Source organism: Streptomyces sp. NPDC031132, from assembly GCF_055570595.1.
Map to the genome: position 1 here is coordinate 413261 of NZ_JBVIGX010000002.1, position 54268 is coordinate 467528.

Annotated in this window: 56 protein-coding genes, 1 tRNA gene and 1 pseudogene (1 of these 58 only partly in view); 30 read left to right on the forward strand and 28 right to left on the reverse strand. The window is 72.2% G+C overall.

Annotation, left to right across the window (positions count from 1 at the left end):
• Positions 1–73 precede the first annotated feature (73 nt).
• Complete coding sequence (locus ACZ49B_RS04895; RefSeq protein WP_468300470.1) at positions 74–310, reverse strand: DUF2277 domain-containing protein; 237 nt, start codon at positions 308–310, stop codon at positions 74–76.
• 15 nt (positions 311–325) lie between these two features.
• Positions 326–955, reverse strand: coding sequence for a TRADD-N-associated membrane domain-containing protein (locus tag ACZ49B_RS04900; RefSeq protein WP_468300472.1), 630 nt, complete (start codon positions 953–955; stop codon positions 326–328).
• A gap of 618 nt (positions 956–1573) precedes the next feature.
• Here ACZ49B_RS04900 and ACZ49B_RS04905 point away from each other — a divergent pair.
• The 3 genes and pseudogenes from ACZ49B_RS04905 to ACZ49B_RS04915 all read left to right on the forward strand — a co-directional run.
• Positions 1574–1933 carry a hypothetical protein gene (locus tag ACZ49B_RS04905; RefSeq protein WP_468300474.1) on the forward strand — a complete coding sequence of 120 codons (360 nt, stop codon included), beginning with the start codon at positions 1574–1576 and terminating at the stop codon, positions 1931–1933.
• A gap of 549 nt (positions 1934–2482) precedes the next feature.
• Entirely contained in the window at positions 2483–2698 is a 216-nt protein-coding gene (locus tag ACZ49B_RS04910) for a hypothetical protein (RefSeq protein WP_468300475.1), read from the forward strand.
• 385 nt (positions 2699–3083) lie between these two features.
• Positions 3084–3383 (forward strand): annotated as a pseudogene (locus ACZ49B_RS04915) (tyrosine-type recombinase/integrase); the annotation flags it as partial.
• Positions 3384–3451: 68 nt separating this feature from the next.
• Here ACZ49B_RS04915 and ACZ49B_RS04920 read toward each other — a convergent pair.
• A tRNA-Val gene (locus ACZ49B_RS04920) sits at positions 3452–3526 on the reverse strand.
• A 105-nt stretch (positions 3527–3631) separates the two neighbouring features.
• On the opposite strand from ACZ49B_RS04920, the gene ACZ49B_RS04925 reads away from it, so the two are divergent.
• The 3 genes from ACZ49B_RS04925 to ACZ49B_RS04935 all read left to right on the forward strand — a co-directional run bounded on the left by ACZ49B_RS04925 (position 3632) and on the right by ACZ49B_RS04935 (position 5953).
• On the forward strand, positions 3632–4876 hold the full coding sequence (locus tag ACZ49B_RS04925; RefSeq protein ID WP_468300477.1) for a hypothetical protein: 1245 nt from the start codon (positions 3632–3634) through the stop codon (positions 4874–4876).
• A 72-nt stretch (positions 4877–4948) separates the two neighbouring features.
• Complete coding sequence (locus ACZ49B_RS04930) at positions 4949–5671, forward strand: DUF4383 domain-containing protein (RefSeq protein WP_468300479.1); 723 nt, start codon at positions 4949–4951, stop codon at positions 5669–5671.
• Between the two features lie 75 nt (positions 5672–5746).
• Positions 5747–5953 carry an FmdB family zinc ribbon protein gene (locus ACZ49B_RS04935; protein ID WP_053785278.1) on the forward strand — a complete coding sequence of 69 codons (207 nt, stop codon included), beginning with the start codon at positions 5747–5749 and terminating at the stop codon, positions 5951–5953.
• A 40-nt stretch (positions 5954–5993) separates the two neighbouring features.
• Here ACZ49B_RS04935 and ACZ49B_RS04940 read toward each other — a convergent pair whose 3' ends face one another.
• From ACZ49B_RS04940 to ACZ49B_RS04955, 4 genes are read right to left on the reverse strand one after another with little or no spacing between them, the layout of a single operon-like run.
• Positions 5994–6653 carry an O-methyltransferase gene (locus ACZ49B_RS04940; protein ID WP_468300481.1) on the reverse strand — a complete coding sequence of 220 codons (660 nt, stop codon included), beginning with the start codon at positions 6651–6653 and terminating at the stop codon, positions 5994–5996.
• A complete protein-coding gene (locus tag ACZ49B_RS04945; RefSeq protein WP_468300483.1) occupies positions 6650–7504 on the reverse strand; it encodes an HAD family hydrolase in 855 nt (284 codons plus the stop codon). Before ACZ49B_RS04945 ends, ACZ49B_RS04940 begins: the two co-directional genes overlap by 4 nt.
• Positions 7501–10017: a phosphoribosyltransferase gene (locus tag ACZ49B_RS04950; RefSeq protein ID WP_468300485.1), complete on the reverse strand. Its 2517-nt coding sequence runs from the start codon at positions 10015–10017 to the stop codon at positions 7501–7503. The genes ACZ49B_RS04945 and ACZ49B_RS04950 overlap by 4 nt, the downstream gene beginning before the upstream one ends.
• A gap of 8 nt (positions 10018–10025) precedes the next feature.
• Positions 10026–11192, reverse strand: a complete 1167-nt coding sequence (locus ACZ49B_RS04955) for an HpcH/HpaI aldolase/citrate lyase family protein (RefSeq protein WP_468300487.1) — start codon at positions 11190–11192, stop codon at positions 10026–10028.
• Between the two features lie 194 nt (positions 11193–11386).
• Here ACZ49B_RS04955 and ACZ49B_RS04960 point away from each other — a divergent pair, with 194 nt between their 5' ends.
• Positions 11387–12160, forward strand: a complete 774-nt coding sequence (locus ACZ49B_RS04960; protein ID WP_468300489.1) for a TerD family protein — start codon at positions 11387–11389, stop codon at positions 12158–12160.
• 84 nt (positions 12161–12244) lie between these two features.
• Here ACZ49B_RS04960 and ACZ49B_RS04965 read toward each other — a convergent pair whose 3' ends face one another.
• The 6 genes from ACZ49B_RS04965 to ACZ49B_RS04990 form a co-directional block, all read right to left on the reverse strand.
• Positions 12245–12985, reverse strand: coding sequence for a TerD family protein (locus ACZ49B_RS04965; RefSeq protein ID WP_468300491.1), 741 nt, complete (start codon positions 12983–12985; stop codon positions 12245–12247).
• 320 nt (positions 12986–13305) lie between these two features.
• Positions 13306–14421: a DUF475 domain-containing protein gene (locus ACZ49B_RS04970; protein ID WP_053785283.1), complete on the reverse strand. Its 1116-nt coding sequence runs from the start codon at positions 14419–14421 to the stop codon at positions 13306–13308.
• Between the two features lie 25 nt (positions 14422–14446).
• Positions 14447–15022 (reverse strand): TerD family protein, encoded by a 576-nt coding sequence (locus ACZ49B_RS04975; protein ID WP_053688414.1) that lies wholly within the window; start codon positions 15020–15022, stop codon positions 14447–14449.
• Between the two features lie 157 nt (positions 15023–15179).
• Positions 15180–15755, reverse strand: coding sequence for a TerD family protein (locus ACZ49B_RS04980; protein WP_030160471.1), 576 nt, complete (start codon positions 15753–15755; stop codon positions 15180–15182).
• Positions 15756–15956: 201 nt separating this feature from the next.
• Complete coding sequence (locus ACZ49B_RS04985; RefSeq protein WP_099892636.1) at positions 15957–16415, reverse strand: peroxiredoxin; 459 nt, start codon at positions 16413–16415, stop codon at positions 15957–15959.
• 149 nt (positions 16416–16564) lie between these two features.
• A complete protein-coding gene (locus ACZ49B_RS04990; protein WP_468300495.1) occupies positions 16565–16993 on the reverse strand; it encodes a DUF3052 domain-containing protein in 429 nt (142 codons plus the stop codon).
• 447 nt (positions 16994–17440) lie between these two features.
• Between ACZ49B_RS04990 and aceE the strand changes: the two genes are divergently transcribed.
• Together aceE and ACZ49B_RS05000 are read left to right on the forward strand one after the other, a co-directional pair.
• Positions 17441–20173: a pyruvate dehydrogenase (acetyl-transferring), homodimeric type gene (gene aceE, locus ACZ49B_RS04995; protein ID WP_468300497.1), complete on the forward strand. Its 2733-nt coding sequence runs from the start codon at positions 17441–17443 to the stop codon at positions 20171–20173.
• A gap of 82 nt (positions 20174–20255) precedes the next feature.
• Positions 20256–21083, forward strand: coding sequence for a potassium channel family protein (locus ACZ49B_RS05000; RefSeq protein ID WP_468300499.1), 828 nt, complete (start codon positions 20256–20258; stop codon positions 21081–21083).
• Here the strand turns inward: ACZ49B_RS05000 and ACZ49B_RS05005 are convergent.
• The gene (locus ACZ49B_RS05005; RefSeq protein WP_468300501.1) at positions 21064–21465 is read right to left on the reverse strand and encodes a peptidase inhibitor family I36 protein; all 402 of its coding nucleotides are present in this window, start codon (positions 21463–21465) and stop codon (positions 21064–21066) included. The two genes, ACZ49B_RS05000 and ACZ49B_RS05005, sit on opposite strands and share 20 nt — an antisense overlap.
• Positions 21466–21844: 379 nt before the next feature.
• Between ACZ49B_RS05005 and ACZ49B_RS05010 the strand changes: the two genes are divergently transcribed.
• The 3 genes from ACZ49B_RS05010 to ACZ49B_RS05020 all read left to right on the forward strand — a co-directional run bounded on the left by ACZ49B_RS05010 (position 21845) and on the right by ACZ49B_RS05020 (position 24736).
• Entirely contained in the window at positions 21845–22489 is a 645-nt protein-coding gene (locus ACZ49B_RS05010) for a TetR/AcrR family transcriptional regulator (protein WP_399250175.1), read from the forward strand.
• 168 nt (positions 22490–22657) lie between these two features.
• Positions 22658–23809, forward strand: coding sequence for an alpha/beta hydrolase (locus tag ACZ49B_RS05015; protein ID WP_468300774.1), 1152 nt, complete (start codon positions 22658–22660; stop codon positions 23807–23809).
• Between the two features lie 75 nt (positions 23810–23884).
• Positions 23885–24736 carry a DUF4429 domain-containing protein gene (locus ACZ49B_RS05020; RefSeq protein ID WP_468300504.1) on the forward strand — a complete coding sequence of 284 codons (852 nt, stop codon included), beginning with the start codon at positions 23885–23887 and terminating at the stop codon, positions 24734–24736.
• Positions 24737–24816: 80 nt separating this feature from the next.
• Here ACZ49B_RS05020 and ACZ49B_RS05025 read toward each other — a convergent pair whose 3' ends face one another.
• Together ACZ49B_RS05025 and ACZ49B_RS05030 are read right to left on the reverse strand one after the other, a co-directional pair.
• Complete coding sequence (locus ACZ49B_RS05025) at positions 24817–25833, reverse strand: aldo/keto reductase (protein WP_468300506.1); 1017 nt, start codon at positions 25831–25833, stop codon at positions 24817–24819.
• Positions 25830–26237: a MerR family transcriptional regulator gene (locus tag ACZ49B_RS05030; protein ID WP_468300508.1), complete on the reverse strand. Its 408-nt coding sequence runs from the start codon at positions 26235–26237 to the stop codon at positions 25830–25832. Before ACZ49B_RS05030 ends, ACZ49B_RS05025 begins: the two co-directional genes overlap by 4 nt.
• A gap of 70 nt (positions 26238–26307) precedes the next feature.
• Here ACZ49B_RS05030 and ACZ49B_RS05035 point away from each other — a divergent pair, with 70 nt between their 5' ends.
• On the forward strand, positions 26308–27126 hold the full coding sequence (locus ACZ49B_RS05035; RefSeq protein ID WP_468300776.1) for a serine hydrolase domain-containing protein: 819 nt from the start codon (positions 26308–26310) through the stop codon (positions 27124–27126).
• 49 nt (positions 27127–27175) lie between these two features.
• On the opposite strand, the gene ACZ49B_RS05040 is transcribed toward ACZ49B_RS05035, so the two are convergent.
• Positions 27176–27829: a pirin family protein gene (locus ACZ49B_RS05040; protein ID WP_468300510.1), complete on the reverse strand. Its 654-nt coding sequence runs from the start codon at positions 27827–27829 to the stop codon at positions 27176–27178.
• 81 nt (positions 27830–27910) lie between these two features.
• Between ACZ49B_RS05040 and ACZ49B_RS05045 the strand changes: the two genes are divergently transcribed.
• The 5 genes from ACZ49B_RS05045 (at position 27911) to fabF (ending at position 32800) form a co-directional block, all read left to right on the forward strand.
• Positions 27911–29116, forward strand: a complete 1206-nt coding sequence (locus ACZ49B_RS05045) for a PucR family transcriptional regulator (RefSeq protein ID WP_266667338.1) — start codon at positions 27911–27913, stop codon at positions 29114–29116.
• An 89-nt stretch (positions 29117–29205) separates the two neighbouring features.
• Complete coding sequence (locus ACZ49B_RS05050) at positions 29206–30123, forward strand: ACP S-malonyltransferase (RefSeq protein ID WP_468300513.1); 918 nt, start codon at positions 29206–29208, stop codon at positions 30121–30123.
• A 19-nt stretch (positions 30124–30142) separates the two neighbouring features.
• Complete coding sequence (locus ACZ49B_RS05055; RefSeq protein WP_468300515.1) at positions 30143–31147, forward strand: beta-ketoacyl-ACP synthase 3; 1005 nt, start codon at positions 30143–30145, stop codon at positions 31145–31147.
• 59 nt (positions 31148–31206) lie between these two features.
• Positions 31207–31455, forward strand: coding sequence for an acyl carrier protein (locus ACZ49B_RS05060; RefSeq protein WP_266629538.1), 249 nt, complete (start codon positions 31207–31209; stop codon positions 31453–31455).
• A 79-nt stretch (positions 31456–31534) separates the two neighbouring features.
• The gene (fabF, locus tag ACZ49B_RS05065; RefSeq protein ID WP_468300517.1) at positions 31535–32800 is read left to right on the forward strand and encodes a beta-ketoacyl-ACP synthase II; all 1266 of its coding nucleotides are present in this window, start codon (positions 31535–31537) and stop codon (positions 32798–32800) included.
• Positions 32801–32865: 65 nt separating this feature from the next.
• On the opposite strand, the gene ACZ49B_RS05070 is transcribed toward fabF, so the two are convergent.
• Positions 32866–33360, reverse strand: coding sequence for a DUF3145 domain-containing protein (locus tag ACZ49B_RS05070; protein ID WP_468300519.1), 495 nt, complete (start codon positions 33358–33360; stop codon positions 32866–32868).
• 248 nt (positions 33361–33608) lie between these two features.
• Between ACZ49B_RS05070 and ACZ49B_RS05075 the strand changes: the two genes are divergently transcribed.
• Positions 33609–34505: an SGNH/GDSL hydrolase family protein gene (locus ACZ49B_RS05075; RefSeq protein ID WP_468300521.1), complete on the forward strand. Its 897-nt coding sequence runs from the start codon at positions 33609–33611 to the stop codon at positions 34503–34505.
• Between the two features lie 83 nt (positions 34506–34588).
• Here the strand turns inward: ACZ49B_RS05075 and ACZ49B_RS05080 are convergent, their stop codons facing one another.
• Positions 34589–37066, reverse strand: a complete 2478-nt coding sequence (locus ACZ49B_RS05080; RefSeq protein ID WP_468300523.1) for a beta-glucosidase — start codon at positions 37064–37066, stop codon at positions 34589–34591.
• 209 nt (positions 37067–37275) lie between these two features.
• On the opposite strand from ACZ49B_RS05080, the gene ACZ49B_RS05085 reads away from it, so the two are divergent.
• Positions 37276–37854, forward strand: a complete 579-nt coding sequence (locus ACZ49B_RS05085; protein ID WP_468300525.1) for a TetR/AcrR family transcriptional regulator — start codon at positions 37276–37278, stop codon at positions 37852–37854.
• Between the two features lie 7 nt (positions 37855–37861).
• On the opposite strand, the gene ACZ49B_RS05090 is transcribed toward ACZ49B_RS05085, so the two are convergent.
• Positions 37862–38512: a hypothetical protein gene (locus ACZ49B_RS05090; protein WP_468300527.1), complete on the reverse strand. Its 651-nt coding sequence runs from the start codon at positions 38510–38512 to the stop codon at positions 37862–37864.
• Between the two features lie 125 nt (positions 38513–38637).
• On the opposite strand from ACZ49B_RS05090, the gene ACZ49B_RS05095 reads away from it, so the two are divergent.
• Positions 38638–39351: a carbon-nitrogen hydrolase family protein gene (locus ACZ49B_RS05095; RefSeq protein ID WP_468300529.1), complete on the forward strand. Its 714-nt coding sequence runs from the start codon at positions 38638–38640 to the stop codon at positions 39349–39351.
• Between the two features lie 73 nt (positions 39352–39424).
• Here ACZ49B_RS05095 and ACZ49B_RS05100 read toward each other — a convergent pair whose 3' ends face one another.
• On the reverse strand, positions 39425–40009 hold the full coding sequence (locus ACZ49B_RS05100; protein ID WP_468300531.1) for a DUF1707 and DUF4190 domain-containing protein: 585 nt from the start codon (positions 40007–40009) through the stop codon (positions 39425–39427).
• Positions 40010–40159: 150 nt separating this feature from the next.
• Here ACZ49B_RS05100 and ACZ49B_RS05105 point away from each other — a divergent pair, with 150 nt between their 5' ends.
• Positions 40160–40897, forward strand: coding sequence for a hypothetical protein (locus ACZ49B_RS05105; RefSeq protein WP_468300533.1), 738 nt, complete (start codon positions 40160–40162; stop codon positions 40895–40897).
• A 72-nt stretch (positions 40898–40969) separates the two neighbouring features.
• Here the strand turns inward: ACZ49B_RS05105 and ACZ49B_RS05110 are convergent, their stop codons facing one another.
• A complete protein-coding gene (locus tag ACZ49B_RS05110; RefSeq protein WP_468300535.1) occupies positions 40970–41317 on the reverse strand; it encodes a winged helix-turn-helix transcriptional regulator in 348 nt (115 codons plus the stop codon).
• A 97-nt stretch (positions 41318–41414) separates the two neighbouring features.
• Here ACZ49B_RS05110 and ACZ49B_RS05115 point away from each other — a divergent pair, with 97 nt between their 5' ends.
• A complete protein-coding gene (locus ACZ49B_RS05115) occupies positions 41415–42305 on the forward strand; it encodes an NAD(P)-dependent oxidoreductase (protein WP_468300537.1) in 891 nt (296 codons plus the stop codon).
• A 16-nt stretch (positions 42306–42321) separates the two neighbouring features.
• Here the strand turns inward: ACZ49B_RS05115 and ACZ49B_RS05120 are convergent, their stop codons facing one another.
• The 3 genes from ACZ49B_RS05120 to ACZ49B_RS05130 all read right to left on the reverse strand — a co-directional run bounded on the left by ACZ49B_RS05120 (position 42322) and on the right by ACZ49B_RS05130 (position 44786).
• Positions 42322–43194 (reverse strand): EI24 domain-containing protein, encoded by an 873-nt coding sequence (locus ACZ49B_RS05120; protein ID WP_468300539.1) that lies wholly within the window; start codon positions 43192–43194, stop codon positions 42322–42324.
• A gap of 84 nt (positions 43195–43278) precedes the next feature.
• Positions 43279–43701 (reverse strand): organic hydroperoxide resistance protein, encoded by a 423-nt coding sequence (locus ACZ49B_RS05125; protein ID WP_468300541.1) that lies wholly within the window; start codon positions 43699–43701, stop codon positions 43279–43281.
• Between the two features lie 65 nt (positions 43702–43766).
• On the reverse strand, positions 43767–44786 hold the full coding sequence (locus ACZ49B_RS05130; protein ID WP_468300543.1) for an NADP-dependent oxidoreductase: 1020 nt from the start codon (positions 44784–44786) through the stop codon (positions 43767–43769).
• 100 nt (positions 44787–44886) lie between these two features.
• Between ACZ49B_RS05130 and ACZ49B_RS05135 the strand changes: the two genes are divergently transcribed.
• Entirely contained in the window at positions 44887–45309 is a 423-nt protein-coding gene (locus ACZ49B_RS05135) for a MarR family winged helix-turn-helix transcriptional regulator (RefSeq protein WP_468300545.1), read from the forward strand.
• Between the two features lie 12 nt (positions 45310–45321).
• Here the strand turns inward: ACZ49B_RS05135 and ACZ49B_RS05140 are convergent, their stop codons facing one another.
• Positions 45322–46047, reverse strand: coding sequence for an SCO2400 family protein (locus ACZ49B_RS05140; RefSeq protein WP_468300547.1), 726 nt, complete (start codon positions 46045–46047; stop codon positions 45322–45324).
• A gap of 78 nt (positions 46048–46125) precedes the next feature.
• Here ACZ49B_RS05140 and ACZ49B_RS05145 point away from each other — a divergent pair, with 78 nt between their 5' ends.
• Complete coding sequence (locus ACZ49B_RS05145; protein ID WP_468300549.1) at positions 46126–46707, forward strand: hypothetical protein; 582 nt, start codon at positions 46126–46128, stop codon at positions 46705–46707.
• Positions 46708–46717: 10 nt separating this feature from the next.
• Here ACZ49B_RS05145 and ACZ49B_RS05150 read toward each other — a convergent pair whose 3' ends face one another.
• Complete coding sequence (locus ACZ49B_RS05150) at positions 46718–47404, reverse strand: esterase/lipase family protein (protein WP_468300551.1); 687 nt, start codon at positions 47402–47404, stop codon at positions 46718–46720.
• A gap of 220 nt (positions 47405–47624) precedes the next feature.
• Here ACZ49B_RS05150 and ACZ49B_RS05155 point away from each other — a divergent pair, with 220 nt between their 5' ends.
• Together ACZ49B_RS05155 and ACZ49B_RS05160 are read left to right on the forward strand one after the other, a co-directional pair.
• A complete protein-coding gene (locus ACZ49B_RS05155; protein ID WP_468300553.1) occupies positions 47625–48662 on the forward strand; it encodes a rod shape-determining protein in 1038 nt (345 codons plus the stop codon).
• On the forward strand, positions 48659–50284 hold the full coding sequence (locus ACZ49B_RS05160; protein WP_468300555.1) for a sensor histidine kinase: 1626 nt from the start codon (positions 48659–48661) through the stop codon (positions 50282–50284). The genes ACZ49B_RS05155 and ACZ49B_RS05160 overlap by 4 nt, the downstream gene beginning before the upstream one ends.
• An 11-nt stretch (positions 50285–50295) precedes the next feature.
• Here ACZ49B_RS05160 and ACZ49B_RS05165 read toward each other — a convergent pair whose 3' ends face one another.
• A complete protein-coding gene (locus ACZ49B_RS05165) occupies positions 50296–50736 on the reverse strand; it encodes an Lrp/AsnC family transcriptional regulator (protein ID WP_468300557.1) in 441 nt (146 codons plus the stop codon).
• A gap of 1013 nt (positions 50737–51749) precedes the next feature.
• Between ACZ49B_RS05165 and ACZ49B_RS05170 the strand changes: the two genes are divergently transcribed.
• The 3 genes from ACZ49B_RS05170 to ACZ49B_RS05180 all read left to right on the forward strand — a co-directional run.
• Positions 51750–52010 carry a hypothetical protein gene (locus ACZ49B_RS05170; protein ID WP_468300559.1) on the forward strand — a complete coding sequence of 87 codons (261 nt, stop codon included), beginning with the start codon at positions 51750–51752 and terminating at the stop codon, positions 52008–52010.
• Between the two features lie 489 nt (positions 52011–52499).
• Complete coding sequence (locus ACZ49B_RS05175; RefSeq protein ID WP_468300561.1) at positions 52500–53843, forward strand: carboxyl transferase domain-containing protein; 1344 nt, start codon at positions 52500–52502, stop codon at positions 53841–53843.
• Positions 53844–53888: 45 nt separating this feature from the next.
• A protein-coding gene (locus ACZ49B_RS05180; protein ID WP_468300562.1) for a hypothetical protein crosses the window boundary here: on the forward strand, positions 53889–54268 show its 5' portion. It continues 265 nt past the right edge of the window; only the first 380 of its 645 coding nucleotides appear in the window; its start codon is at positions 53889–53891; its stop codon lies off the right edge, out of view.

Sequence of the window (54268 nt, forward strand, 5' to 3'; positions counted from 1 at the left end):
GAGCCGCCGCACGACGGCCGGCGCGGACGCGGTCGCGGCGGTGTCGAAGGCCACGAAACGGGGCGGGACTGACCTACGCAGTGGTCGCGGCGACCGTCACCGCGCCTCTGACCTGCAGCCCGTCCAGCAGGTCCCGCGTCGCCTCGGCAATCGCCTCCACAGCGGCCTCGAAGACCTCCTGATTGTGCGCGGCGGGAGCCCTGAACCCGGACACCTTCCGTACGTACTGCAGCGCGGCGGCGCGGATCTCCTCCTCAGTGGCCTTCTCGGGGATGGCGGGCGGACGCAGAGTCTTAATGGAACGGCACATACCCCCACTATCCCGCTACCGGGGCAGCTCGGCCCCGGAAAGTTTCATGATCAAACCGGCTTGCAGCCGCGCCCGCAGCACCGGGTCCGCGACCTCCTCCAGCAGCTCGACCGCCTGCTGCATCGCGGCGGCGGCGCGCCGGTCCTCGCGCAGGGAGGCGGTCTGATCGGCCATGTGCCTGAGCGCGACGTCGGCCCGCCGGTGGAACAGCTGCCCGACGAGCGTGACGACGACGCCGACCGAGCTCATGACCACGCCGAGGTACAGATCCCCGCTGCTCTCGGCCTTCCACACGGCCAGCGCCACCCCGAGCAGCAGTATCGCGGCTCCCGTCCCGGCGAACCGCTGGCTGGTGGCGAAGCTGCTGCGCGCCTGCGTCAGCCCGTACGCGTAGTACTCCACGAGCACGGAAGTGAACTCGGCGTCCCCGTGCCCCTCCCGCCCGGCCGGTATCCCCCCGACATCGGCGTACTTCGGATCCCCGACGACCGCCGTAGCCCCTGCAACCCGCGCCACCAACCGCGCCCGCTCCTCGTCCCGCCGCCGCTCGAACCCTTCCCGGGCCATGCGGTCCAGCACGACGTACGCCACGCCGCCGCCGACAACGGCCAGCAGCGCAACACCCCCCACCACCCACTCGCCCATCCCTCGACGATCCCCGGGCCCTGAACGACCCGTCAAGGCTCCCGCAACACCGAACGATCCGTCCACGGCAGCGAGTTGCCCCAGATCCGGCCACGTGCCGGTGCGCCCATGCCCCCCGTGTCCTGCCACCGGGTGCCTACCTCCAACGCGCGTGGTCGCCGGTTCCGCTGACCGATCCGCCCGCGGCTCAGCCGCTGAAGCAGCTCGCGCCATGGCTCGCGTCCGGATACACGCCCAACTTCATGGGCCTACTCAGCCAGGCGCAGTGCCGGTTTCCTGTTCGCGCCAATCGTCATGTTTCTTAGCGCTCCCCGTGCTGGCATTGGGGAGCCATGAGAGGGGGAATCACCGATCTTGTCCGCAGTATCTGGTGGCTGACCTGCGTAAACGTGCGCCGGAAAGAACCTTGAGGTGCGTTCTAGCACCCGCCGTTGACCGCTGTTCCCCGCCCTAGCCGGCACGTGTCTGGCACGGCCAACCTTCTGCTCCGCAGCCCTAACCGGATCGACCAGTGACGACCATTCCAGCCGCTACCAGTCCCCGGACGGACGCTACCGAACGCGGGCGATTATTGGGGTAGCGGTACCTGGCTGCTGTACCGCAGGGATTGCGGTGGGGGTGACCGTGGAACGGCATGTGCTGGGAAAACTGTTGGCTGGTGACGACGAGTCGTCCGTGGCTGCTCTGGCCGCCCTCCGCAGCGGCGCCACCTACAGCGTGTGGGATACGACGCATCCCGCAGAGCGGCATGCCAGGGTCCTTGCACGCCGACTTCGGCGCATGCGGCTGCACGGAGGCGAACCGCTGGGGCTGGAACGAATGGTGCGGCTCCTCGGAGAGCATGGCCGCCCGGTGCGCGGAGGGCTGATCGATTCTGTCGATCAGAAATGGACCTTCCTGTGCTACTTCACCGAAGACGGCAGCGCACTGGTGGCCTGCGCCCGCCTGCAGCGGTGGGTTGAACAATCACCACTGTAGGAGAGCGGTGGGGCGACTCGGGCCCGGACCTGCGGCTACCCGACTTCGACGGAAGCCGACCAAGCTCCTCGCGTGCGGCCGCAGTTCCCCGTGACTCCCCACCCAATCTGGCGCGGTTGTGGCACGGGGAACGATCTGATCCATAGCTCTAGCCAGACCGGTCACCTTCGGCCATACCGGCCAGTCCCCGAACTCTGACGGTCATTACAAACCAGGCTCGAATGCTGTGGTTGCTGTGCACCACTGCCGTACTAGCTACGCACCGCCGTGATGCTCGCAGCGAGCGAGCCGAGAAGAGCTGCCAGTGCCATGATCCAAGCGGGATGATGCCGCTGTCGCACTGGGGGTCGGTGCAGGCCATGGTGTGTTCCTTCGAGGTCGGTGCCGTTGTCCTGATGGGCACCGCCCCTGCACGGTTCTGGACAGCGGTGCCGACTGGCAGCCACCACATCGATGTCCGCCCGCGGGGGCGCGAGATCAGTGCCCGGCGGACCCCGCAAGCCCAAATCTCAGCAGCGCCCTGCTGCTGCGCTGTGCGATCTTGCCTGCATGAGCGAGACCCCTCCGACCCCTGTAACCGTCGCTGACAGCGAGATCTTTGCTGGCCGCATCCTGCCGGGCATCAAGGCCATCCGAGAGCATCTCGGATGTTCTCTCCAAGTGGCGTTCCTAACCTTCTACGAGCGGTACGAAGTCCTCCAGCGTGAACAGCCCGATGCGTTCGCCGTGGCGCCGGATGAGTACTGGACCGGCTTTTACTCCTGAGACGCACGGAGCGAAGCACAGACAAGGTCGGTGGAGCGGCTCCGGCTGCGAATTGCTGCGGGCGGCGTTCCCCTTTTGTTGTACCCACGGCTGCCCCGGCTCCCATGCCGTCTGGCGTCGACCCACACGTATGCTCGGCTTGCCTGGGTCGATGGCAGACGGGATGGGAGCCCCCCACGCTCGCCACAGCGCGCCGGCATCCGCGTACAGCGCCCCGTCCATCCAGGAGTCGGAGCGCCCCTGCCGGAGGCACAGTCTTGACCGGTAGCCGACCGATCAGGCCGGGTCGTCCCATCAAGCCCGTAGCCACAGTGGCGCGCGGCCGGCGCCCCGGGCTGGAGCGGGGCGCAGACAGGAGCGCAGGCCCGGGGCGACGGGCGCGCGACGCGGATACGTCTTCACCACACGGACCGGGCGGCCCATCGAGCCGCGGAACGTGTACCGGTCCTTCACTCGAGTGGCCAAGGACGCCGGCTTGAGGGTGATTCGACTGCACGACGCGCGACACGGGACCGCGACCCTGTTGACCGCCGCCGGCGTGCCGCCTCGGGCGGTGATGGAGATCCTCGGGCACAGCCAGATCGCCGTGACCATGAACGTGTACACGCACGTCGTGCAGGACACGCAGCGCGAAGCCATCGGGCACATGGACCGGCTGCTCAGGAGGCGGCAAGACCGCCCCTGACCGCCTGCGTTGATGTCAGGTGGAGATGTCAAAGGCCCCCAACCAAGATTGGTTGGGGGCCTTTGTGCTGGTGGGCGTGGACGGTTTCGAACCGCCGACATCTGCTTTGTAAGAGCAGCGCTCTACCCCTGAGCTACACACCCGTGGATGAGTGGACAGCCTACATGGGAGGCGCACCCCCCACGCAAACGCGTTCCTGTGGGAGAGAATGGACCGGGGCATGGCGGAGGCGGTACGGGAGAGGGATTGTGACGACGGCATCCCGGCGGTGGTTCGGCGGGCGGGACGAGAGTCGGCGGGCGGATGCGCAGGCGGCGAAGGATGCCGCCGCGGCCGCGTTCTACGAGCTGGACACCGCGCAGCGGGATCTGCGGATCTCCATGGAGACCATCGCGGCCGCCGACGGGTCGCCCGCGGCGCGGCAGGCCGGGGAGGGGTTCGCCGCGCTCGGGCGGCGGATCGACGAGGTCAGCCACGTGTACATCGAGGCCGTGGATGCGCACGACCTCGACCGCGTCGACCTCGAGGGGTCCGTCGCCGCGCGGGCGCGAGAGCAGTTGACGCGGGCGCGGGACGAGCTCGTACGGGTCAAGGGCGAGCTCGACCGGTTCGCGCAGGGGCTGCAGCCGTTGCTGGACAAGGCCGAGACGCAGCTGGCTCGGGTGGCGCCCGCCCGGGAGCGGGCCCGGGCGGCGCTGCTCGCGGCGAGCACGGCGCTGGACGACGTACGCGGCAAGGGGATGCGGGCCGACGAGTTCGCTGCGCGGCTGGCGGCGCTGGGGCCGGAGCTGACCCTGCTGAACCAGGGCGCCGCGCAGCACGGCGTGCAGGAGACCGTCCAGCGCGCGGACCGGATCCTGCGTGACGCGGAGGCGATACGGGCCGAGGTGGCGCGGCTCCCGGAGCGGGCCGTGGAGATCGACCGGCGGCTGGTGAGCCTGCGGACCCGGGCGCAGGCGCTGCGCAACCGGGCGGACAGGGTGGATCCGGTCCTCAGCGAGCTGCGCCGGCGGTTCAGTGCCGCGTGCTGGCAGGACCTGCAGCAGGTGCCCGACCAGGCCGTACGGGACGTGGCGCGGGCCGAGGAGCAGCTGAAGGAGGCCGCGCGGGCGCGGGAGGAGCAGCGCTGGGCGGACGTCGGGGCGCTGGTCGAGTCGGTCCGGGGTGCGCTGGATGCGACCGACGAGGCGGTGTCGGCCGCGCAGGACCGGCTGTCGCGGCTGGAGGCGGTGGCGCGGGACCCGCAGGCGGAGGTGCAGCGGACCCGGTTCGCGATCCGGGATGCGCAGCGGTTGGCGATGGAGGGCCGCAGTGTGCCCGATCCGCGGCATGCGCGGCCGCTGGACGAGGCGGTGGGCCGCATGGAGCGGGCGGTCGCCGCGTTGGAGGAGCGGCATCCCGACTACTGGCATTTCCTCCAGGAGATGGAGCAGGTGCGGGGAGACGTGGGGCGGGTCGTGTCCGAAATCCGCGGCAGGCGCGGGGGCGGCTGAGGCCCGCGCTTGTCGCGGGGTGAGGACGGGCGGATGCTGGGAGGTGGCTGGATCAGAGCCTAGGAGGGCGTGATGGCTGCCCATACCTCGCACACCTCTCGTGCATCGGACGCGCCCCGCGCGACCTCGTCCCGCGCGAGCGCACCCCCCGCGACCGCACCGCACGCGGCCTACGGGTGTCACGAGCCGCACGAGCATTACGCGCCGTACGTGGCCCATGCGCCGATCGAGCTCCCCGCGCCGCACGTCCCCTACCTGGTGCGGCGCATCGCGCATCCCGTCAACGCCCGGCTCGACGAGCACCTGCCCTCCGACCACAAGCTCAGCAAGGTGTACCGGGTGGGCGCGGGTCTGACGGGTCTGCTGCTGGTCGTCTTCGGGATCCTCGGGCTCATCGACCAGATCGGGTTCTTCGACACCGGCGGCGACCGGGTGCTCGCGCTGAACACCAACGGCGCGCTGAGCGTCCTGTCGATCTGCATCGGGCTGCTGCTCTTCGTCGGGATGGTGATCGGCGGGAACTTCGCCTCCACCCTCAACATCGTGCTGGGCCTGGCCTTCATCGCCAGCGGGTTCGTGAACCTGGCCCTGCTGGACACCGGCCTGAACTTCCTGGCCTTCAGGATCCAGAACGTGCTGTTCAGCTTCGTCGTCGGCGTGATGCTGATGTGGTTCGGCATGTACGGGCGGGTGGGCAGCGCCCTCCCCCACGACAATCCGTACTGGCGCGCCCGCAATCCCGAGCAGGCCGCACGCGAGGACCGGGCCCGCGCCGCCGCCCTCCACGGGCTCTGAGGCTGGGCGGGGATCTGAGGCTGTGGCCGGGCTCTGAGGCTGTGGCGCGGCCGTCCCGCTCTGTAGCCTTGGGCCATGCCTCGTTACGAATTCCGCTGCCGGACCTGCGACGACACCTTTGAGGTCAGCCGCCCCATGGCCGAGTCGTCCGCTCCCGCCGACTGCCCGGCCGGGCACGCCGACACCGTCAAGCTGCTGTCCGCCGTCGCCGTGGGCGGGACCAGCAGCGCCCCCGCGCCCGCCGGCGGCGGGGGCTGCTGCGGTGGCGGGGGCTGCTGCTGACCCGGCCTGGCGGGGCTGCTGCTGACCCGGCCGTTCCCCGTCAGCGCTTGCGCGACAGGGTGATGCCGTCCGAGATCGCCAGCAGGACCGACTCCATGCGGGAGTCGGTCGCGACGTGGTCGTTGTAGGCGCGGACGCCCGCCGCCGAGCCCTGGGCGGACTCGTCCAGGACCGTGCCGTGGAACAGCGTGTTGTCCGTGACGATCAGCCCGCCCGGGCGCAGCCGCGGAACGAGCTCCTCCCAGTACGCGATCTGGCTTTCCTTGTCCGCGTCCACGTAGGCCATGTCGATGTGCGGTTCCTGCGGCATGGCGCGCAGGGTGTCCAGCGCCGGGGCGATCCGCAGGTCGATCCGGTCGGCGACGCCCGCCGCCTCCCAGGCCTCGCGGCCGTAGGCGGTCCACTCCTCCGAGACGTCGCAGGCGATGAGCGTGCCGTCCGCCGGCAGTGCCTGCGCCATCGACAGGGTCGAGAAGCCGGTGAAGGTGCCGATCTCCACGATGTGCCGGGCGCCCGTCAGCCGGACCAGGAAGGCCAGCAGCGGGCCCTGCTCCTCCGCCGACTGCATGCCGGCCACGTCCGGGAACTTCGCGTACGTCGTCGCCACCAGCCCCCGCTGGATCTCGTCCAGCGGGGGGTTGTGGTCGAGCATGTAGCGGTACAGCTCGTCAGTGATCTTGGTGCTGTTGCCCTTGGTCATGCGCCCAGTGTGCCGACTTCGCCGCCCGGCCGGGCACCCTCACGGGCGACCGCCCGGGCGAAAGCGCGCACGATTTCCTCGCCCGCCAGGACGCCCGCCGTGCCCAGCGGTGTGACCGTCGGCGCGGTCCAGCCCGCGTCGGCCAGCTCGCCGTGGCCCGGGCGCCAGGCCGCGTCCGCCGCCAGCAGCAGGTCCGCGTCCAGCAGGGAGTCGCCGGCGGCGAGGGTCGTGGACGCGCCGGTACGCCGGGCCACCTCGTACATGGCCGCGCTCTTCGTCAGCGGGCGCGGCACGGCGTAGATCTTGCGGCCCTGGAGGGAGACCGTCCAGCCGCGGGCGTCGGCCCATTCCGTCAGCGCCTTGACCCACTCGTCCGGCACCAGGGCGCGTTCGACGACCAGGTACGCGAACAGGTCCTCCGCGACCCGCGCCTTGCGCAGCCACGCCGGGTCCGCCGTGGCCAGCAGGTGCCCGTGGACCTCCTCCAGCGGGGCGCACTCCTCGGCCAGCCGCGCCGCCACCCGGCGCCGCCAGTCCCGGTCCGGGACGCCGTCGACCAGCAGCTGCCCGCCGTTGGCGCAGATCGCGTACGGCGCCGGGCGCCCGGGGAAGCGGATGCGCTGGTACTGCTTGCGCGTACGGGTCGTGGTCGGGACGAAGACGACCGCGGGGTCGGCGGTCAGCTCGGCCAGCAGCGCCGCAGCCGTCTCCGTCATGAACGACAGCGGCCTGCTCTCGTGCACCTCGACGCACAGCAGCCGCGGGGCCACCGGGTCGGGCATGGTCAGGCCGAGGGCGGCCGCCGAGTAGATGAGCGTGCGGTCGAGATCACTGGCTACCAGGACAGTCACTTGGAGGTCACGGCCTTTCCGTCGGCGCCCGTGGCGCCGCGCGTGAAGCGGGGGTGGATGAGTCCTACACACGTGTACGGGAGGTCGTCGACCTCTTCCACCGGGACGCCCCGCTGCTCGGCGAGCAGCCGTACGTGGTCCAGGTCGGCTCCGGCGCCGCGCTGGGCCAGGATCTTCCACGGCACGCGCCGCAGCAGCACCCGCGTCGTCTCGCCGACGCCGGGCTTGACCAGGTTCACGTCGTGGATGCCGTACTCCTCGCTGATCCGCTCGACCGCCGCCCAGCCCTCCCAGGTGGGCGTCCGGTCGGTGGCGAGGAGCTCCTTGACCTCGGCGTCGACGGCTTCGGCCACCTCGTCGAAGCGGGCTGCGACGGTGTCGATGAAGCCGGTGGAGACATCGGCTCCGGCGAGCTCGCGGTAGAACTTCGCGCCGTGGAAGTCGGCGGGACCGACCAGGTCGGACCTGAGCACCGTACGCGAGATCAGTCCGGAAACGGTGGAATTGAGGCAGGCGGAGGGGATCAGGAAGTCCTCGCGGGTGCCGTACGTGCGCACGCAGGAACCGGGGTCGGCGAGGACCACGATCTCCGGATCGAACCCCTCGAACTCTTCCAGCGCCGCCGACAGCTCGCGCGTGATGGCGCCCTTGCCCGTCCAGCCGTCCACGAAGACCACGTCGGAGGGGTCGTGGTGGGCGGCCAGCCAGCGCAGCGCGTTGGGGTCGATGCCGCGGCCGCGCACGATGGAGACGGCGTAGTGCGGCAGGTCCAGGCCGTGCCGGGCCTGGGCCCAGCGGCGCATGAGGACGCCGACGGGGGTGCCGGCGCGGGCCAGCGAGACGAGGACCGGGGAGGGGGACCGCTCGGCGAGGACCGTCTCGGTGACCGTGCCGACGGCCCGGGCCATGCGGGTGGCGGATGCGGCCAGCGCGCTCCGGTACAGCTCCTGGTACTGGGGGGACGGCTGGTACTCGACGGGCAGCGACTCGGCGTAGTGCGCGCCGCCCGCCTGGATGGCCTCCTCGCGCTCCTCGGTGGGGGCTTCGAGCGCCACGTCGGAGAGGTCCTGGAGCAGCCAGCCGCAGTCCTCGGCGGCGTACGAGGAGAAGGCGGGTCCGCGCAGGGGCTCGGGCAGGACCGGCTCGGGCATGATCGGCTCCCGCCGCTCGGTGGAAACGTCGGAGGAGACGTCGGGTACGTACGAGGGCACCACCGCGAGCAGGACCCGGCCGGCGTGCGGCGCCAGGCAGGCGAGGAGCCCGTCGGGAGCGTGCAGCGCAGCGGTGTCCCCGTGGCCGTCGACAACGGCGACGACGGTGTCGAACCCGGCGTCGGCGACGTTGTAGGCGTACCGGGCGCCGGGCCCGTCGGCCGGGGTGTCGTGGGCGGGGAAGACGAGCCGGCTGCGGATGGCGTAGCCGGGGTCGTCGACGGCGAGCACGGGCGAGCGGGTGGTGGTCGAGAACCGGACCTCGGCCGCGACGCCCGACATCTCCAGGGCCCGCGCGAGGCGCAGCGGCGCGTACATCAGCTCCTCGTTGCCGAGGACGAGGACCCTTCCGGGCTCGGCTCCGAGCGCGTCGGCGAGCTGCCGGCCCAGCGCGGGCAGGGCCGCCTCGAGCCGGGCGCGGTGCTCGGGGGTGAACCCGTGACGGGCGCCGTCGGGAACGCCGTCGGGCCAGTCGAGCACGACCCGCCCGGCCGGGGCGGCAGCCCGGACCGAATCCGAACGAGCCGTTCCCGGCCCCGCGCCCGCGCCCTGCTCCTCGTACTCCTCGACCAGCGCCTGCCCCTTGGCCAGGACCCCCTCCGGGAGGTGCACCGTGCCGGAGGCCAGGGCGATCAGGTCGACCCGCGCGCCGAGCTCGGCGGCGAAGGCGGTGAGCCGGTCGCGGTCGGCCGGGGAGCGCATGTCGACGAGGGCGACGACCACGTAGTGCGCGCGGGGGTGGCGGGCGTGCAGGTCGCGGATGGTGTTCAGGACCGTGTTGCCGGTGGAGAACTCGTCGTCGACGAGGACCAGCGGCCCGCTGCCGGCCAGCAGCTTCGGGTCTTCCGGCAGCAGCAGGTGCGAGGTGGCGTGCGAGTGGGCCTCCTCGAACCCGCCGGCGGGCTCCACGCCCGGCACGGGGCGGCGGGTGGAGTGCAGGTAGGGGGCCGCGCCGAGGCCGTCGGCCACGCAGTGGCCCAGCCCGGTCGCGGTCTCGGCGTACCCGAGGACGACCGCGGAGGCGGCCTCGTCGCCCAGCAGGGCGCGGACGCGCAGGCCGAGTCCGTGTCCGGCGGCGTAGACGGCCTCCGGGGACTGCGGGACGTGCTTGCCCAGCACCTGCGAGACCAGCAGGTGGGCCCGCTTCGGGTTGCGCCGCAGCGCCAGCCCGAGCAGCTCGTCGAGCCGTGGCGATCCCGGGTCGCCGGCCTCCTCCAGGCGTACGCCCAGCCGGTCCGCGACCCAGGTTCCCGACCACACCGCGTCGATCGTCTTGCCTCTCTCCGTGTTCGAGGGGTTCAAGGGCGGGCTCACACCTGGAGCCCGGCCGTGAGCAGGTCGACGAAGCCGACCTCCTCCTTCGCCACACCGAAGACCTCGGCGCGCAGCATGGTGCGCTCGGCCCAGGCCCGGTGGGGCTTCACTTCGTTCATCTTGTTCGTGTAGGCGGAGCGCATGACTCCGCCGCCGCCGCGCTCGGGGCGCAGGATGTCCTGGGCGTCGCTGAACTCCTCGTGGGAGACCACCGACAGTGCGTGGACGGGCGTGACGTGGGCGGGGTGGATGCAGGTCTTGCCGAGGAGTCCGTTGGCCCGGTCGAGTTCGATCTCGCGCAGCAGCCCGTCGAGGTCGTGCTCGATGAGGGTGGTGCGCAGTTCCTCGGCGCCTTCCTGGAGGAAGGGGCTGCGGCGCAGCTGGGGCTTGAAGAGGCGCTGCTGGCTGCGGAAGTACTCCCAGACCGGTCCGGTCACGGTGAAGCCGGTGCCGTCGGCGCGGCTGAGCACGTTCACCACGTCGGCGATCACTCCGGCGACGATCTGGACGTCGTAGGCGGTCATGTCGGGGGTGCGGCGCAGTCCGTAGACCGAGCAGAAGTCGGTCACGCCGAGGCGCAGGGCCAGGACGCGGTCGCGGTACCGGCCCACGGTGCGGGAGATGCCGGCGAGGGCTTCGACGCGGGTTTCGAGGTGGAGGAGGTCGGGGGTCTCCAGGACGGGCATCGCATACAGCGGGTGCTGCCCGCTGTCCGCTTCCGCCCGGGCCACGGCGTCGAGAAAGGCGGTTCCGCGGTTCTCGGTGAATTTGGGGAGTACGAATCCGGCCAGTCTTCGTGCGGAGCCGCCGAGGCGGCGCACGAGGTCGGGTATCTGCTCGGGGGTGCGGACCCGGATGAAAAGGAGCGGGAGCTCCCCGCCCTCGGCGTCGAGGGCTGCGAACTGCCGGACGAGGTTGTCCTCGGCGCCCGCGACCTCGGCGTCGCTGATGGAATCCTCCAGGCACAGGACCATGGAGACGACTCCGCGGCCGGCCTGCTTGTGGACGTCCGCGGCGAGGTGGGGGCGGGTGGCGGGGCTGTAGAGGGTGGCTCCGAGGGCGGCGGCGAGGATGCGGGCGGGCGAGGCGGCGGTGAACTCGGCCGGCTCCTGGTGGAAGAGGTCCTTACGGACGGTGGGCGATACGTGCCCAAAGTGACGCATGTGCTTCCCCCGTACTGCCTCGGCGGCCCAACTGGCGTGGCCGGTAATAGTACGTACGAATATGAGTCAAGAGTTCCTCAAGCACATGAAGTTCAGGTAACCCTCTTGCACCATGCCCAGGACTTTCGTCCGGGACAAGGCCCTGCGGGGGGCCGCGTTGTTCCGCGCCGCCCCGGGAGGGCAGGATGACGGGCATGACGCACGCGATGCAGAAGGGCTCGAACATCCCGGTGACCGCCGTGGCGGTCCGGGCGGTGCTGCGCTGGACCAGCGGCCCCGAGGTGCCGGACGTCGATGCCTCGGCGCTGCTCGTGGGCCCGGACGGGCGGGTGCGCTCGGACGAGGACTTCGTGTTCTACAACCAGCCCCGGCACCCCTCGGGGTCCGTCTGGCGGCTCGGCAAGAAGCAGCTCGGCGACGGGATCACCGATGCCGTGCAGGCCGACCTGCGTGCGGTGCCGCCGGTCGTGGACCGGGTCCTGGTGGTGGCCTCGGCCGAGGACGTGCCGTTCGAGCGGGTGCAGGACCTGCGGATCCTGCTGTACGACGCCACGGCGACCGGCGGCTCCGAGCCGCTGGCCTTCTTCGACGTGCGGCCCGAGACCGGCGCCGAGACGGCCCTGATCTGCGGGGAGCTGTACCGCCGCGGCGACGGGTGGAAGTTCCGCGCGCTGGGCGAGGGCTACTCGAACGGCCTCGTCGGGCTGGCGACCGACCACGGGATCTCCGTGGACGAGAACGCCGCCGAGGGCTCGTCCGGGTCCGCCCCCGCCGCCGGGCCGACCGCCGAGCAGACGGCCGCGATGCGGCCGCCGGCTCCGTCGACCCCGCCGGCGCCGCTGACGCAGGCCCCGCCGGCCGCGCAGCCTGCGTACGGGTATCCGCAGCCGGTGTCCCCGGTGCCGGTGCCGGGCGGGGACCCGACGTTCCGGCTGCCGGTGCAGGGCCCGCAGTTCATCCGCCGCTGACGCCCGCCTGACCGTGGCCCGGGCGGGGGCCCGCGCCCGGGACCCCGCCCGGGGTCCCGGTCAGGCTTCCGGGCAGGCCTCCGGTCAGGCCTTGGTGCTCTTGTAGCCCCGCCCCCACTGCAGGCCCCACCCGTACAGCCGGTCCAGCTCGGCCTGGAACCCGTACACGAACTTCACCTCGCGCCGCACGATCAGCTCGCCCTTGACGTGCTCCAGGGTGAGCACCGCGCAGGAGCGGGCCTGCGGCTGACGCTCCTCCAGCGGGATCTCGATCCGCGGTCCGGTGATCGGGTACAGGGTGACCATGGCGTGCGTCCGGTCGAAGGCCGGGGTCTGGTCGTAGATGTAGACGAACACCAGCAGCCGCTTGATCTCGTCGGCGTGGTCGAGGTTGACGAAGACCGTCTCCCCGGACGGCGCCCCGAACCGGTCGTCGCCGCTGAGCTTCACGTACGGCGGGCTGTTGATGTCCCCGTGGAGGTTGCCCAGGGGCTGCACGACGCCCCTGGTCCCGTCGGCCAGCTCGTAGAGGCAGCCGAGGTCCAGGTCGACGTTGACCATGCCCTGGGTGTGCGCCTGCACCATGTCGGGCTTGAACAGCTTGAACGGGTGGCGCAGGAACCGGCTGCCCTCGCCCCCGCCGCGGCCCCCGATGTCCGAGCTGCGCATGCGCCAGGACAGGTTGACCCGGAGGTTCCCGTGGACCGCCCCTTGTTTGGTGAGCGACACCGTCGGATGCCGCTTGGTCAGCTCGATCGCCGCCGAGGCGCCGCCCGAGTCGAACTGCAGGGCCCGGCTGCCCCTGATCCCGTCGAAGAATCCCATTCCCCTACCCCCCTCATGCTGTGCGGACAGCGCTGTGCGGACAGCGCGGCCTACGCGGACGGGGGGGGCGGGGAGGGGCGCCGGACCAACCCGACCACCCCCCAACGGGAAGGTTCGCCCCCCCACCCTCATTCCGCCCCCGCGGCTGAACCACCCACCTCCCCCCCCGCGTCGCTTGCCTTTGGGGGCCTCCTCTTTTTTGTGGTGATTTGGGAGGCCTTTTGGGGGTGTGGGGGCGCGGGGGGGGCCCCGTCCCCCCCCCCCCCCCCCCCCCCCCCCCCCCCCCCCCGCAGATGGAGCGTTCCGCATTACCGCCGTGATCATGCCTCGGCGGCGGAACCCTCCAGTTCCAACCGCTTGTTGCGGCGCACCGAGGACCAGAAGGACCAGGCGATGAGCAGCACGCCGACGAGGCCGGTGATGACCTCGTGGATCTCGTACTGGATGGTGACGAGCAGGATCACGGCGAGCGCGCCGATGGCGTAGTGCGCGCCGTGCTCCAGATAGACGTAGTCGTCGAGGGTGCCCTGGCGGACCAGGTAGACCGTGAGCGACCGGACGTACATGGCACCGATGCCGAGGCCGAGGGCCATCAGCACGATGTCGTTGGTGATGGCGAAGGCGCCGATGACCCCGTCGAAGGAGAAGGAGGCGTCGAGGACTTCGAGGTAGAGGAACATGAAGAAGGCGGCCTTGCCGGCCATGGCGACGGCCGAGACGGGCTTGCCGCTCTTCTTGGCCGCTTCCTCCGCTTCGTGCTCGGCCTCTTCCTCTTCTTCGAGGCGGTTCTCGAAGTACCCCGAGAGACCGCCGACGATCATGTAGGTGATCAGACCGGCGATGCCGGAGACCAGGACGGTCTGCGCCTTGTCCACGTGGGCCCCGCCGTGCTGGTGGGCGTGGGCGGCGAAGGTCATGGACGTGATCAGCAGGGCGATCAGCGCGATGCACGCCGAGAGCATGTCGATCTTGCCGAGCTTGGCGAGCGGGCGCTCGAGCCACGCGAGCCACTTGATGTCCCGGTCCTCGAAGATGAAGTCGAGGAAGATCATCAGCAGGAACATGCCGCCGAAGGCCGCGATCGCCGGGTGGGCGTCCGTGACCAGCTGCTGGTACATGTCCTTGTCGTTCAGCGCCAGGTCGACGGCCTCGATGGGGCCGATGCCTGCGGTGACCGCGACGATCACGACGGGGAAGACCAGGCGCATTCCGAACACGGCGATGAGCACACCGACCGTAAGGAAGATCTTCTGCCAGAAGGCATTCATCTTCTTCAGGATTCCGGCGTTGACCACCGCGTTGTCGAAGGACAGCGAGATCTCAAGGATGGACAGGATCGCGACGATCCCGAATCCGGTCCACCCCCCGTAGAACACCGCTGCGACCAGACCGAGCGCAGTGACTGCGAACGACCAGCCGAAGGTTTTGAGAACCACTGGCACCCCATCGTCTTGTACGGCTTTACGAAACGTTGACCCCGAAGTCTAGAGCGATGCCCCGGAGCCCCGACGCGTACCCCTGCCCCACTGCCCGGAACTTCCATTCGCCGCCGTACCGGTAGACCTCGCCGAAGATCATCGCGGTCTCGCTGGAGGCGTCTTCGGTGAGGTCGTAGCGGGCCAATTCCTGGCCGTCCGATTCGTTCACCACGCGGATGAAGGCGTTGCTGACCTGGCCGAAGCTCTGGCGGCGGGCCTCCGCCTCGTGGATCGAGACCGGGAAGACGATCTTGTCGACCTCGACCGGCACCTTGGTCAGGTCGATGATGATCGACTCGTCGTCGCCCTCACCCTCGCCGGTGAGGTTGTCCCCCGTGTGTTCGACGGAGCCCTCGGGGCTCTTCAGGTTGTTGTAGAAGACGAAGTACGCGTCCCCCAGGACCCGGCCGTCGCGGCACAGCAGCGCGCTGGCGTCGAGGTCGAAATCGGCCCCCGTGGTCGAGCGCGCGTCCCAACCGAGACCGACCAGGACCCGGGTGAGGTTCGGTGCGGCCTTGGAGAGGGAGACGTTGCCCCCCTTGGCGAGTGTGACGCCCATGTTGTGGTCCTCCCCGGACGACGTGGTGATCGCGGCGCGCTCGCGTGGCGGGCCGGCGGTGAATCCCGGCCGGTGAGCTCGGCCGGTGGATCGTTGCAAAGCACGTCCGGCGCCGTACACACAGTGCACGGCGCCGGACGGGTGACTGCTGGCAGGCTCAGACGTTGACGCCGAAGTCCTGGGCGATGCCGCGCAGGCCGGAGGCGTAACCCTGGCCGATGGCGCGGAACTTCCACTCCGCACCGTTGCGGTACAGCTCGCCGAAGACCATGGCGGTCTCGGTCGACGCGTCCTCGGAGAGGTCGTAGCGGGCGAGCTCGGAGTTGTCGGCCTGGTTCACCACGCGGATGTACGCGTTGCGGACCTGGCCGAAGCTCTGCTGGCGGCTCTCGGCCTCGTAGATCGAGACCGGGAAGACGATCTTGGCGACATCGGCCGGGACGCCGGCCAGGTTCACCTTGATGGCCTCGTCGTCGCCCTCGCCCTCACCGGTGGTGTTGTCACCGGTGTGCTCGACCGAGCCGTCCGGGCTCTTCAGGTTGTTGAAGAACACGAAGTTCGAGTCGTTGGCGACCTTGCCCTGGTCGTTGGTCAGGATCGCGCTGGCGTCGAGGTCGAAGTCGACGCCGGTGGTGGTGCGAGCGTCCCAGCCCAGACCGACGATGACCGCCGTCAGATTCGGCGCGGCCTTGGTCAGCGAGACGTTTCCGCCCTTGCTGAGGCTGACTCCCACGGGTCCTCCATTGGGTTCATGTGTGGGGCGGCGCCCCGTCGTGCGGTTTCTACCGGGATCAACGTTTCGATCCTAGTGACGGGTTCCCGCCTGCCGGCGTCTTTCCCGGTGAACAGTTCCCGGAACCCGTTGGAAGTGCACCAAGTGCCCGAGGTCCCCGACGGGGCCCGGAGGCCGGCTCGGGGTCGGCTCTAGGTCGACTCAGAGGCTGTCGAGTGCCTTGATGTACTCGTTCAGGTCACGCGCGTCGGGCAGGCCGTTGACGACGGTCCAGCGCACGATGCCGTCCTTGTCGATGATGAAGGTGCCGCGGACCGCGCAGCCCTTCTGCTCGTCGAAGACGCCGTACGCGCGGGAGGTCTCGCCGTGCGGCCAGAAGTCCGACAGCAGCGGGTAGTCCAGGTTCTCCTGCTCGCCGAAGACCCGCAGGGTCGGCACGGAGTCGTTGGAGACCGCGAGGAGCTGGACGTCGTCGTTCTGGAACCGCGGCAGCTGGTCGCGCAGCTCGCACAGCTCGCCGGTGCAGACCCCCGTGAAGGCGAACGGGTAGAAGAGCAGCACCACGGCCTTCTCCCCCCGGAAGTCGGAGAGCCGCACGGTAGCGCCGTGGTTGTCCTTGAGCTCGAAGTCCGGGGCCTTGTTGCCGACCTCGATCGCCATCTCTCGCATCCCTTCGTTCCTGCATCCCTGCATTGGGCTGTTCGGGTGGGTCCAGCCTATGGGGATCAGGCGCCCGGAACGCACGCACCCCGCCGACCGGGTGGGAATCCGGTCGGCGGGGTGCGTGTCCGCTTGGCTGCGGGCGCGGTTCAGCGCTTGGTCTTGGCCGCGGTCTTGGGCGTCACCAGCTTGGTGGACGTCCACTCCTTGCCGACGGGCAGACCCTTGGCGAGGGAGAGGCCGGCGGTCTCGGCGGCCTCGCTGATGTCGCTGGCCTCGACGAACCCGTCACGGCCCGTCTTGGGGGTCAGCAGCAGGATCAGTGCGCCGTCCTCGACCAGCTCGGTCGCATCGACCAGGGCGTCCGTCAGGTCGCCGTCCTCGTCGCGGAACCACAGCAACACCGCGTCGGCGACGTCGTCGTAGTCCTCGTCGGCGAGCTCGCTGACGAGCTTCTCGACGGCATCACGGAATTCCTGATCGACGTCCTCGTCGTAGCCGATCTCCTGGACCACCTGTTCGGACTGGAAACCCAGCCGGGCGGCCAGGCTCTCCGCGTGGTCCGCGGTCGCGCTCACGGGGTGCCTCCTGCTCATGTTCGGTGAATGTCTTCGGCGGCGCGCGTACGCGCAGCATTGGGCGTAGTCCACACGGGCGCGGCGGATCGCGCAAGTACCCGGCCGCCGAGACCGTCGAAACGGTGACGATTACGGCCGTCTCGCCGCAACTTTCAGCCTTCCCGCGCGCACGTCTGGTGATTCATCCCACACCATTCCAGGTCATTCGGCATCATCGGCGACACCGGACGGCTTTCCTACCTGTTTGAGGGACGAACGGTCTTACGAACCCACTGATCATCTTGGGCGTAAGGTTGCGATTTGGCCGGACCGGCCGCCGACGGCGCCCCGAATCGCCGCGGACTCCGGTGATTACCCAGCGGTACAGGTGACGATTCCGACCGAGAGTAAGACGATGGGAGGCGGCGAAACCCCATGGCACGACTCCCCTGACAGCGAAGGAACAGCGTGGCTTCCGCATCCGATCGCAATCCGATCATCATTGGCGGCCTGCCGAGCCAGGTCCCGGACTTCGATCCGGAAGAGACGCAGGAGTGGCTCGACTCCCTGGACGCCGCCGTCGACGAGCGGGGCCGTGAGCGCGCCCGCTACCTGATGCTGCGGCTGATCGAGCGGGCCCGCGAGAAGCGCGTGGCCGTACCCGAGATGCGCAGCTCGGACTACGTCAACACGATCGCCACCAAGGACGAGCCGTTCTTCCCCGGCAACGAGGAGATCGAGCGCAAGGTCCTGAACGCCACCCGGTGGAACGCGGCCGTCATGGTCTCGCGCGCCCAGCGTCCCGGGATCGGCGTCGGCGGCCACATCGCCACGTTCGCCTCCTCCGCCTCCCTCTACGACGTGGGCTTCAACCACTTCTTCCGGGGCAAGGACGAGGGCGACGGCGGCGACCAGATCTTCTTCCAGGGCCACGCCTCGCCCGGCATCTACGCGCGCGCCTACCTCCTGGACCGGCTCTCCGAGCAGCAGCTCGACGCGTTCCGGCAGGAGAAGTCGAAGGCCCCGTACGGCCTGTCGAGCTACCCGCACCCGCGGCTGATGCCGGACTTCTGGGAGTTCCCGACCGTCTCGATGGGCCTCGGCCCGCTCGGCGCGATCTACCAGGCCCGGATGAACCGGTACATGGAGGCGCGCGGGATCGCCGACACCTCGAAGTCACACGTTTGGGCGTACCTCGGCGACGGCGAGATGGACGAGCCGGAGTCGCTCGGCCAGCTGTCGATCGCGGCGCGCGAGGGCCTGGACAACCTGACCTTCGTCGTGAACTGCAACCTGCAGCGGCTCGACGGCCCGGTGCGCGGCAACGGCAAGATCATCCAGGAGCTGGAGTCGCAGTTCCGCGGTGCCGGCTGGAACGTCATCAAGCTGATCTGGGACCGCTCCTGGGACCCGCTGCTGGCCCAGGACCGCGACGGCATCCTGGTCAACAAGATGAACTCCACCCCGGACGGGCAGTTCCAGACGTACGCCACCGAATCGGGCGCGTACATCCGCGAGCACTTCTTCGGCGGCGACCAGCGGCTGCGCGCGATGGTCGAGAACATGACCGACTACCAGATCCAGCACCTGGGACGCGGCGGCCACGACCACAAGAAGGTCTACGCGGCCTACGCGGCGGCCAAGGCCCACAAGGGCCAGCCGACGGTGATCCTGGCGCAGACGGTCAAGGGCTGGACGCTGGGCCCGAACTTCGAGGGCCGCAACGCGACGCACCAGATGAAGAAGCTGACGGTCGACGACCTCAAGCGCTTCCGCGACCGCCTGCACATCCCGATCACCGACGCGCAGCTGGAGAGCGGCGCGCCGCCGTACTACCACCCGGGCCGCAACTCGCCCGAGATCCAGTACATGCACGACCAGCGCAACGCCCACGGCGGCTACGTGCCGACCCGCGTGGTGCGCGCCAAGCCGCTGCAGCTGCCGGACGAGAAGACCTACGCGGCGGCCAAGAAGGGCTCGGGCCAGCAGTCGATCGCCACGACCATGGCGTTCGTGCGCATCCTGAAGGACCTGATGCGGGACAAGGAGATCGGCAAGCGCTTCGTGCTGATCGCCCCGGACGAGTACCGCACCTTCGGCATGGACGCGTTCTTCCCGAGCGCCAAGATCTACAACCCGCTGGGCCAGCAGTACGAGGCGGTCGACCGCGACCTGCTGCTCGCGTACAAGGAGTCGCCGACCGGCCAGATGCTGCACGACGGCATCTCGGAGGCGGGCTGCACGGCGTCGCTGATCGCCGCGGGTTCGGCGTACGCGACGCACGGCGAGCCGCTGATCCCGGTCTACGTCTTCTACTCGATGTTCGGTTTCCAGCGCACCGGTGACCAGTTCTGGCAGATGGCCGATCAGCTCGCGCGCGGTTTCGTCCTGGGTGCGACCGCCGGCCGGACCACCCTGACGGGTGAGGGCCTGCAGCACGCCGACGGTCACTCCCAGCTGCTCGCGTCGACGAACCCGGGCTGCGTGGCGTACGACCCGGCGTACGGGTACGAGATCGCGCACATCGTCCAGGACGGCCTGCGCCGCATGTACGGGCCCGAGGCCGAGGACGTCTTCTACTACCTGACCGTCTACAACGAGCCGATCCAGCACCCGGCCGAGCCGGCCGGTGTCGACGTGGACGGGATCCTCAAGGGCATCCACCGGGTGTCCACGGGGTCGGCGGGCTCCATCGGGGCGCAGATCATGGCCTCGGGCGTGGCGGTGCCGTGGGCGCTGGAGGCCCAGCGGATCCTGGCCGAGGAGTGGAACGTCCGGGCGGACGTCTGGTCGGCGACCTCCTGGAACGAGCTGCGCCGCGAGGCCGTCGAGGTGGAGGAGCACAACCTGCTCCGCCCGGAGGAGGAGCAGCGCGTCCCGTACGTGACGCGGAAGCTGTCGGGTGCGGAGGGGCCGTTCGTGGCGGTCTCGGACTGGATGCGGTCCGTCCCGGACCAGATCTCGCGGTGGGTGCCCGGCGCGTACACCTCGCTGGGTGCGGACGGCTTCGGCTTCGCGGACACGCGCGGCGCGGCCCGGCGCTTCTTCCACATCGACGCGCAGTCGGTGGTGCTGGCGGTGCTGACCGAGCTGGCCAAGGAGGGCAAGATCGACCGGTCCGCGCTGAAGCAGGCCGTGGACCGGTACCGGCTGCTGGACGTCTCGGCGGCCGACCCGGGTGCGGCGGGCGGCGACGCGTAGCGCTGCGCGGATAGGCGTCAAGGCGGGTCCTCGGCAGCGCCGGGGGCCCGCTTCGCTTTACCTGTTCCTTACGATGCTCCGTATGAAGGAACCCTCCCGCCAGCTGCGGTGGGAGCGGCGGAGCCAGACCCCGCTGCTCGTGCTCGCCGCGGCCTTCACCGTCGCTTACGCCGTACCGATCGTCGCGCCCGACGCGGACGCGGTCGTGCACCGGGCGTGCACGCTCACCGAGTGGGTGGTGTGGGGCGCGTTCGCCGCCGACTACCTGATGCGGCTGGGCCTGTCGACGGCGAAGAAGGCGTTCGTCCGGACGCACTGGCTGGATCTGGGCGCGGTGCTGCTGCCGATGCTCCAGCCCCTGCGGCTGCTGCGGCTGGTGTCCACGCTGCTGCTGGTGGGCCGGCGGGCCCGGATGGCCCCGCAGATCCGGCTGACGACGTACGTGGCGGGGGCGGTGGTCGGGCTGCTGATGTTCGGCTCGCTCGCCGTGCTGAGCGTGGAGCGGGACGCGCCCGACGGCAACATCAAGAACCTGGGCGATGCCGTGTGGTGGAGCTTCACCACCATGACGACCGTCGGGTACGGGGACCACTCCCCCACCACCGGGCTCGGCCGGGTGCTCGCGGTGGGGCTGATGCTGTCGGGGATCGCCCTGCTGGGTGTGGTCACCGCCAACATCGCGGCCTGGTTCATCTCCCGCTTCGAGCGCGACGACCGGGTGGAGCGGGCGCAGACCGCCGCGATCGCCGAACTGGCCGCGGAGGTACGGGCGCTGCGCGCCGAGATCGGGCGCCTCGGCGGGACGCCCGCCCCGGGCATGGGGGCCGCTCCGGGCGCCGGGGCCGACGTACCGGCCCGGGTGCCCGAAGCGGCCCCGGCGGCGGGCGCCGCTAGCGCTCCCACACCTTGAAGGCCCGGACCAGGTAGAGCGATTGGGGCAGCTGGACCCCGTCGCCCGGGTAGGTCTGGAACTCGCCGGTCTCCGCGCACTCGGCCGACTGGTAGGTGGTCACCGGCCGCCCGGTGCGGTTGACCAGCGACTGGGCGCTGGCCCCGGCGGGCAGCGCCGTACAGCTGTTGATGTCCAGGGTGCTCAGCTCGTGGGCGTGGCGGGTGCCCTTGAACTCCGGCTTCGCCCACAGGCACAGCTGCCCGGTGGCGCAGGCGGGGGCCTTGCCCGGCGGCGGACCGGCGGCGTGTGCGGTGCCTGCCGTGCTCGGGACGAACGCGGCGAGGGCCAGGAAGGCCGCGGCGAGGACGGTGGTGGACCGTGCGGGTGAACTCGTACGCATGACAGGTCAACTCCTTGTGGACCAGGGCTCCCCGGACCGGTTCCAGAGTGCCTCGGACCCCACGCTGACCTGCGAGGACGGCCGGGCGGAAGGGGCCGCGGGCGGGTCCACCCTGATAGGCGACGGCCCCGCCGCAGCCGTCCCGCGGGGCTCTCGTACGCACCCGGTTGACGCCCGTGCGGGGAGCTGCGGCGAGCGGGGCGGCTCTGCCTGCTCCCGGTCGTCCCCGATCGGGCTGCCGGCCGGGGCGGCGGTGGCGGCCGCGGCCCTCACCAACGGGTTAACGGGACGGTGGCCGCCAGGTCCGTCACGGGTAACCTGACCGCTCACTCGGCGTCGGATTCGGCATGCGGAGCATGCGGGAAGGACACCCCCGGTGATGACCGACGAACGGCCGGTCCCGGCGCCCGGGCTGCGCGAACGCAAGAAGCGGCGCACCCGGGACGCGCTGCTGCGCGCCGCCCTCCTCCTCTTCGTCGCGCAGGGGTACGAGCGCACCACCGTCGACGAGATCACCGATGCCGTGGACGTCTCCCAGCGGACCTTCTTCCGGTACTTCGCCAACAAGGAGGAGGCCGCCTTCGCCGTCCAGGACCTGGTCGAGTCGCACTTCGTCGCCGCGCTGCGCTCCCGGCCGCCCGCCGAGGGCCCGCTCGAGGCGCTGCGGGGCGCCGTGCTCGGTGCCTGGGACACCCTCGACGAGGCCCTCTGCGACGTGGTCCCGGTCGACCTCTACATGCGCACGTACCGGCTCATCGAGTCGACCCCGGCGCTGCTCGCCGTCCATCTGCGCCGCTCCACCGGGCTGGAGGAGCGCATCGCCCGGCTGATCGCCGAGCGCGAGGGGCTGGACGTGGACACCGACCCGCGGCCCCGGCTGGCGGTCGCCGCGTTCTACGGAGTGATGAGGGTCACCGGCCGCCTGTGGGGGCAGGGAGAGGACGCCAGCGTGGCCTCGATCCGGCGGATGACCGAGGCCTGCCTTGACCAGATCGGCCCGGCGCTGGCCGCGGACTGGCGCTGAACCTCCGTACGGGGTCCCACGATCGGCCGTGAACCCGGTCACCCTGGGCGCCGTGCCCGGATCCGGTCTCCTACGCTGGTCCCAGTGAACCTGCCCGGCCTCGCCCACTCCACCGCCTTCGGCGTCGACCCGCGCCCCGCCGTCCTGCGCACCCTGCTCGCGCTCGCGGTGGTCTTCATCATGCTGGCGACCACCGGCTGGACCGCCGTGCATCGGCCGGACGCCGGGACCTCCCTGCGCGCCGCCGCCCTCGCCTCCTGGTCCGCGGCCCGCATCGACGGCCGGCCGGTGCCGCCCGCCGACGCGCCCGTGCGGACGGTGGCCCGGTTCTTCGCCGAGCTCGACGGATCCCAGCGGGCCCGGCTCGCCGAGGGCTACCCCCTGGTCGTCGGCAACCTCGACGGGGTGCCGGCCGCGCTGCGCTACCGGGCCAACCTGCGCGGTCTGGAGCAGGCCGCGCGCGTGGACGAGGCCCGCAGCCGGGACGTCAGCCTGACCCCGGCCGACCGCACCACGGCCGGCCGGCGCGCCCACCGCTTCGAGTCCCTGGCCGAGCCGGGCCGGCAGATCCTCGCCTTCGACCCGACCGGCGGCGGCCGCGTCGCCGAGGTGTTCGGCGACCTCGACCGGGCGAGCCGGGTCTCGGTGATCGTCCCCGGCGTCGACACGGACGTGCTCACCTTCGAGCGCACCCAGCGCCGCCTCATCGCGCCCGTCGGCATGGCGCAGTCGCTGTACGAGGCCCAGCGCGCGGCGGCTCCCGACAGCCGGACCGCGGTCATCGCCTGGGCCGGCTACACCGCGCCCACCGGGGTCGGCATGGACGCGGCGACCGGCCGGATGGCGGTGGACGGGGCCGTACGGCTGGAGTCGCTGGCCGCTGCGCTGCCCGGCGACGCGAGCGTGGCGCTGTTCTGCCACAGCTACGGATCGGTGGTGTGCGGGGTCGCCGCGCACGCGCTGCCGGAGCGGGTGACGGACGTGGTGGTCGCGGGCAGTCCCGGGATGCGCGCGGGCTCGGTGGCCGAGCTGCACACGTCGGCGCGGGTGTGGGCGACGCGGGACGCCGGGGACTGGATCGCGGACGTACCGCACCTGGAGGTCGGCGGGGTCGGCCACGGGGCGGACCCGGTGTCGCCGGACTTCGGGTCGCGGCTGCTGTCCTCGGCCGGGGCGAAGCTCCACACCGGCTATTTCGAGCCAGGGACCGGATCTCTGGACAACTTCGCCAAAATCGGAACCGGTGGGTTCGGTTCCGTTGTGTGCGCGACCGGCGACGATGCGTGCCGCCGTGGAATTTCCGGGACAGACGAGGACTGACACGTGTAGAGCCTCGGAAAACGGGCTCTGCACCGAGGGGGACGCACAGGGGTACGTCCCCTTACGATGTGCCGCATGGGTGACGTACTGGCCGGAAACCATGCCGTCTGGGAGTTCGACTCGGACTCGGTGCTCATCCGCTTCGCACGGGGGATAAGAACGCCGAGGACTCCGAGACTCCTTCATGCCCTCGGGGCGCGGCGGATCCCCTTCGAGGCGTTGTCGGGGGTGACCGTGGACACGACCGGGTCCGGGGGGAAACGGGACGCGGTGGTCCTGCATGCCGTGCCGCGGGCGGGCGCGGATCCGCTGATGGAGGCCGCCGCGGGACAGTTGCGGGCGGCCTGCGATCCGTACCGGCTGGTGCTGCCGGCGGACCGCGCCGCGCAGGCGGCCGAGTTCGCGGACGCCGTACGGGCCCGGCTGGGCCCGGATGCCGCCGATCCGGCGGAACGTTTCCTTGTCCCGGTGCCACAGCCGCCGCTGCAGCTGAAGGCGTACGACGCGCGGCTGGGCTTCGACGGCTCCGCCGTCACCTTCCACTGGTCGCGCACGGGCGCGACGAGCACCAAGTGGAAGGCGGGCGACCAGCGTTACCCGCTGTCCGCGCTGACCGGCGTCGAGTGGAGCTCGCCGGAGAATCCGGGCGGGCACCTGCGGCTGCTCCTGCGGGACACCACCGGTGACCCGCGGCCCGACCACGACCTGGCGGCCGCGGTGTTCGGCGTCGGGTACGGGGCGGTGCACGAATCGCTGCCGTTCGCGGCGGCCGTCCTCGCCGCGCTGCACGGCCGCACCCCGGTGGCCTCGGTCCCGGCGGCCCGCACGGACGAACGCCTGCACCACCTGGGCGAGCTGTACAGCGCGGGCCTGCTGACGGACGCGGAGTACGCGGCCCTGCGCAACCGCTTCGCCGCCGACGCCTGACCTCCGCCGGACACCGCGCCGGGCGGGGTGCCCGGCGCGGTCGCAGTCGTTGTCGCAGTCGCAGTCGCAGTCGCGGCGACCTAGTTCTCCCGGGCCGCCGACGTCGAGCTCATGTCCGGGTAGCGGTCGCCCGCGACCTGGGCGGCGATCGGCTCCAGCAGGGCCAGCTCTGCGGGCGTCAGGGTGATCCGGGTCGCCGCGGCGTTCTCCGCGAGGCGGCCCGGCTTGCGGGTGCCGGGGATCGGGACCACCGTCAGCCCGTGCACCTGCGCCTGCTGGTGCACCCAGGCCAGCGCGATCTGCGCCGGGGTCGCGCCGTGCGCCTGCGCGATCCGGCGCACCGGCTCCAGCAGCGCCGCGTTGGCCTTGGCGTTGTCGCCGGTGAAGCGGGGCTGGGAGGCGCGGAAGTCGCCGGCCGACAGCTCCGCCGCGTCCGCGAACGCGCCGGTCAGGAAGCCGCGCCCGAGCGGGGAGTACGGCACGAAGGCCACGCCCAGCTCCGCCGCCGCGCCCACCGCGCTGCGCTCCACGTCCCGGCTGAACAGCGACCACTCCGACTGGAGCGCCGCGATCGGGTGCACCGCGTACGCCTCGCGCAGCTCGGCGCCGGTGACCTCGCTGAGCCCCAGGTGGCGCACCTTCCCCTCCTGCACCAGCTCGGCCATGGCGCCCACCGACTCGGCGAACGGCACGGCCGGATCGCGCCGGTGCATGTAGTAGAGGTCGATCACCTCGGTCCCCAGCCGCCGCAGGCTGTCCTCCACGGCCCGGCGGATGTACGCGCGGTCGTTGCGGATGCCCCGGTGCTGCGGGTCGTCGGTGCGCTCGATGGCGAACTTGGTGGCGAGGGTGATCCCGTCCCGGTGCGCGGCAACGAAGGGCGCGAGGAACTCCTCGTTGCGGCCGCGCCCGTAGACGTCCGCGGTGTCGAAGAGGGTGACCCCGGCGGCCAGGGCCGCGTCCAGGGTCTCGCGGGCCACGGCCTCGTCGGTGTCCCCGTAGAACTCGCTCATGCCCATGCAGCCGAGGCCCTGGACGCCGACCCGCGGGCCCCCCTTGCCGAGTTCGACCTGCTCGATGCTGTTGTTCTGCGTCATTGCTCGTTCGCCTTCCCCGCGGTCGTGACCGTGGCCGTGGCCGTGGTGTACATGCCGATCTTGTAGTCCAGTACGGCGAGCGCGTCGGTCAGCTCCGTGATGCGCGTGCGCACCTCGCGCCGCGTCTGCTCCAGCAGTTCGCGGCGCCGGTCGACGGTGTGCTCGCCCTCGCGCACGAGTTCCGCGTAGCGGACCATGTCCGCCACCGACATCCCGGTGGCGCGCAGCTTGCCCACGAAGGCCAGCCAGTGGAGGTCCTTGTCGGTGAACCGGCGCTGTCCCGAGTGGGAGCGGTCCACGTGCGGCATCAGGCCGATCCGCTCGTACCAGCGCAGCGTGTGCTGGGTCAGACCGGTCCGGGCCTCTACCTCGCTGATCGTGTACCGCGTCTGCGTCAGGCTCATGGCGACCACGCTAAAACCTTGGAGTGCACTCCAAGCAAGTAGGCTCGGCCGCATGGAGAGCGTGGAAACCCTGCAGAGTCTGCGGATCATCGAGAACTGGCCGGTTCCGACCGCCGCGGCGGCCGTCGTACGCGCCGACGGGAGCCTGGCGGGCTCCCACGGGCCCGTCGACCACCGCTTCGCGCTGGCCTCGGTGACCAAGCCGCTCGCCGCGTACGCCGCGCTCGTCGCGTACGAGGAGGGGGCGATCGAGCTGGACGAGCCGGCCGGGCCCGAGGGTTCGACGGTCCGTCACCTGCTCGCGCACACCAGCGGGCTGGCCTTCGACGAGCACCGGGCGATGGCGGCGCCCGGCACGCGCCGGCTGTACTCGAACGCCGGTTTCGAGGTGCTCGGCGACCACATCACCAAGGCCACCGGCATCCCCTTCGCGGAGTACGTGCACCAAGCGGTGTTCGAGCCGCTCGGCATGGCGTCGACCACGCTGGAGGGCTCGCCCGCCAAGGACGGCGTCTCGACCGTCTCCGACCTGGTCCGGTTCGCCGCGGAGCTCCAGGCGCCCCGGCTGCTCGACGTGCGTACGGTCGCGGAGGCCACCTCGGTCGTCCACCCGGGCCTCAAGGGCGTGCTCCCGGGGTACGGGATCCAGTCCCCCAACGACTGGGGGCTGGGCCTGGAGATCCGCGACGGCAAGGCCCCGCACTGGACGGGCGCCTCCTCCTCGCCGCGCACGTTCGGCCACTTCGGGCAGGCCGGCACCTTCCTGTGGGTGGACCCGGACGCGCGCGCCGCGTGCGTGGCGCTGGCCGACCGCGCCTTCGGCCCGTGGGCCGTGGAGGCCTGGCCCCCGTTCACCGACGCGGTCCTCGCCGAGCTCGCCGGCCGCTGACCGCCGGCCGCTGACCGCCGGCCGCTAACCGGCCAGGGCATCCGACCGGCTAGGGCAGCTCCCAGATCAGCAGCTCGCCCGGGGACCCGGCGACGATCTCCAGGCCCTGTTCGCCGGTGATCCGCGCCGCGTCCCCGGGCCCGAGCTCCTCCCCGTCCAGGCGCAGGTCCCCGCGGACCACGTGCAGGTAGACCCGCTCCGCCGCCGGTACGGCGACCCGCTCGCCCGCGCCGGGCCTGCGCACGTGCAGGACGGCGCCGGCCGCGGGGACCTCGTACGGGGTGTCGTCGCCGATCCCGCGGACGAGCGTGTACGAGGGCTCCCCGCCGGAGGCGAGCGGCGCGAGCCACATCTGCACGAACCGCAGCGGCACCGCGCCGTCGTTGCGCTCGATGTGCCGGGCGCCGGATCCGGCGCCGAGGTGCTGCACGTCGCCGGGCCGGACCAGGGTGCTCTCGCCGGTGCTGCCCTTGTGCGTGAGCTCGCCCTGGACGACCCAGGTCACGATCTCGGTGTGGCTGTGCGGGTGCTCGTCGAAGCCGGCGCCCGCGGCGAGGGTCTCCTCGTTGCAGGCCAGGACCGGGCCGAAGCGCACGTTGTCCGGGTCGTAGAACCGGCCGAAGGAAAAGGCGTGCAAGGTGGTGATCCCGCTGTCCGGATCCCCGCCCCCGTACCGGTCGGCCCCGCGGCGTACGTCAATCATGGGGGCCACCGTAGCCCCCCGGCGGGAGGCCGCCGCGGGACCGGACTCCGCGCCGCCGTCCCGATAAGGCAGTCTTGTCCCGTGCCCCAAGCCGAACGTGAGCATTCCCCCGCGCATCCCGCTCCCGCCCATCCGCACGCCGCGACGCTGCGCCGACTGGAGAAGTCCTCCGGCCGGCTCGCCGCCAACGCGATCGCCCGCATGGACGAGACCCTGCCGTGGTACCGGGCGATGCCCCCGGAGAACCGGTCCTGGATCGGCCTGGTCGCCCAGGCCGGCATCGCCGCGTTCACGGAGTGGTTCCGGCACCCGGAGACCCCGCAGGCGATCTCGACGGACGTCTTCGGGACGGCTCCGCGCGAGCTGACCCGGGCGATCACGCTGCGCCAGACCGTGGAGATGGTCCGTACGACGATCGAGGTCATGGAAGCCGCGATCGAGGAGGTCGCAGCCCCGGGCGACGAGTCGATCCTGCGCGAGGCGCTGCTGGTGTACGCCCGGGAGATCGCGTTCGCGACGGCCCAGGTGTACGCGCAGGCCGCCGAGGCGCGGGGGGCGTGGGACGCCCGCCTGGAGTCCCTCGTCGTGAACGCGGTGCTGTCCGGCGAGGCCGACGAGGGCGCGCTGTCGCGGGCCGCGGCGCTGGGCTGGAACTCGCCCGAGCACGTGTGCGTGGTGCTGGGCACCGCGCCGGAGGGCGACAGCGAGCTGACGGTCGAGGCGATCCGGCGCGCGGCACGGCACCACAAGCTGCAGGTCCTCACCGGTGTGCTCGGTGACCGCCTGGTGGTGATCGCGGGCGGCAGCGACAACCCGATCCAGGTGGCGAAGTCGCTGATCGGGCCGTTCGCGGCGGGTCCGGTGGTGGCCGGTCCGGTGGTTCCGGACCTGCTGAACGCCACCAAGTCCGCGCAGGCCGCGGCGGCCGGGCTGAAGGCGGGCACGGCCTGGCAGGACGCCCCGCGGCCGGTGCTCGCTGACGATCTCCTGCCTGAGCGAGCGATCGCCTCGGATCCCTCCGCCAGGGAGCAGTTGGTGGAGGAGATCTACAGACCGCTGGAAGAAGCGGGGTCGGCGCTGCTGGAGACGCTGAGCGTGTATCTGGAGCAGGCGAGCAGCCTGGAAGGGGCGGCACGGATGTTGTTCGTGCACCCGAACACGGTGCGCTACCGGCTCCGACGTGTGACCGACGTCACCGGCTGGTCGCCGTCCGATGTCCGCTCCGCGTTCACGCTGCGGATCGCCTTGATCCTCGGGCGTCTGGCCGACGGCGATCAGCAGTCCTAGACTTTTGTCGGACATCAACAATTACCCCGACGGTTCTTCGTCCCTGTCCCCACGGGCGGGCGGGACCATCCACAAGAGAGAGTGTGAGGGTGCTCGTACTCGTCGCTCCCGGCCAAGGCGCACAGACGCCCGGCTTCCTGACTCCCTGGCTCGACCTTCCCGGCGCCGCTGACCGCGTCGCCGGGTGGTCCGACGCCATCGGGCTCGACCTTGCCCACTACGGCACGAAGGCCGACGCGGACGAGATCCGCGACACGGCGGTGGCCCAGCCCCTGCTGGTGGCCGCCGGTCTGCTGTCCGCTTCGGCACTGGGTGCCCGTACGGCCTTCGGTGCCGTCGCGGGCCACAGCGTCGGCGAGATCACGGCCGCCGCGTACGCCGGTGTGCTGTCCGACGTGGACGCGCTGTCGTTCGTACGGACCCGCGGCCTGGCCATGGCCGAGGCCGCCGCCGTCACCGAGACGGGCATGGCCGCGGTCCTCGGCGGCGACCAGGACGTCGTCGTCGCGCACCTGGAGAAGCTGGGGCTGACCCCGGCCAACATCAACGGTGCCGGCCAGATCGCGGCCGCGGGCACGATGGAGCAGATCGAGGCCCTGGTGGCCGACAAGCCCGAGGGCTCCATGAAGGTCGTCGCCCTCAAGGTCGCGGGCGCCTTCCACACGCACCACATGGCTCCTGCGGTCGCCACGCTGGAGAAGGCCGCGCAGGCCCTCACCCCGGCAGACCCGGAGCTGACGTACGTCTCGAACAAGGACGGCCACGTCGTCACCGCGGGCGCCGACGTCGTCGCCCGCCTGGTCGGCCAGGTCGCGAACCCGGTCCGCTGGGACCTGTGCATGGAGCGGTTCCGCGAGTTGGGCGTCACCGGGATCATCGAGCTCAGCCCGGGTGGCACTCTGACGGGTCTGGCCAAGCGCGCGCTCAAGGGCGTGCCGAACGTGGCCCTGAAGACGCCGGACGATCTCGAAAAGGCCGCGGCACTCATCGCCGAGCACGCGGTCTGAGAGAAGGAGCCCACACAGCATGTCGAAGATCAAGCCTGCCAAGGGCTCCCCGTACGCCCGCATCCTCGGCGTCGGCGGCTACCGCCCGACCCGCGTGGTCTCCAACGAGGTCATCCTCGAGACGATCGACTCGTCGGACGAGTGGATCCGCTCCCGCTCCGGCATCGCGACCCGGCACTGGGCCTCGCCCCAGGAGACGGTCGCCGCGATGTCGGTGGAGGCCGCCGGCAAGGCGCTGGCCGATGCGGGCGTCTCGCCGGAGCAGATCGGTGCCGTGATCGTCTCGACGGTCTCGCACTTCAAGCAGACCCCGGCCGTCGCGACCGAGATCGCGCACCGGGTCGGAGCGGTCAAGCCCGCCGCGTTCGACATCTCCGCGGGCTGTGCCGGTTTCGGGTACGGACTGACGCTCGCCAAGGGCCTCGTGGTGGAAGGTTCCGCCCAGTACGTCCTCGTCATCGGCGTGGAGCGGCTGTCGGACCTGACCGACCTGGAGGACCGCGCGACGGCCTTCCTGTTCGGCGACGGCGCCGGCGCCGTGATCGTCGGCCCCTCGGACGAGCCGGCCATAGGCCCCACGGTGTGGGGTTCGGAGGGCGACAAGTCCGAGACGATCAAGCAGACCGTGCCGTGGGACGAGTTCCGCAGCAAGGACAGCGCCGAAAAGTTCCCGGCCATCACGCAGGAGGGTCAGGCGGTCTTCCGCTGGGCCGTCTTCGAGATGGCCAAGGTGGCCCAGCAGGCGCTCGACGCGGCCGGGATCACCGCGGAGGACCTGGACGTCTTCATCCCGCACCAGGCAAACATGCGGATCATCGACTCGATGGTGAAGACTCTGAAGCTGCCGGAACACGTCACGGTCGCCCGTGACGTGGAGACCACCGGCAACACGTCGGCCGCCTCGATCCCGCTCGCTATGGAGCGGCTCCTGGCGACCGGAGCGGCGAAGAGCGGCGACACCGCGCTCGTCATCGGCTTCGGGGCGGGACTCGTCTACGCCGCGACGGTCGTTACCCTCCCCTAGGGCCCGGGATCCACTTCCCGACCCTGCTTCACCCCAGTTAGCTATAGAAGGAGCGCCACATGGCCGCCACGCAGGAAGAGATCATCGAGGGTCTCGCGGAGATCGTCAACGAGATCGCCGGCATCCCCGTCGAGGACGTCGAGTTCGGGAAGTCCTTCACCGACGACCTGGACGTCGACTCGCTCTCCATGGTCGAGGTCGTCGTCGCCGCCGAAGAGCGCTTCGACGTCAAGATCCCGGACGAGGACGTCAAGAACCTCAAGACGGTCGGCGACGCCGCGGACTACATCCTGAAGCACCAGGCCTGAGCCTGACGAGCGTTTGTCGCCACCCGGCGGTGGCGCCGTGACAATTCAGCACCCCCTGAGACGTGGAGAAAGAATTCCTGTGAGCCCGACCAATCGCACCGTGGTCGTCACCGGTATCGGCGCAACCACTCCGCTGGGTGGCGACAGCGCTTCGACCTGGGAAGGTCTGCTCGCCGGTCGTTCCGGCGTCAAGCCCCTCGAGGGCGAGCGCTTCGCCGAACTCCCGGTCCGTATCGCCGCCCCGGTCGCCGTGGACCCGAGTGAGGTCCTGCCGCGCCCGCTGGCCCGCAAGCTGGACCGGTCGGCCCAGTTCGCCGTCATCGCCGCCCGTGAAGCCTGGGCGGATGCCGGCTACACCGCCCCGGCGGGTGAGGACGCGACCATCGCGCCCGAGCGCCTGGGCACCGTGATCGCCTCCGGTATCGGCGGCGTCACCACCCTGCTCGACCAGTACGACGTACTGAAGGAAAAGGGTGTGCGCCGGGTCTCCCCGCACACCGTCCCCATGCTCATGCCGAACGGCCCGTCGGCCAACGTCGGCCTGGAGGTCAACGCCCAGGCGGGCGTGCACACTCCGGTCAGCGCGTGCGCCTCGGGCGCCGAGGCCATCGGCTACGCCGTCGAGATGATCCGTACCGGCCGCGCCGACGTGGTCGTCGCGGGCGGCACCGAGGCGGCGATCCACCCGCTGCCGATCGCCGCGTTCGCCAACATGATGGCGATGTCCAAGAACAACGAGAACCCCCAGCAGGCCTCCCGCCCGTACGACAAGGCCCGCGACGGCTTCGTCCTCGGCGAGGGCGCGGGCGTCGTCGTCCTGGAGTCCGCCGAGCACGCCGCCGCGCGCGGCGCCCGGGTCTACTGCGAGGTGCTGGGCCAGGGCCTGTCCGCGGACAGCCACCACATCGCGCAGCCGGAGCCGACCGGCCGCGGTGTCGCGGCCGCCGTGCAGAACCTGCTCGACAACACGGGTCTCGACCCGGCCGAGCTGGTCCACGTCAACGCGCACGCCACGTCCACCCCGCAGGGTGACACGGCCGAGCTGAAGGCCCTGCGCAAGGTCCTGGGCGACGACCTCGACCACATCGCGATCTCCGCGACCAAGTCGATGACCGGTCACCTGCTGGGCGGCGCCGGCGGTATCGAGACCGTCGCGACCGTGCTCGCGCTGTACCACCGGATCGCCCCGGCGACCATCAACGTCGACGAGCTCGACGAGGGCATCGACGCGGACATCGTCGTCGGCGAGCCGCGCAAGCTGCCGGCCGACGGCCCGATCTCCGCGATCAACAACTCGTTCGGCTTCGGCGGCCACAACGTCACTCTGGCGTTCCGCACCGTCTGACCCGTAGCCGTACGCAGAAGGCCCACCCGGTGAATCCCGGGTGGGCCTTCTGCGTGTCCGCGTTCTCAGACCACCTGGTGGAGCCAGCGGACCGGGGCGCCCTCGCCCGCGTAGCGGAAGGGCTCCAGCTCGTCGTCCCAGGGCTTGCCGAGCAGTTTGGCGATCTCCGCCTCCAGGTCGCTCTCGCCGCTCGCGGACCGGGCGAGGGCGGCGCGCAGCCGGTCCTCGGGGATCAGGATGTCGCCGTGCATGCCGGTGACGGCGTGGAAGATGCCGAGCTCCGGGGTGGAGCTGTAGCGCTCGCCCTCGGCGGTCGGGCACGGTTCCGCGGTCACCTCGAAGCGCAGCAGGTGCCAGCCGCGCAGCGCGGAGGCGAGCTTCGACGCGGTGCCGGCTTCGGCCTGCCAGGAGAACTCGGCTCTCCAGGTGCCGGGGGAGGCGGGCTGCCTGATCCAGTCGAGGTTCACCCGCACCCCGAGCACGCCCGCAACAGCCCATTCCACGTGCGGGCAGAGCGCGCGCGGTGCGGAATGCACGTACAGAACTCCACGTGTCGTCACCGGGACCTCCAGTGTGGGACGAGGTCGGGAATAAACTCCAGAAAACGGACAGTTTGTGACGTGATGTAATGTAACGGAAATTATTTGACAATGCGCCACGGGACCTGCGGCCGAAACGCCACGGGAAAAAGCTACCGTGCGCCAGGGGTCATGGTGTGACGTACGGTCGGTCCGAGGCCGCCAAACCCAGAGCATTCACTCAGCAGGACGCCCCCGGAGGACGCGGGGCGACGAGGAGGGACCACCCGATGTGCACCACCGCCCTGCGCCGCCGCGCGCGCCGGACTCTCGCGGGTGCGGGCACGGCGACGGTACTCCTGGCCGGGGTGTTGACCGGGTGTCAGTCGGGCGGGTCGGCCACGGAGGGTGAGCGGGGGGCGCAGGCCGGGCCGCGCTGGAACACCGCGCCCGCGTCGATCGCCGCCGTCGGCGATTCCATCACACGGGGTTTCGACGCCTGTTCGGTGCTGGCCGACTGCCCGGAGGTCTCCTGGGCCACCGGCAACGACCCCGCCGTGCACTCCCTCGCCGCCCGGCTGCTCGGGGAGGCCGAGGTGCCGGCGCGCAGCTGGAACTACGCGGTGACGGGCTCGCGGATGGCTGATCTGGCAGGTCAGCTGGCCTCGGCCGCGGAGCACAGGCCCGACCTGGTCACGGTGATGGTGGGCTCGAACGACGCATGCCGCCCGACGGCTTCGTCGATGACTCCGGTGGCGGACTTCCGGGCCGGGTTCGAGAAGGCCCTTGCCGGTCTGCGGGCGGCCTCCCCCGCGTCCCAGGTGTACGTCTCCAGCGTGCCGGACCTGCAGCGGCTGTGGGAGCAGGGCAAGGACACCCCGATGGTGCGGCAGATCTGGAAGCTGGGGATCTGTCAGTCGATGCTCGCGGACCCGCTGTCGGCCGCCGCCGGGGCGACGGCCCGGCGCGAGCAGGTGCGGGCGCGGGTCGTCGAGTACAACGAGGTGCTCCGCGAGGTCTGCAAGAAGGACGCGCTGTGCCGCTACGACGGCGGCGCGGTGTTCCAGTACCCCTTCGCCGCCGAGCAGTTGAGCCGCTGGGACTGGTTCCACCCGGGCAAGGACGGGCAGGCCCGGCTCGCGGAGCTGGCGCACCGCCAGGTGACGGCGGCCGAGCCGCCGCGTTGACGTGGGGCCAGGGGGACCGGGGGCGGGTGTCAGGGCCCGCCCCCGGTCCGGTTCATGGGTGATTTCCGGCCAACCCGGGACTTCTAGATCTCCAGGGTCGCCGTGAGCCGCGTGTCGCCGTGGGCGTGGCTCGCGCGGACCTCGTACGCGCCGTCGATCCGCTGCCAGCCGCGGGCCTCCTCGTCCCAGATCTCGAAGGCCCGGGCGGGCAGGGCCATCTCGACTTCGACGCTCTCCCCGGGGCCCGCCTCGACGCCCGCGAAGGCGGCCAGCCAGCTCGCCGGGCGCTCCACGGCCGCGCTCTGCGCGCCGCCCGACGCAGCGGCGACGGGGGCGAGGTAGAGCTGGACGACCTCGCGGCCGGGCCGGGTGCCGGTGTTGGTGACGCGGACCCGGGCGGTGGTGCCGGTGACCTCGAGGGACGCGTAGGCCCAGTCGGTGTAGCCGAGGCCGTGCCCGAACGGGAAGGCGGGGGCGACCGCGTGGGCCTCGTACGCCCGGTAGCCGATGAACAGCCCCTCGCGGTACTCCAGGCGGCCGTCGGTCGGGACGACCTCGGTGACGGGCGCGTCGGCGAACCGCGCGGGCCAGGTCGTGGGCAGCCGGCCGCCCGGCTCCGCGTCCCCGAGGAGTACGTCGGCCAGCGCGGCCCCACCCTCCTGCCCGGGGAACCAGGTCAGGAGTACGGCGGCCACGTCGTCCCGCCACGGCAGTTCCACCGGGGATCCGGCGTTGACGACGACCACGGTGTTCGGGTTGGCGGCGGCGACGGCCCGCACGAGGTCGTCCTGGCGGCCCGGCAGGGCGAGGTCCCGCCGGTCGAAGCCCTCGGACTCCACGCGCTCGGTGGTGGCGACGACCACGACGGCGGTGTCCGCGGCCCGGGCGGCGGCCACGGCCTCGGCGATCAGCTCGTCGGCGTCGCGCCGCGGGCCGAGGTGGAGCAGCGAGAACATGATCGCCTTGAGCGGCAGGGTGGTCATGTCGGGGACCTGGAAGGTCAGCGAGACCTCGACGGCCTCGCCCTCGGCGAGTTCGACGCGGGCGCGCTCGCGGGGGGCGCCGAAGAACGCCTCGAACGGGTCGGCCTCGTTGCCCGTCGCCTGGACGCCCTCCCACCGGGTCTCGCCGCCGACCGCGAGGGTGAAGGCACCGAGTCCGCGGGTGCCGAAGGTGTGCTCGCCGCTCTCGCGCGGCACGAACGTACCGGTGACCTCGATGCTGGCCATGGTCTCGTACGAGACGCCCGCGGGCAGGTCGTCGCCGATCCACTGGACCTGGCCGGTCGGCAGGCCGCCCTCGCCGAGGACGGCGCCGGAGGCGTCGCGGCAGACCGCGCGGAGCTCGAAGCCCTTGTCGGCGGGGCCGGCTTCCTCGCTGGGGTCGGCTCCGACGGCAAAGGTCAGGGCCCCTTCCGGGAGGGCGGCGGTGAGGCCGTCCAGCGGGGAGACAATCCGCTCGGGGAAGACGGTGGCCGAGCCGCCGCCGAGGACGCGGGCGTCGCGGGCGGCGGCCCCGATCAGGGCGACGGTGCGGCCGGGGGCGGCGTCCAGCGGCAGGGCGCGCTTCCCGCCGGACAGGGTCTCGTTGCGGACGAGGACGAAGCCGCGGGCGGCGATCTCCCGGGCCAGCGCCTGGCCGTCGACCGGGGCCGGGGGCTCGGTGACGGCGGCGGGGGCGCCCGCCAGGATCCCGACGCGGGCGGCGAGGCGCAGTACGTTGCGCACGGCCTCGTCCACCGCGGACTCGGGGACCTCGCCGGCCCGGACGGCCTCGGCGAGGGCGGGCCCGTAGACGGTCTGCGGTCCGGGCATGGCGACGTCGAGGCCGCCGAGGATGTCGCCGGTGGTGGAGCGGGCGGCCATCCAGTCGGAGACGTTGTACCCGTCGAAGCCCCATTCGCCGCGCAGGACTTCGTTCACGAGGTAACGGTGTTCGCTCATCGTCGTGCCGTTGACCTGGTTGTACGCCGTCATGATCCCCCAGGGGTGGGCGTTCGCGACGATGGCCTCGAAGGGGGCCAGGTACAGCTCGCGCAGCGGGCGCGGGGCGATGACGCTGTCGACGGTGAACCGCTCGGTCTCGGCGTCGTTGCCGACGAAGTGCTTGACGGTGGTGCCGACGCCGCCGTCCTGGACGCCGTTCACGTAGCCGGTGCCGATGGCGCCGGTGAGGTACGGGTCCTCGGAGTAGCACTCGAAGTGCCGGCCGCCGAGCGGGGAGCGGTGCAGGTTGACGGTGGGGGCGAGGAGGACGTGGACGCCCTTGCGGCGGGCCTCCTGGGCGAGGAGGCGGCCGGCGCGGCGGGCGAGCGCGGGGTCCCAGGCGGCGGCGAGGGCGGTCGGGGAGGGCAGGGCGATCGAGGGGTCGTCGGCGGTCCAGCGCACACCGCGGACGCCGATGGGGCCGTCGGACATGACGAGGGACTCGAGCCCGATCTCGGGGACGGCGGGCAGGGACCACATGTCCTGGCCGGCCAGGAGCCGGGCCTTGGTGTCGAGGTCGAGTTTGCCGAGAGCCGCCTCTACGGCGTCGTTGCGGACCTGATCGGCATCGGTCACGGCCGTGCCTCCTCGTTGAGTGCGTGCGGGTGCGTGCGTGCGGCGGGGTGCGGTGCCTGTGCCTGTGCCTGCGCCGCGGGGTGTCCCCCATCGTGGACCCGATACCGGTAGAGCGGTAGGGTTCGTAATGTGTTCGTGATATTCCGATAACGTACGCAGAGCCCGCCGACGCGGCGGTGCACGGCGTGAACGGGAGAGGTGCCGGGGCGATGGCCAGGGCGAGGAGCGAGGAGCGGCGCGGCGACATCGTGCGCGCGGCGGTCGAGGTGATCGCGGAGCGCGGCTACCGCGGTGCGTCGCTGGGCGCGGTGGCCGAGCGCGTGGGCCTGACCCAGCAGGGGTTGCTGCACTACTTCCCGACCAAGGAGGCGCTGTTGGTCGCGGTGCTGGAGGAGCGCGACCGCTGGGACACCGGCGGCGGCTCGCGCGCCTCGGCCGGCACCTGGAGCCTGGACCTGCTGGCCTCGCTGGTCGAGTACAACGCCATGCGCCCCGGGATCGTGCAGACCTTCTCGGCGCTGCTGGGCGAGAGCGTCACCGACGGGCATCCGGCGCGGGAGTTCTTCACCGAGCGCTACGCCCAGGTACGCGCCGAGATGGCGCAGGTGCTGCGCGCCGAGTTCGGCGACCGGCTCCCCTCGGGCCTCACGCCGGAGCAGGCGGCCCCGCTGCTGACCGCGGTCATGGACGGCCTCCAGTACCAGTGGCTGCTCGCGCCGGAATCGGTGGACATGCCGGCCGCCTTCCGCTCGTTCCTGACCCTGCTGCGAGGGTCGGAAGCGGGCTGACCGTGACCTACGGGCGGCCCAGGAGCGGGTCGTGGACGGCGCAGGGCGGGCGGCGGGCCGGGGCGGGGACCCGGTAGTAGACCCGGTCGCGCAGGCGTCCCGTCCAGGGCTCCTGCTCCGAGCGCCGCTTGACGAGGAGGTGGCGGCTGCTGCCCGCCCGCAGGTGGGTGCGGTACGTGTCGAGCAGCGGGTCCACGGGGCCGAGGAAATCCCGGATCTGATCCTCCACCAGGCAGAACGGGCAGTCCGGTCCGGGCAGGAGGTGGAACTGGCGGCCCTCGGGGTGGGCGTCGTCGGCGAACGCGGTGAGGGCGAGGGAGCCGCTGAACATCACGCACACGCCCATCACCTGGGGGCCGGGGGCGCTCGCCGCCTGCCGGACCAGGCCGTGGAAGGCTTCGGCGTCGACCCGCTGGATCCGGGCCATCAGGGTCCGCATCGCCGCGAGCAGGCCGTGGACGGCGGCCACCAAGGACACGAGGGCGACCACGATCACGCTCCAGGCCGGGCCGGTGGCGGCGAGCAGCCACAGCACGCCTGCGTTCAGGGCGGCCATGACGAGCACCGCCACCCGCAGTCCGGCGCCGCTCGTGCGGACCACGCGGTACGAGACGACCAGGAAGGCGCCGGCGAGGACCGGGGGGATCCAGTCGGGCATCAGCCGGTCCTCCGTCAACTCCGGTGAACAAGCGGGCCGTTACAGCATCACCCCGGCCCCGCTCCCCCGTCGACCCCCGGGGGGGGGGACGCAGGCGTGGGCGGCCGAGCTGGCATCCTGGACCCGTGAAGATCGCCGCAGCTCAGCTCACCTGCATCCCGGCCGACATACCCGCCAACACGGAGCGGAGCCTCGCCCTCGCCGCCGAGGCCCGGGAGCAGGGCGCCGAGCTCGTCGTGTTCCCCGAGTTCACCCTCACCGGCTACGAGCTGGAGGCGATGGCCGCCGATCCCGGCCTGTGGATGGCGGACGCCGACGACCCCCGCCTGGATCCGCTGCGCGCCACCGGAATCGCCGTCGCGGTCAACGTCGCGCTGCGCACCGCCGGGCCGCTGCCCGCCATCGCGACCCTGGTCTACGGGGCGGACGGCCGGCACGTGACGACGTACGCCAAGCAGCACCTGTACGGGCACGAACAGGGCAGCTTCACGGCAGGCGAGGGCCAGGGCCGCTTCGAGCTCGGCGGGATCCGCTTCTCCCTCGGCGTCTGCTACGACAACCACTTCGCGCAGCTCGCCGGCAGCGCGGCGGCGGACGGCTGCCGGGTGCACCTGGCGAGCTCCCTGTACGGGACGGGCGACGGGATCCGGGAGCGGGCCACCGTGTACCCGGGGATCGCCGAGGAGCACGGGCTGTACGTCGTACTCGGCAACCACGTGGGGCCGGCCGGCCCGTGGACCGGCTGCGGCCGCGCCGCGGTCTGGGCCCCGGGCGGCGCGCTGCTGGCCGAGGCGGACGACCGTACCCCCTCCGTGGTGACGGCCGAGGTCGCCGCCTGACGGGCCGACGGCCGGCCCCGTCACCCGGGGTCAGCCGACCGGGGTCAGCCGATCGCCGGCACCCCGGAGCAGGTCAGTCGAGGACCCCGAATCCGGCGAGCAGGAAGAGCAGCACCCAGCCGCCCAGCGAAAGCCAGCCGAGCACCAGGCCGATCGTCGCGGGCCCGGCGCCCTCGTCGCCGCGCGCACGGATCTGAGCCTTGGCGATGTGGCCGGTGATCACGGCGCCCAGGCCCGCGGCGCCGAGCGTCGGCAGGCTGAGCACGCCCAGCGCGAGCGAGGTGATCGCCATCCCGTTGACCGGGCGGGGCGGCACGGGCATGGGCAGCGGCCCCGGAACCGGCCCGTAGGCGGGCGGCAGAACCGGCACCGCGGCGCCGAACGGGGCCACCATCGGCCCGGCCGGCAGGTCCGCGACCAGCTGCGCGAGCTGGCCGTACGTCTGCGCCTTGTACGCCGCGTCGAAGCGCTGCCCGTACTCCTCGCGGGAGAGCCGGCCCTCCGCGTAGGCGGCCTTGAGCACGTCCACCGTCCGGTCGCGGTCGGTGTGCGAGGCGCGCATCGCGGACTGCGGGGTGTGCGCGGGCTGCCACGGCTGCCCGTACGACTGCTGCTGCGGGCGGACCGGGTACGGCTGCCCCCACGGCTGTTCGGCCATTCGGCCACCTCCAAGCCCCTGCGCGCGGTGCGCGTCTCTCCAGGATGGAGGACGAACGGGCAACGGCGATAGTTGCGGTGCCCGCGGCCCGACGGCTGTGACGGGGCCGACGGCTGGGCCGCGGGCGGCGGGTGTGATGAGGTGGCGGGCATGACCGACTTCGAGACGATCACGGTTCCGGCCCACCTGTGCGGATATCCGGGGGTGGCCTTCGGCGGCTACGTGGCCGGGGTGCTGGCCGCGCGGGCCGCCGCGAAGACCGTACGGGTGGACTTCCGCCGGCCGGTGCCCACGGACGCCCCGGTCCGGCTCGCCCCGACCGCCGATGGCGGCGTCCAGCTGGTGGACGGCGAGCTCCTGCTGGCGGCGGCGATCCCCGCCGAGCCGGCCGTCGAGGCCCCGGAGCCGCCGGCCTGGGAGCAGGCGCAGGCCGCGGCCGACGCGTACCGGGCCGCTCCGCCGGACGGGATGGTCGACTGCTTCGGCTGCGGTCTGCACCGCACGCCCGCCACGGGGCTGCGCCTGCACTGCGGCCGGGTGCCCGGCAGCGCGCTGGTGGCCGCCGCCTGGACCCCCGGTCCCGAGCTCGGCGGCGCGGACGGACTGCTGCCGCCCGAGCTGGTGTGGGGCGCGCTGGACTGCCCGGGCAACGCGGCCGGCCGGCTGCTCGACGACCGGCGGGCCGGTGCGGTCACGGCCGCCCTGACGGCGCGGCTGCTGCGGCCGGTGCCGGTCGGGGCGGGTCTCGTCTCGTACGCCTGGCTGCTCGGCAGCGAGGGCCGCAAGTACCGCGTGGGCACGGCCCTGGCCACGGCCGGAGGCGATCTGTGCGCGGTCGGCGAAGCCCTGTGGGTGGAACCCCGCGCCCAGGCCCAACCCCATACGTAGACCTGCCCTGGACCCGGACCTGGCCCCGGACCAGGCCCGGGCCTGGACCCGGACCTGGTCCTGCCCCGGGGCCTAGGCCGGCTGCCGAGTCGGCTCGGGGAGAAGGTGCTTGGTTCCCCATGCCCCCAGGGCCTCCAGGGCCGTGTTGAGCTCCTGGCCCAGCGGGGTCAGCGAGTACTCCACGCGCGGCGGGACCTCGTCGTAGACCTCGCGGTGGACTATGCCGTCCGTCTCCAGCTCACGCAGCTGGGCCGCGAGCACCTTCTCCGAGACCCCCGGGACCAGTCGGCGCAGTTCGCCGAAACGGCGGGGGCGCTGCTCCAGCTCCCACAGGAGCGACACCTTCCACTTGCCGTCGATCACGGACATCGCCGCGGCCACACCGCAGTGGTCCGCACCGGGCCTTCGCGTCACCGACATCGCGCACCCCTCCCCACCTGCTCGCTCACCTGGGAGTAACCACCCACTCCGAAGTGCGTACTTGAGCGCCTCTCGGCCTGCCACCAGGCTAAACGGCATGACCGACAACACCGTGACGAAGCGCCCGCTGACCCTGCTCGGCCTCGGCGACATGGGCACCGCACTCGCCCGCACCTGGCTCGCCGCCGGGCATCCCCTCACCGTCTGGAACCGCACCGCCGCCAAGGCCGAGGCGCTCGCCGCCGAAGGCGCCGCCGTCGCCACGACCCCCGCCGAGGCGGTGGCGGCGAACGGCCTGGTCGTGCTCTGCCTGCTGGACGACGCCAGCGTCGACTCGGTCCTGGACGGCATCGACCTGACCGGGAAGGACCTGGTCGACCTCACCACCGGTACGCCCGCCGAGGCCCGGGAGCGCGCCGCCTGGGCCGAGGCGCGCGGGGCCCGGTTCGCGGGCGGCGGGATCATGGGCACCCCGGTGATGATCGGCGCCCCCGCGTCCGGCGCGTACGTCTTCTACAGCGGCTCCCGGGCCCTGTTCGACACGCACCGCGCCGCCCTGGAGGCCCCGGCCGGCGCCCGCTTCGTCGGTGAGGACCCGGGCCACGCCGCGCTGCACGACGTGGCGCTGCTGAGCGGGATGTACGGGCTGTTCGCCGGCATCTCGCACGCCTTCGCCCTGATCGAGGGCGAGGACATCGCCCCGAAGGACCTGGCGCCGCTGCTGTCCGAGTGGCTCGGCGCGATGGGGTTCTTCGTGGGCAACGCGGCCGGCCGGCTGGCCTCGGGGGACTTCACCACCGGCGTCGTGTCGAACCTGGCGATGCAGGTCGCGGCCAGCGGGACGCTGCTGCGCACCGCCGAGGAGCAGGGCGTCAGCGCCGAGCTGATCAGCCCCTACCTCGAGCTGATGCGACGCCGCCTGGCGGAGGATCCGGCCGCGCACGCCGGCGAGGACACGGTCGGCGCGATCACCCTGCTGAAGCGGTAGTCCCGGGGTGAGCCGGCTACGAGTAGGCGGGCGGCGGCGGTCCGAAACCTCCGGCCGCACCTCCGGCCGGATCTCCGGCCGGAGCCTGCGCGTCCCCGGCGGTGCCGATGGCGGTGTCGGCCTTCGGGTCGGCCCCGGCCGCCGCGGCCTCGTCCTCACCGGTCAGGTCCCGGACCATCAGCGTGGCCCCGGCCACCGCACCCGGCATCAGGAACACCGCCACCAGCGGCACCAGGAACGCCAGCACCAGCGGAACGCCGAAGCCGAGCACCAGCATCCGCCGCGTCCGCAGCAGGGCGAGCCGGTCGGTGAGTTCCACTCCGCGCCGCTGCAGCGCGACGGCGGTGAGTTCCTCGGCGAGGAAGAACCCGGACACGCAGAACCCGATCGCCGGGATCACGGTCTGCCCGATCACCGGGATGAATCCGAGCGCGAAGAGCACGATCCCGTACAGCAGCACCCGGACCAGCACCTTCAGGCTGTCCCGGGCCGAGATCCACAGCTCCCGCCAGAGCGGGAGCCCGGACTCCGGGACGTCGCCGCCCTCACTGCGGTCGACCTGCTCCGAGAGGGACTCGTAGAACGGCTGGCCGATCAGCAGGGTGACGGCGGTGAAGGTGATGACCGCGACGAAGAGCCCGAGGCCGAAGACCAGGCCGGTGAGGAAGCCGCGGAAGAGCCCCTGCCACGGCGAGGTCCAGCCGTCGGCGAAGGGGGTGGCCCAGGCGGTCAGGTCGTCGGCGCCGTAGCCGAGCCCGACCAGCGCGCCGGCGTACAGCACCAGCGACACCAGCCCCGGCAGCAGGCCGAAGCCCAGCCAGCGGCCGTGTCGCAGCACCCATCTCTGTCCGGCCAGCAGATAGCCGAATCCCCCCGCAAGATCACGCATGGGTCCAGCTTAGAGCGGGGGCCGGAAACGGCGAAGGCCGCACCCCGGGGAACGGGGTGCGGCCTTCGTGGAGCGCGAGCCGGATCAGACGGCGAGCTCGACCGTGATGTTGCCGCGGGTCGCCTTGGAGTACGGGCAGACCTGGTGGGCCTTCTCGATGAGGTCCTTGGCGGTGGCGGCGTCCACGTTCGGGATCGAGGCGGAGATCTTGACGATCAGGCCGAAGCCCTCGTCGTTCTTGCCGATGCCGACCTCGGCGGTGACGGTGGAGCCGGAGATGTCCGCGTTCTCGTTGCGGGCGACGACGCCGAGGGCGCCCTGGAAGCAGGCGCTGTAGCCGGCGGCGAACAGCTGCTCCGGGTTGGTGCCGGCGCCGCTGCCACCCATCTCCTTCGGCGGGTTCACGACGACGTCGAGCTGGCCGTCGTTGGTCGCGACGCGGCCGTCACGGCCGTTCTCGGCGGTGGCGACGGCGGTGTACAGAACGTCGGTGTGCTGGATGGACATGTAAAGAGATCCTCCTGGTGAATCGCCGTGACTCGCGCCCACGATCACGACGGTGTGCAGTGAGCCTAACCGGTGAAGGAAACGATCATCTTTCCGGTGTTGTCGCCGCGCAGCATGCCGAGGAAGGCGTCGGTCGCGTTCTCCACGCCCTCGACCACGGTCTCGTCGGCCACGAGCTCGCCGGAGCGCAGCCAGCCGGCGACGTCCTGGACGAACTGCGGCTGGAGGCCCGCGTGGTCGCTGACGAGGATGCCCTGCAGGCGCAGCCGCTTGCCGATGACCTGGACCAGGTTGCGCGGGCCGGGGGTGGGCTCGGTGGCGTTGTACTGGGCGATCGCCCCGCACAGGGTGGCCCGGCCGTGCACGTTCAGGGAGGAGATGGCGGCCTCGAGGTGGTCCCCGCCGACGTTGTCGAAGTAGACGTCGATGCCCTCGGGGGCGGCCTCCTTCAGCTGCTCGCCGACGGGGCCGTTCTTGTAGTTGAAGGCGGCGTCGAAGCCGTACTTCTCCGTGAGGAGCGTCACCTTCTCGTCCGAGCCGGCCGAGCCGATCACTCGAGCGGCGCCCTTGATCTTCGCGAACTGGCCGACGAGGCTGCCGACCGCGCCGGCCGCGCCGGAGACGAAGACGGAGTCGCCCTCCTTGAAGGAGGCCACCTCGAAGAGGCCGGCGTAGGCGGTCATGCCCGGCATGCCGAGCACGCCGAGGTAGGCGGAGAGCGGCGCGAGCGAGGCGTCGACCTTGGTGGCGTGCTTGGCGTCCAGGTCGGCGTACTCGCGCCAGCCCAGGCCGTGCAGCACGTGGTCGCCGACCTCGAAGCCCTCGGCCTCGGAGGCCACGATCTCGCCGACCGCGCCGCCGTCCATCGGCTTGTCCAGCTGGAAGGGCGGGACGTACGACTTCACGTCGTTCATCCGGCCGCGCATGTAGGGGTCCACGGACATGTGCAGGTTGCGCACCAGGATCCGGCCGGGAGCCGGGGCCGCGACCTCGACCTCGCGCAGGGCGAAGTCCTCGGCGACGGGCCAGCCCTGCGGGCGGCGGACGAGGTGCCACTCGCGGCTGACGGCGGGGATCTGAGACATGGGGGCGCTCCCGAATGGAAAATCGACGAATACTTCAGTACGTGAAACAACCATGCGCCTGGATATTTCATGTTGTCAAGTAAATGGGTACTCTGGATCCATGCCCAGTCGTCGCGCAGATCCCCTGACCATTGAGGTTGTCGAGCTCATCGGCACCGTCGTGGCCCGCTACCACGAGGAATACGAGCACGCTGCAGCCAGCCACCAGCTCACCGGCGCCCAGGCCCGGGTGCTGAACCTGCTGTCCCTGGAGCCGATGCCGATGCGGCGGATCGCGCAGCAGCTGAAGTGCGAGCCCTCGAACATCACGGGCATCGTGGACCGGCTGGAGTCGCGCGGCCTGGTCGAGCGCCGGCCGGACCCGGCCGACCGCCGGGTCAAGCTGGCCGCGCCGACGGAGGAGGGCCTGCAGACCGCGGACCGGCTGCGCGAGTCGCTGGACTTCGCGCGCGAACCGCTGGCCGGGCTGTCCACGGCCGAGCGTGCGGTCCTGCGGGACCTGCTCAAGCGGATGCTGGGCTGAGCGTCCGGCTGCTCAGCAGAAGACCCAGAGGAAGCAGCTCTTGGTAGGCGTGGGACTCGGGCTCGGGCTGGGAGGGGGCGGCGGCTGCGCCGTCCCGGAAGCACTCGGCGAGGGCTTCCCCGACTGACCGGGCTTTACGGACGGTCCCGGCCCGGTGACACCCTTCGTCGGCCCCGTCTCCCCCGAGGCGGAGGCCGACACCGTCGGACCCGGCTGCGCGGACCCCTCGGCAGACGCCCCGGGCAGGGCCGACTGCGTTCCGCCCGCGGTGGCCTTCGCGGCCCCCGGGGCCTTCACCGGCTTCAGCGCCGAAGGCGCGCCGGGAGTCCCGTTGCCGCTCGGCAGCGGAGCCGGGTCCTGCGGGCCGTTCCCGTCGGTGAGCACCACCTCGGCGGCCCGGTCGGTCTTCTGCCCCTCGGTGACGATCCGGGCGAGCGCGAACGTGCCCCCGACCGCGAGCACCAGGCCCAGCCCGACCGTCAGCATGGTCCGGCGGCGCCGGCGGTGCGTGGCGCGGCGCCGCGCACCGGCCCGGCCGTCGTGCGCTCCGGACATCACGACGATCGCGTCCGCGAACGGGTCGGCGGGCTCCTCCCGCCGTGCGGAGCCGCCGTACGGGGGGGCGGGCACGGCAGGCCCACCGGCGGCGGCGGGCGGCAGGTACTCGACGGGGGTTCCGCACCCGGCGCACGCCAGGGCGCCGTTGAGGTGCCTCCGGCAGGCGTGGCAGTAGTCCATGACGTCCGCACGCTACGTGGTCCCACGCAACATCCGTATCGCGGGTTCGTGGAGGTCCTGTGTGGAATCGTGGCCTCCATGACTGCGTCAGCACCCCCGGGACCCTTCGGTCCGGCCGCCTTCCAGGTGGTGCTGCTGCGCCGGATGGCGGACTTCCGGCCGGACCTCGCCGAGGAGGCCCGGCGGCGGCTGGGCGCCTCGCTCGCCGAACAGCGGGAGGCGAACAAGCGCTGGCAGGCGATGGTCCGGTCCCCCCGCACCCGCGGGGCCCTGGCCCGCTACCGCTCGGTGCTCGGCCCGCCGGAATCCACATCTGCCCGCACCATCGGCGACCTGGAGTGCGAGGCCCTGCTGTGGCCGGTGCCGCTCTGGCCGGACCTGCGCTTCGAGGTGCTGGCCGCGCCGGACGGGGCGGTGTGGAACGAGTGGCTGGTACGGGCCCCGGGCGCGCGGGGGCCCGTACTGGAGCGGCCCGAGGACCTGCGGCCCTGGTCGGCCACGGTGGACGAGGTGGCGCGGGCCTTCGCCCCGGTACGCCCGATGGAGGGCACCGCGCCGACCCGCTGGCGCCTCGCGTTCACCGCGCAGGGCCGGCCGTGCGTGGCGGAGTTCACGTACGGCCTGCTCCAGCGCGTCGCGGTCGACGGGGTCGAGCTCTAGGGGGCGGGCTCTAGGAGGCGAGGAAGGACCGGACGCCCGCCGAGGTGGCGTCGTCCCCCAGCAGGTCGTTGTGCCGGAGGCAGCCGACCGGCGTGTTGACGGCCCCGGCGAGCGGGACGCTGCCGTCCGGGTTGACGACCTCGTCGCAGTTCGACCAGAAGGTCGCGTACTTCACCGCGCCCGGGGTCTCGTCGCCCGCGTTCAGGTTCTTCACGACGTACGAACCGGGTGTCATGTCCCGGCACGCCTGGTCCCACAGGGCGCAGGCCCACGCGGTGGAGGTGCCGTGGTTGGGTCCGGCCAGCGAGACCCAGTGGTCGACGGACGCTGCGCCGCCGCCGAACTTCACGTACCAGCGGCCGACGAGCGAACCGAAGGAGTGCGCCACGACGTCGACCCGGGCGGCGCCGGTCTGTCGGCGGACCTGGTCGACGTACGCGCCGAGCTGCCCGACCAGGACCTCGTTGACGGACCGGTGCGTGTCGTAACCCCAGGAGAAGAGCTCCGAGTCGCTGTACCCGGCGGCGCGCAGGTCCTCGCGCAGGCCGCCCCAGACGCCCGGGTCGGCGTTGTAGCCGTGGACGAAGACCACCGGGTTGTGCGACTGCACACCGGCGGCGGCCTGCGCCGGGAGGGGCGCGAGCAGGGCCAGGCAGAGCGTCAGGAGCGCCAACAGTCTCTGGCGGGGCGTCAGCATGGGGTCCCCCTTACCTTGTTACGCACGAGTAGCGCGGTCGGTGCGGGCATCGTGGTGCCTGTCGGTACAGAAATCCACCCCCGTGCAGCACCTCTCACCCCGTGCGCCACACCCGGCCGGAGCAGCCCAGCGGGCGATATGCCCCATTCGCCCGAGAAGATATGAAGTACAACCGGCAGCCGCCGGTCTTCTTGCGTCAGCGCTCTCGGGAGGATCTGCCGTGACCGTCAGTCTTGAGCAGTTGCGCCGTTGCCACGTCGCCGTCGACCTGGGAGCCGCCAGGACCCGCGTGTACGTCAAGGGCGCCGGCCTCGTCGTCGACGAGCCCAGCGTCGCCGCCGTGAACACCCGCACCGGTGCACTCATCGCGGTCGGGACCTTCGCCGAACGGATGACGGGCCGCACGCCCGACTACATCCGGGTCGTACGCCCCGTCTCCGGCGGCACCGTCGTCGACATCGAGATGGCCCAGCGGATGCTGCGCCACCTGCTCGGCGAGAAGCTGCGGCGCGCCCTGCGCCGCAAGCCCCGGCTGCGGGCCGCCGCCTGCACCCCGCACGACGCCGACCCGCTCGCCCAGCGGGCCGCCGTGGAGACGATGGTCGGGCTCGGGGCCCGGCGCGTCGAACTCGTCGACACCCTGATCGCGGCGGCCGTCGGCTGCGGCCTGCCCGTGGAGCAGCCGACCGCGACGATGATCATGGTGTGCGGGGCCGCCGCCACCCAGATCGCCGTCCTCTCCCTCGGCTCGATCGTCACCGCCCAGCGGATCCCGGTCGGCGGCGAGGCCATCGACCACGCCGTCGTCCAGCACCTGCGCCACGCGCACGAGCTGATGCTGCCCAGCCAGGCCGTCCGCCCGCTCCAGGTCGCCCTGCACGGCGCCGGCATCACCGGCGGGGGCCCCACCTCCACCCTCATCCACGGCCGTGACGTGGCCACCGGACTGGCCCGCTCGGTCCACGTCGACACCGCCGCCGTACGGGACGCCATCCACACCCCGCTGACCGCCGTGCTCGACGGCATCGGCAAGGTGCTGCGCGACTGCCCGCCGGACCTGGTCGCCGACCTGACGGACCGGGGGATCATGATGGTGGGAGGCAGCGCCCTGCTGCCGGGCCTGGACCAGATGCTGCGCGACGCCACCGGCATGCCCGTCGCCATCGCGGAACGGCCGGACGTGTGCGCCGTGCTCGGTCTCGGCATGATGCTCGAAGGGAAGATCGCCCCGATGGTCCTCAACCCGCTGGCCGAATGACGAACGCGGCGCCCGAGCCGGACGGCCCGGCCGCCCCGGACGGTTCGGCCGCCCCGGACGGTTCGGCCGCCCCGGTCGCCCGCGGGCAACGGGCCCGGCTGCCCGTACTCCTGGAGGCGGTGCTCAGCGTCGGCTCCGAACTGGAGCTGCAGGCCACCCTCCAGCACATCGTGGACTCGGCGACCGAGCTGTGCACGGCCCGGTACGCGGCGCTCGGGGTCGTCGACCCCGAGCGCCTCCGGCTGACCGAGCTGTACACGGCAGGCCTGAGCGAGGCGGAGCGCGCCGCGATCCCCCGCCTGCCCGACGGGCGTTCGGGCCTGATCGGCGCGCTGATCACCGATCCGCGCCCGCTGATGCTGGAGGACCTGTCCACGGATCCGCGCTCGGCGGGGTTCCCGCCGGGCCATCCCCCCATGCGCAGCTTCCTGGGCGCACCGATCCGGGTCCACAACGAGGTCTTCGGCAATCTCTACCTCACCGAGAAGGTGGGCGGCGGCCCTTTCACCGAGGAGGACCTCGCCCTCGTACGCGTCCTGGCCTCGCAGGCGGGGATAGCGATCGGCAACGCCCGGCTGTTCGAGACGGCGCGCCGCCGGGAGCGCTGGATCGAGGGCGCCGCCGCGGTCACCACGACCCTGCTGGCGGGCCGGCCGGCCATGGACGCGCTGATGTGCGTGGCGGAACGGGCCCGGCTGCTCGCGGACGCGGCGGCCGGCGTGGTCCTCCAGCCGACTCCGGAGGGAGGCATGGAGATCGTGGCCGCCTCCACGCACGCGGACCCCGGTGACCTGGTCGGGACGGCGATCGCCCCCGGTTCGCCGGTGCTGGAACAACTCCTCGGCGGGGAGCCGGTCTTCATAGAGGACTCGGCGACGGACCCGCGGATGACGACGCATGTGCGGGAACGTTTCGGCCCGAGCATGATGCTCCCCCTCCAGAGCGGCGGCCAGCTGATCGGCACCCTCGCCCTGCCGCGTGCCCGGGGCGGGCGCCCGTACGACGCCGTGGACCGGCTGCTGGCCTCGCAGTTCGCCTCCCAGGCCGCGCTGGCCCTCGTACTGGCGGACGCGCAGCACGACCGGGAGCAGCTGGCGGTCTACGAGGACCGCGACCGGATCGCGCGGGACCTGCACGATCTGGTGGTCCAGCGGCTGTTCGCGACGGAGATGATGTTGGAGAGCACGAAGAAGCGGTCGGCGGCCGCGCCGTCCGGGGACACGGTGGGCGACGAACTCGGCCGGGCCGTGGACGAGCTCGACTCCACCATCCAGGAGGTCCGCACCGCGATCTTCGCCCTCCAGCAGCCGCCGACGGACGCCCCGACGACGTTCCGCGGCCGGGTCCTGCGGGAGACGGGCGGGGCGGCGGTCCTGCTGGGCTTCCAGCCGTCGGTCCATTTCGCGGGCGCGGTGGACGCCCTGCTCCGGGAGCCGGTGGCCGGAGACCTCCTCTCCGCCCTGCGCGGCGCCCTGGCCGCGGCCCACCGCCGCTCGGGGGTCACCTCGATCGAGGTCGAGGTGGACGCCACCCCGGCCCGAGCCCGCCTGACGGTCACGGACGACGGCCGCACGGAGTCGGGGACGCGGGGGACCACCGTGCGCTGGGAGTCGGCGCTCTGAGGGAGCAGACCTCAGGTCCCTGCCGGCCGGTGGGCGGCCCGCAAGGCGATCCGGGTGCTGGACTGAGCCACACCGGCCTCCCGCTTGAGCCGGCGCAGCAGCGCGTCGAGCGCGGCGGGATCGGCGGCCCGGGCCCGTACGAGGTAGTCGTACTCCCCCGTCACGTGGACGACTTCGGTGATCCCGGGCAGCGTGGCGACTTTCCGCTCGAACTCGTCATTGGAGGTGTCCTGCCGCAGGCTCAGATCGATGAAGACCACAAGTCCGCCCCGGGTGTCGGCAGCCGGATCCACGATGACGGTGAACCCGCGGATCACCCCGTCGCGCCGCATCCGTCGCACCCGGTCGGCGGTGGCGTTGGCACTGAGCCCGACGCGGACGCCGAGATCGCGGTACGAGATCCGCGCATCCTGCTGCAGGATGCCGAGGATTTCCCTGTCGAGGCGGTCCATACCGCGATTCTCGCAGCCGGGGCCGATATACGCCGCTGTGCGGATGCCCCCACCCCTCACCCTCCCCTTCCATGAGCGAATTCCTCTCCCCCGCCTTGGCGGGCGCTGTCGCGGGCCTGGGCGTGGCGATGCCGATGGGTGCGATGAGCGTGCTGCTGCTCCAGGAGGCGATGCGGAACCGCCGCATGGCGATGGCCGCGGCGGCGGGCATCGCCACGGTCGACCTCGCCTACGCGGCCCTGGCCACCGCACTCGGCCCCTGGGTGGCCTCCCACGTGACCCCGATCGAAGCCTGGATCCGCCTGGCCTCGGCGGCAATCCTCCTGGCGATCGCCGCCCACGGCTTCCGCAACTCCACGGCGTCAACCCCACCGCCCCTCACGGCACGGGACCCGGTCCACACGGCCCGAGGCCCAGGGCACGGCCCCGGTCTTTCGGCCCCGCCGGCGCTCGATGCGCGGGCTCTGCGGCGGAGCCCGGACCCTTCACCCCCGCCGACGCCCGAGACGCGGGCTCTGCGGCGGAGCCCGGACCCTTCACCCCCGCCGACGCTCGAGGCGCGGGCTCTGCGGCGGAGCCCGGACCCTTCACCCCGGCCGACGCTCGAGGCGCGGGGTCTGCGGCGGAGCCCCTGTTTCGGGAAGGGGCGGGGTGGGGAACGGCCGCCCGCAGGGCCCCACCCCACCGACCGGCCTGCCCCTCGGCCCGCCCCGGACCCCCTGTCCGGAGCCATGGCAGAGCCCGGGGCGGGAGCCTTCCCCGGGACCTTGCCCGGGGCCGGGCCAGCGCCCAAGCGGGAAGCCGAGGCCAACTCCGAACCTGGCGCCGGGACCCGGACTGCGGGCGGGGCCGAGCCCGGGGCGGCAGCCCGGCCCGGGGCGGGGAGCGGAGTCCATCCTGAGCTCGGCCCCGGGGCGGGGACCGGAGTCCATCCTGAGCTCGGCCCCGGGGCCGAGCCACGGGCAGAGGCCGGGGCCGTCAGGGCGTTCGGGCGGTTCGTCGGGCTCACGGCCGTGAATCCCACCACCGCCCTGTACTTCGCCGCCCTCACCACCGCCCAGGCCTCCACCCTCACCACCCCCACCACCGCCGCCGCCTTCCTCACCGGAGTCGCCGCCGCCTCGCTCCTCTGGCAGCAGACCCTCGTCGCCCTCGGCGCCCTCGCCGGCCGCAAGATCTCCCCCGCCGCCCGCGCCTGGACCTTCCGCCTCGGCTACGGCCTCGTCGCGGCCTACGCCCTGAAGATCGCCCTCCCCCTCCCCGGCCTGACGTGACCGGCCCCGCCGACATGACGACCCGCCGGACGCGCCGGGCCCCGCCGGATGACCAGCCCGCCTGACGGGCCGCCCGCCCAAGGCGTACCGGCCCCGCCGACGGGACCTGCCCCGCCCCACGGGACCGGCCCGCCCGACACCCACCCCTAGAGGGTGTCCGCACTGTCGCGCCGCCCGCACCGTCCGGTGTCGTGCATCGCACGGCAGAGAGGCGCCCGTGTACGGGGCGTACTCGGGCGCCCCGGCAACGCGGCGAGGTGCGGCACCAGACACCGCGGGCCGGGCAGGACCTTGCGGACACGCCTAGGGGATGTCGTCGAAGTAGCGTCGTCCGCCCGTGAGGGCGGGGCCGGCGGGGTCTGGTGCGTGTGATCGCAAGGCGGAGGAGGGAGGCGACGCTCGCGTCGCCGACCGACGACAACGCGGCGAGCGCGCGTGCCGGGCCCCGCCGGCCAGACGGGACTTTGACGACACCCCTAGGGTGATTCCGTGACGACGACCCGCCTCTCGGCCCGCGCAGCCATCGCCTCCGTGACCGACCCCGGCAGCTTCGCCGAACTACCGGCCCCCCACCGGGAGTCGGCCCCCGACGGCCCCCTCACCTGGGCCGGCTACGACGACTCCCGCGCCCGCGCCGCCGCGCGGACCGGCGAAGAGGAGTCCGTCGTCACCGGAACCGCCCTCATCGGCGGTCGCCAAGCCGCCCTGATCTCCTTCGAGTTCGGCTTCCTCGGCGGCTCCCTCGGCGAACGCACCGGAGACCGGCTCGAAGCCGCGTACACATACGCTCGCGAACACCGCCTCCCCCTCGTGTCCCTGATCGCCACCGGCGGCTCCCGCATGCAGGAGGGCATGCTCGCGCTGACCCAACTCCAGCGCGTGGCCCGCCAGTCCGTCCTCACCCGCGCCGCAGGGCTCCCGCAGATCGCCGTCCTGCGCGATCCCACCACCGGCGGCGGCTGGGCCACGCTCGGCGCCGGGGCGGACGTCGTGCTCGCGCTCCCGGGTGCGCAGGTCGGCTTCGCGGGCTCCCGGGTCCGGCCGGCGGACGCGGACCCGGTGGCGTACACCGCCGAGGGCCAGTACGCCGCCGGGCACGTCGACGCCGTCGTCCCGGCCGCCGAGCTGCCCGCCACCCTGGCCGGCTGGCTCCGCGTCCTGGCCGCGCCCCGCTCCGCCGAGCCGGTCGGGCCGCCGGCGGCGCTGTCGGACGTACCGCCCCCGGCCTCGGGCTGGGACGCCGTACGGCAGGCCCGCCACCCGGACCGGCCCCGCGCCGAGGCGTACCTGGACGCGTACTTCGCGCTCCGCCTCCCCCTCTCCGGGGACCGGGCGGGCGGCACGGACCCCGGGATGCTGTGCGGATTCGGGCTGCGGGAGGGGCGGGCCGTCGCGTACGCCGCCCAGTGCGGCACCGCGACCCGTCCGGCGGGCTACCGTACGGCGGCCCGCGTGATCCGCCTCGCGGACCGCCTCGGCATCCCCGTACTCACCCTGGTGGACACCCCCGGCGCGGCCAACGACGCCGCAGCGGAACACGCGGGCGCCGGAGCGGCCATCGCCGACACCTTCGCGGCGGTCGCGGCGGCCGGGGTCCCGGTGACCACCCTCCTGATCGGCGAGGGGGGTTCGGGCGGCGCCCTCGCGCTGGCCGCGCCGGGGAACACCTGGGTCACCCCGGACAGCTACTTCTCGGTGATCGCCCCCGAACTCGCGGCGGCCATCCTCAAGCGCCCCCCGTCCGAGGCCCCGTCCACGGCGGACCAACTCCGCATCCGCCCCCAGGACCTGGTCGCCCTGGGTGTGGCGCGGGGCGTGGTCGGCCCCGCCTGACCCGACTCCCGCGCGTTGTCAGAGGCTTCGGCCAGGATGTCCGTCATGACAGACGGAATAACCTGGCTGGCGGCGCCCCAGTCGATCGCCTTCGGCGGGTACAGCGTGGTGATGGCCCGCGGGCTCACCCCGGAGGAGCTCGTCGGGCGCCTCACGGAGACCCTGTACGGGCCCGAGCACACCGCCGTCCCGGTGGGCGACCTCACCGGAGCCGACCTCCTCGCCCTCCTGGTCGACTACGAGGACGTCGGCCTGCGCTACGGCCGCTGCGGCGACTGGTCGTACACGGTCGCGTACGGGGGCTGGATGGGCGGGTTCGGCGGCGGGCTGCCGCTCTCCCGCGGGGGCGTGGACATCTGCCACCTGGAGTTCGAGGAGGAGAACGGCAAGCCGGTCCCGCCGCAGTTCGCGCACCTCCGCGACGA

Excerpts from the sequence above, each read along its gene's own strand:
- ACZ49B_RS04895 (WP_468300470.1), bottom strand. The coding sequence starts at position 310 with ATGTGCCGTTCCATTAAGACTCTGCGTCCGCCCGCCATCCCCGAGAAG.
- ACZ49B_RS04900 (WP_468300472.1), bottom strand. The coding sequence starts at position 955 with ATGGGCGAGTGGGTGGTGGGGGGTGTTGCGCTGCTGGCCGTTGTCGGC.
- ACZ49B_RS04910 (WP_468300475.1), top strand. The coding sequence starts at position 2,483 with ATGAGCGAGACCCCTCCGACCCCTGTAACCGTCGCTGACAGCGAGATC.
- ACZ49B_RS04930 (WP_468300479.1), top strand. The coding sequence starts at position 4,949 with ATGGCTGCCCATACCTCGCACACCTCTCGTGCATCGGACGCGCCCCGC.
- ACZ49B_RS04935 (WP_053785278.1), top strand. The coding sequence starts at position 5,747 with ATGCCTCGTTACGAATTCCGCTGCCGGACCTGCGACGACACCTTTGAG.
- ACZ49B_RS04940 (WP_468300481.1), bottom strand. The coding sequence starts at position 6,653 with ATGACCAAGGGCAACAGCACCAAGATCACTGACGAGCTGTACCGCTAC.
- ACZ49B_RS04955 (WP_468300487.1), bottom strand. The coding sequence starts at position 11,192 with ATGCGTCACTTTGGGCACGTATCGCCCACCGTCCGTAAGGACCTCTTC.
- ACZ49B_RS04960 (WP_468300489.1), top strand. The coding sequence starts at position 11,387 with ATGACGCACGCGATGCAGAAGGGCTCGAACATCCCGGTGACCGCCGTG.
- ACZ49B_RS04965 (WP_468300491.1), bottom strand. The coding sequence starts at position 12,985 with ATGGGATTCTTCGACGGGATCAGGGGCAGCCGGGCCCTGCAGTTCGAC.
- ACZ49B_RS04975 (WP_053688414.1), bottom strand. The coding sequence starts at position 15,022 with ATGGGCGTCACACTCGCCAAGGGGGGCAACGTCTCCCTCTCCAAGGCC.
- ACZ49B_RS04985 (WP_099892636.1), bottom strand. The coding sequence starts at position 16,415 with ATGGCGATCGAGGTCGGCAACAAGGCCCCGGACTTCGAGCTCAAGGAC.
- ACZ49B_RS05000 (WP_468300499.1), top strand. The coding sequence starts at position 20,256 with ATGAAGGAACCCTCCCGCCAGCTGCGGTGGGAGCGGCGGAGCCAGACC.
- ACZ49B_RS05005 (WP_468300501.1), bottom strand. The coding sequence starts at position 21,465 with ATGCGTACGAGTTCACCCGCACGGTCCACCACCGTCCTCGCCGCGGCC.
- ACZ49B_RS05010 (WP_399250175.1), top strand. The coding sequence starts at position 21,845 with ATGACCGACGAACGGCCGGTCCCGGCGCCCGGGCTGCGCGAACGCAAG.
- ACZ49B_RS05020 (WP_468300504.1), top strand. The coding sequence starts at position 23,885 with ATGGGTGACGTACTGGCCGGAAACCATGCCGTCTGGGAGTTCGACTCG.
- ACZ49B_RS05025 (WP_468300506.1), bottom strand. The coding sequence starts at position 25,833 with ATGACGCAGAACAACAGCATCGAGCAGGTCGAACTCGGCAAGGGGGGC.
- ACZ49B_RS05030 (WP_468300508.1), bottom strand. The coding sequence starts at position 26,237 with ATGAGCCTGACGCAGACGCGGTACACGATCAGCGAGGTAGAGGCCCGG.
- ACZ49B_RS05040 (WP_468300510.1), bottom strand. The coding sequence starts at position 27,829 with ATGATTGACGTACGCCGCGGGGCCGACCGGTACGGGGGCGGGGATCCG.
- ACZ49B_RS05055 (WP_468300515.1), top strand. The coding sequence starts at position 30,143 with ATGTCGAAGATCAAGCCTGCCAAGGGCTCCCCGTACGCCCGCATCCTC.
- ACZ49B_RS05060 (WP_266629538.1), top strand. The coding sequence starts at position 31,207 with ATGGCCGCCACGCAGGAAGAGATCATCGAGGGTCTCGCGGAGATCGTC.
- ACZ49B_RS05075 (WP_468300521.1), top strand. The coding sequence starts at position 33,609 with ATGTGCACCACCGCCCTGCGCCGCCGCGCGCGCCGGACTCTCGCGGGT.
- ACZ49B_RS05085 (WP_468300525.1), top strand. The coding sequence starts at position 37,276 with ATGGCCAGGGCGAGGAGCGAGGAGCGGCGCGGCGACATCGTGCGCGCG.
- ACZ49B_RS05090 (WP_468300527.1), bottom strand. The coding sequence starts at position 38,512 with ATGCCCGACTGGATCCCCCCGGTCCTCGCCGGCGCCTTCCTGGTCGTC.
- ACZ49B_RS05100 (WP_468300531.1), bottom strand. The coding sequence starts at position 40,009 with ATGGCCGAACAGCCGTGGGGGCAGCCGTACCCGGTCCGCCCGCAGCAG.
- ACZ49B_RS05105 (WP_468300533.1), top strand. The coding sequence starts at position 40,160 with ATGACCGACTTCGAGACGATCACGGTTCCGGCCCACCTGTGCGGATAT.
- ACZ49B_RS05110 (WP_468300535.1), bottom strand. The coding sequence starts at position 41,317 with ATGTCGGTGACGCGAAGGCCCGGTGCGGACCACTGCGGTGTGGCCGCG.
- ACZ49B_RS05115 (WP_468300537.1), top strand. The coding sequence starts at position 41,415 with ATGACCGACAACACCGTGACGAAGCGCCCGCTGACCCTGCTCGGCCTC.
- ACZ49B_RS05120 (WP_468300539.1), bottom strand. The coding sequence starts at position 43,194 with ATGCGTGATCTTGCGGGGGGATTCGGCTATCTGCTGGCCGGACAGAGA.
- ACZ49B_RS05125 (WP_468300541.1), bottom strand. The coding sequence starts at position 43,701 with ATGTCCATCCAGCACACCGACGTTCTGTACACCGCCGTCGCCACCGCC.
- ACZ49B_RS05130 (WP_468300543.1), bottom strand. The coding sequence starts at position 44,786 with ATGTCTCAGATCCCCGCCGTCAGCCGCGAGTGGCACCTCGTCCGCCGC.
- ACZ49B_RS05135 (WP_468300545.1), top strand. The coding sequence starts at position 44,887 with ATGCCCAGTCGTCGCGCAGATCCCCTGACCATTGAGGTTGTCGAGCTC.
- ACZ49B_RS05140 (WP_468300547.1), bottom strand. The coding sequence starts at position 46,047 with ATGGACTACTGCCACGCCTGCCGGAGGCACCTCAACGGCGCCCTGGCG.
- ACZ49B_RS05145 (WP_468300549.1), top strand. The coding sequence starts at position 46,126 with ATGACTGCGTCAGCACCCCCGGGACCCTTCGGTCCGGCCGCCTTCCAG.
- ACZ49B_RS05150 (WP_468300551.1), bottom strand. The coding sequence starts at position 47,404 with ATGCTGACGCCCCGCCAGAGACTGTTGGCGCTCCTGACGCTCTGCCTG.
- ACZ49B_RS05160 (WP_468300555.1), top strand. The coding sequence starts at position 48,659 with ATGACGAACGCGGCGCCCGAGCCGGACGGCCCGGCCGCCCCGGACGGT.
- ACZ49B_RS05165 (WP_468300557.1), bottom strand. The coding sequence starts at position 50,736 with ATGGACCGCCTCGACAGGGAAATCCTCGGCATCCTGCAGCAGGATGCG.